A 57,671-nucleotide genomic window follows, 5' to 3' on the forward strand; every position below is an offset into this window, starting at 1 on the left:
TTTGTGTTAAGGGCTAGGCGTAAGATTGTTAGAGGCTATGTGCTTAGCTAAAAAAGCAAAAGCTTAAAAAGCATGGCCTCAACATTTGAGTTCTTTAAACGCTGGTAAATATGCTTTTCATAATTTTGCTTTCTTTAAAAGTTCAGCTCGGTGCTCGTCCCTCGCACATAAGCACAGCTTTCGTGTCTTACGTAGGTTGGTGTCGAGGAACGAGACCCAACAAATTGCTAAATTAAATCGTTGGGTGTCGCAAGCTCCACACCAACCTACAATGTTTCATACCAAGTTGAGAATGGGGTGTCAAGCGATGCAATTAGATAAAATAGTTTTCGAAATTGGCTATTTACAGGGCTTTTATTACATTGAATTTAATGTTAATCAAAAAGCTATATTAAAGTGTGAATTTTTAGATCTTTTCAAAAATATTCTAAACTTAGTTGAGATTGGTTTTGTATTACAACAAGAGCCTTTGAGGAACGTGCATTACTTCGTAATCGATGACTACAGCCGTGAGGTTAAATTCAAGGTTTCACCAAACCCACCAATGGACTGGTTAGTTTTGGGGTTACCTACTGCAAATAGCGCAGACAAATTTCACTTCGATAGACTGAAGTTTTGCGAAGCATTGAAATCGAGCATTGTAGAATTTATGCGTTCACAAAATATTGACTATCTAGGTAATCCTAACATGCCTAAAAATCTCAATGGTTATGGCGATGAAATCTGGAAAGTTATTGGTCATGAATGGTTTTAGCAATGATTAAAAGGAAAACACTATGAAACATGCTCAAACTATAGAAATCATAAGAAAACTTAAAGCCAAAAAAGTTAAATTCGAACATGGACTATCTGATGAAGAAGTGCAACAAATTGAAAATAAATTCAATTTAAAGTTTCCTCCTGATCTACTGTATTTTTTGCAAAAAGAGCTGCCTGTATCTAATGATTTTGTCAACTGGCGATCAGGTCTAAAGTCAAAAAGTGAGGCCATTGCTATCCGCAAAAAACTGGACTGGCCTTTTGATGGAATGGTATTTGATATAGAGAAAAATGGATTTTGGATAGAGGAATGGGGCACAAAGTCTGATAATGTTAGCGAAAATATAGCTACTGCTAAACGTCATTATAAAACTTATCCTAAAATGATACCGATTCGCTCGCATCGCTATATTCCTAGTAAACCTTATAAAGCTGCTAACCCTGTCTTTTCTATTTATCAGACAGACATCATTTACTATGGATATGATTTAGCACACTATCTTGCTAATGAGTTTCATTTTGAGTTATCGAATGATTTTATAAAACTAGACAAACCAAGACATATTAAGTTTTGGGGTGATTTTTAATTATTAAGAAATAAGAGAGAACCAAAATGAAACTATCAGAAGCCCTATTTATTCGTAGCGATATGCAAAAAAAGCTCGCTCAGCTTAAAGACTAATTGAAAAATGTAACTTTGTCGCCTATTGGCTAATTTAGTTTAAATCAACCACTTCGTAAATATTATAAGTGATTTGCGCGATAGGCTGTAATTCTGAATTAAACTGATAAAAACGTACGTCATAACTACCTGCTTGCCAGCCCTCAGTAGGAATAAAGCTTACCCAATTATGATCACTGTTGGCTGAAATATTTTTTTTCTCAAACAATAGGACTTGGCCTGTCTGATTATTTATCCATTTGACGAAGACATATTTGTCGGTAGGGATTTCGCCACGAGTATCAAGATGTGCGTAAATTTTAGCGAATTTAGTAACTTGATTAGTATTAGCACTTACTTCTGGCATAAAGTAATCAAAACTTACTTTGGCATTACCAACTAGCTTTTGATTATCGTTTTCATTATAAAGCTCTTCAACAGCACGTCCTGCAAAGCGTCTTTTATTTTGAATAACGTCGCTGGCGTCTGCTGCCATAAACTTATTTACGTACTGCTCTAGTGCATAATCAGGCATATTATCTATGAGTTGTTTGGCTTGCTGCTTAGAGTAGTCGTTAGTAGTAAGTTTACCACTGTCGCCTCGTTTGATTATCTGCTGAGATTGTATGACCGCCTCTTTATTAATCTGACCACTTGAATCGTTTATAGTTTGAACAGGTTGTGTTTCTTGAGAGGTTGTTTGACCAACAAGTACAGCATCCATTTGTTGCTTACTCATCGCAATATATACAACAAAAGCGCCAAGCAAAAAAGATACTAAAATAGTAAAAAGTGTTGAGACTGTATTCTTCATAAAACTGTATTTTTCATAAGAGGTTACTTAAGCTTAAATAAAAAAGGCACAACTTAATAAATTGCACCCTTTTATTAACGATAAATTAATAGCTTAACGACAGCTAAAATTGTAGCCGTTCAAATTAATACTACCGCCTGCTTTGATGCTATTCCCAATACTAGCTCCACCAGTAGAGGAACAAACTAAATTGTATCTCTTGCCCTCGCTATTGTTAAAGCTAGAGATAGGTATTAGACAAGCGCTACCTTTTTTACCATAGACATTGACACCTTCAGTCTCGCAAGGATTGGTTACAGAAGGATCAATAGGATTAGCTGGATTAGCATCAGTGGCGATTAGCTTGCAGTTAGCAGCGCAGGTTTTATCGTCTTCACATAGACTATTTGCTTCTCTAGTAGAACACATATATCTATTACCGCTTACTAATGTCTTGTATCCAACGAAGCCGTTGTTGCTGGTATCTGATGAACTATCACTATCACCACCACAGGCCGACAATACTAATGCAGAACAAATCACCAATGGACTAAGAACTTTTTTCAATTTACATTCCTTATAAAAAGTAAAACAACCAAAATTATGTTGATTATACTTCTAAAATTTTTTAAATTAAACGTTATTCTTAATTTAATTTTTATATCAAAAATTATTATCAAGTAAAAGAATTTTTAATAATAAGAGAGAACTAAAATGAAACTCGCAGAAGCCCTACTAATCCGTAGCGATATGCAAAAAAAGCTTGCCCAACTTAAAGGTCGTATCAAAGCCAATGTCAAAGTTCAAGAAGGCGATACGCCATCTGAGGACCCAAATGAGCTTATGATTGATGCTAGCCAACTTATCACTGAATTGACCGTGTTGATTGAACGGGTTCACCGTACCAATGCAGTAGCGCAGACCGATAAAGGCCAGTCGATGCTCTGCATAAGTCACTTATCACAAGTTACTATTTAGACCTTATTACCAGACACTGACGGTCGGTTTCAATTTATTTTTAATACTCTTCATTATCCTATAAAAATTTTATACTTATGCCATAGATACCATCAAATAATAAAGAAAACCATTATGACCACAGCTAAAACCAAATTTCTAAAAATAGACGGCAACACAGGCGAAGGCGGCGGACAGATTATTCGTACCGCCCTATCACTATCGATGCTGACGGGCATTCCTATTGAAATCACTAATATTCGAGCAGGTCGCGCCAAATCTGGTCTGATGCGTCAACACTTAGTCTGTGTGCAAGCCGCGCAACAGATCTCAAATGCCAGCGTTACAGGTGCGCATTTAGGTAGTACAGCATTGAGCTTTACGCCAAATAGCATCAAGTCAGGCGACTATAGCTTTGATATTGGCTCGGCAGGTAGTACGACGCTAGTGCTTCAAACGGTGCTCCCTGCCCTACTATTTGCCAATACTGACAGTACTGCGCCATCGACCGTCACCATTAAAGGCGGTACGCATAATCCACTAGCGCCAACAGTGGATTTTTTGCAGCTAGCCTTCGTGCCAGCACTGGCGAAACTCGGTATGCAAGTCGATGTCCAATTGATCAAAGCAGGGTTTGCACCTATTGGTGGTGGTGAAATTACAGCAACCATCATGCCGTTTATGCGCCGTGCTGATACCGCACCGTTTGAGCTTACCGAGCGTGGTAAATTGACGAATATTGAGCTAGTTGCCAGCATCGTTAATCTCGACTATGACATCTGTACCCGCGAGCTTGCCAGCGCAAAATCAGTATTTATTGAAGCAGGTATTAATGAGGCAATAATAAAGACTCAGTCTAATAAATTACAAGCCATTGGCGAAGGCAATACTTGCTATGCAAAAGTGACGCATCAAATTACTAATAATGAAAAGCTCCATAATGAGGTTTTCACCTTACTTGGCGCAAAACGCACTTCAGCGGAGAAAGTAGGCAATCGCTTGGCAGGCTTAGTTAAGCGTTATGTGTTCAAAACGGATGCGCTAGTCGATGAGTATCTAACCGATCAGCTGTTATTACCCTTGGCGCTAGCAGGTGGTGGCGAGTTTACTGCGCGAGTGATTAGTCAGCATGCCGAAACCCAGGCTTGGCTGATTGAGCAGTTCTTATCTGTTGATATTAAATTTGAGCAGATTGCTGAGAATAAAACTTTGGTGAGGGTGATTGGTTAGCTGTACTGATTCTATGTTTTACGTTAGCACGTCGTTACCTAATTTCAGAGTTAACCATGTTATAATAGCTCGATAATATACGCGCCAATAAGACATTAAAACCAGAATATCGTAGTCATTTCATTTGCGGTTTGGTATTAATTTTATTTATTGCCGCGTTTTTTCGTTTTATATTTTTGTTTCATTTGCTGCCGAGCCTCGCTATGCCTCAATCTCGTACTAACCTCAACCCCGAACTCAAACAAGACTCGCCTTATATAGTCGGTCTATTGCTACGTTATAGCGTTTTCGGTGTTGCCATCGTGCTGTTTATAGTTGGCATAGTGCTAACCAATTGGTGGCTGATCGTCATCGGTGGCTTAGGTATGGTGCTAGGCATTTATGATATGGTGCAGTCTAAACATGCCATTTTGAGGAACTACCCAGTAGCGGGTCATATACGTTACGTGCTGGAGGACTTCCGGCCTGAGATTCGTCAATACCTGCTAGAGGATGACAAAGAGCAAGTGCCTTTCTCTCGTCAGCAGCGCGCGCTGGTGTATCAACGGGCTAAAAATGTTAGCGATACTAATGCTTTTGGTACACTTGATGACTTATATGCGCATGGTAAAGAGTGGTTTTTGCAGTCAGCCGTTAGTCAGCCGCTAAAGAATAAAGACTTTCGTATTATAGTTGGTGGCGAGCGCTGCAAGCAGCCACATGATATGTCGGTCTTTAATATCTCAGCGATGAGCTTTGGTAGTCTCTCTGCCAATGCCATTATGGCGCTCAATCAAGGTGCTAAACTCGGCGGCTTTACCCATGATACTGGAGAGGGCGCGATTAGTCCCTATCATCGCAAATTCGGTGGCGATTTGATTTGGGAGCTAGGTACGGGTTACTTTGGCTGCCGCAACGCGCAGGGTAATTTTGATCCACAATCTTTTGCCGAAAAGGCGGTAGATGATCAAGTAAAAATGATTGAGATTAAACTCTCACAAGGGGCAAAGCCTGGTAAAGGTGGCGTACTACCGAGCTCCAAAATCACTGAGGAAATTGCCGATACTCGTCAAGTACCGATGGGTCAAGATTGCGTCTCTCCTGCGACGCATACCGCTTTTAGTACGCCGCGTGAGCTGGTCGGTTTTTGGCAGCAATTACGTGAGCTATCAGGTGGCAAGCCTGTTGGCTTCAAATTATGCATAGGTCAGCCATGGCAGTTTATGGCGATTGTAAAAGCTATGATTGAGGCCGATAACTATCCTGACTTTATCGTCATTGATGGCGCTGAAGGCGGTACGGGAGCTGCGCCCGTTGAGTTTATGGATAATGTCGGTATGCCGATGGTAGATGGGTTTTTATTAGTCCATAACACTTTAGTGGGTGCTGGCATCCGTGACAAAATCAAACTTGGGGTGAGTGGCAAGATCGTCTCAGGTTTTGATATAGCACGGATGATTGCATTAGGTGCTGACTGGTGTAATTCAGCTCGCGGCTTTATGTTTGCGGTTGGCTGTATTCAATCACGCTCCTGCCATACTAATACTTGCCCAACTGGGGTTGCCACTCAAGATCCGCATCGTCAAAAAGCGCTTGATGTGCCAAGTAAAGCAGAGCGCGTCGCCAGCTTCCATAAGAATACGGTTAAGTCACTTGCTAGTATCGTTGGGGCGGTAGGACTTGAGCATCCTAGCCAGCTACAACCTTATCATATCGCGCGCCGTTTAGATGATGGTCAAATCAAGCTGTTATCGAAGTTCTTTTATTTTACCGATGAAGGCGCATTACTTAATAATAGTGCGCGTGCCGATGTGTTTAATCAGATGTGGGTCATGGCCAATTCTGATAGCTTTTTGGCGGATAACGACGCGCTGATTGCTTATAATAAAGATTCGCGTGACAAAGGCAAACAGACTAGCGCCCCAACTGAGCGCCAGAATGATAGCACAATCAATATTTATGATAGTGGTATGGTGGGTAACGTCAATCACAACCTTGGCGAGTTACCAGAAACTTAAGACTCAAAAATTAGTAGTGAATTTTACCAAACAGTAATAATTGAGGCGTACTATTGGATTAGTATGCCTCAATTATTTTGAGATTTCCGGCTTTTGATGTATTAAAACCTTTTGAAAATAAGGTGTATTGAAAAATGTTTATGCGACGCTTGGTCTTTGTAGCTCCTGTTATCCCTCTGCTAGCTCTAATCATTAGCGCTTGCCAACCTAATTCAGCTAACAAGACGGATACTACTACCGCTTGGTCGTGCCAATCTAAAGACTCGCCTTTTAGTCATAGCGTCTGCCAAATCAATGCGGATGCTCTGCAAAATTCTAATTATTCACTGCAGCTATTTTGGCAGCCGTCCAATAACGCAGAGCCGCTTCTTACTTTTGATAATTTGTTGACAGCGTTACCCGAAAACCAAACGCTCAGTTTTGCCATGAATGCAGGCATGTATAACGATAGTTATGCACCGATTGGCTATACCGTTGTGGAAGGCGAAGAGATAAAATCACTGAATCTAAAAGAAGGCGGTGGTAATTTTCACCTATTACCGAACGGCGTGGTCTGGTGGGATAAAGCGGGTAAAGTGCAAATTACTGAAAGTAAGTCTCTAAGCGAACAGCTTAAAAATGGTACAGCTGCGCCTTGGTATGCCAGTCAATCAGGGCCGATGCTAGTGATAGACAATGAGATACATCCGCAGTTTAATCCTGACAGCACCTCCGCCAAGTTTCGTAATGGTATCGGCGTCTGTAGCGATGGCGATGGTAGCACTGTACAGTTTGTGAATAGCAATCAGCCTGTGACTTTCTATCAATTTGCCACTCTTTTTAAAGATGATTTAGGCTGTCCCAACGCGCTGTTTTTGGATGGTGGTATCGCCTCCAGCTTTTATGCGCCGAGCATTGAAAGCCACGATAAAAAAGATATGGGCGTCATTATTGGTGTGGTTGAAACTCGGAATAAATAGTATTCAATAAGTTTATGCAGCATGATGATGTAGTAGACAAAGCTTTTAAGTTTCAGCTTGGATTTGGCGTATGATATCCATAACTTTTAGCCAATCTTGCTTCAAAACCACTTTATAAAACTTGGATTTTATACGTACCTTGTTTCGGTACAACCGATCGGTCTTCATCTTTTGCAGATGCTGCTCTACTTTGGGAAATATATAACCCTCAGTAAAGCCTTTGGAGTTTGCGGGAGTGAGCACCAATAAATTGCTCATACACACAGGTGCAACCTCATAGAATAAAACATGCTGTATCTCAGGAATGCTAAGATGAGCAACCCGCTCAGCTATCGACTCATAGCCGATTTCGTTATCGATAAACAAGTCTGATAGCGCCATCCAAACCGCTTGACGTTGATCGGATTGCCCACTTACCTGATCGCTTGCTTTATCGTTTATGCTACTCATACCCTAACCTTTATATCGTATTTTTTATAAATACCTTGATAAGAAATTAGCACATCTATGCGCCCCTTAGTAGTTAAACTTTGCTACAATAGCGCCAATTTTTTTTATATTACATTACTGTACATCACTGATACACCACTAGATTGAGAGACTATTATGGGTTTTAATTGCGGTATCGTCGGCCTACCAAATGTGGGCAAATCCACTTTATTTAATGCCTTGACCAAAGCGGGAATCGCCGCTGAGAACTTCCCTTTTTGTACCAAAGATCCCAATACAGGCATCGTACCTGTACCAGATCCACGTCTAAAGCTACTCGCTGACATCGTCAAGCCTGAGCGCGTATTGCCAACCACGATGGAGTTTGTTGACATTGCAGGTCTAGTCGCTGGCGCATCCAAAGGTGAAGGCATGGGCAATCAGTTCCTCGCCAATATTCGTGAGACTGACGCTATCGCCCATGTGGTACGCTGCTTTGATGATGATAACGTAGTACACGTTGATGGCCGTATCAGCCCTATTGATGATATCGAAACCATCAATACCGAGCTGGCATTGGCTGATTTGGATGCCGTTGAGCGTGCTATTCATAACCAAACCAAAAAAGCCAAAGGCGGCGATAAAGACGCGCAAGCCTTACTTGATGTATTTAAGAAGGTTGAGCCTTTGTTAGCTGAGGGGCAACCTGCACGCGCTGCTAATCTAGATAGCGATGAGAAAAAACTGATCAGAAGCTATGGTTTGATTACGCTTAAGCCAACGATGTATATCGCTAATGTCGCTGAGGATGGTTTTGAAAACAACCCTTATTTGGATGCGGTACGCAACTACGCGACTGGCGATGAGTCGATTGTCATTGCATTATGTAATCAGATTGAGTCTGAAATAGCCCAGCTTGATGAAGATGATAAAAAAGACTTCTTGGCTGAAATGAACATGGAAGAGGCGGGTCTCGATCAAGTGATTCGTGGCGGCTATGATCTACTCGATATGCAGACTTACTTTACTGCTGGGGTAAAAGAAGTCCGCGCTTGGACCGTTGCTATTGGCGCTACCGCTCCGCAAGCCGCTGGCGTTATTCATACCGATTTTGAGCGTGGCTTTATTCGTGCTGAGGTTATCGCCTATAACGACTTTATCGAACATAACGGCGAAAAAGGTGCTGCTGCTGCGGGTAAATCACGTTTAGAGGGCAAAACCTATATCGTGCAAGATGGCGATGTGATGCACTTCCGCTTCAATGTTTAAGTAATCGCTCACTAATAAAGCCGATGACACGTTCATCGGCTTTATTTTGCTTCCTAATTGTTATACTATAACATATCACTAATAGCATTCTTTTACTTACCTTAGGATTTATTGTATGACTGATCGCACTCAGCTATTTCGCTCTACACGTTTGACATTAATAAGCAGTGCTATCATGGCTGCCCTTTTAGGATGCCAACCTGCTACTACTGAAGATAGCAGTGCTACTAATGCTACCAAAGACGTCGCTGCTGATCGCGCAAGCAAACATGACATGCATGATAATCATGGAGATGAGCACGCAGACCATGATATGACGGATGAGCATTCAGGACACGACCACTCTGAGCACGATGGCCATGAAGGACACGATCATTCGGGCCACGATCATGCTAGTAAGAGCGAACCATTTGCATGTGAACCTGAGGCCACAATCAGCGTTCTTTATAATAACGACAGCATGCCACAAACAGCACACCTGCTGATCGACGGTATAGAGTATGATTTAGAAGCTACTTCTGATAATAAAAATGACGGCACACAAGTTTATACCAGTGATATCGGACTAGACAATACACACGGCATAATATGGCAAGCTATTGGCGATAATGCCACCTTAAGGAATAAAACACTAGATGGCAGCATTACTATTGCCAATGAAACCGTGATTTTTAATTGCCAGAAAGTGACGGATTAGCCATCGGTGTTTATCATCGCCAATTTCTTTTTTATAGAATAAAAAACACAATATTCTACAAACATAACGTTCTATGGAGGTTAATAGAGTACTATTTTGCTATGCTGTAAGCTCATTTAGTCGCGGATATTTACGATATGCCAGACCATTTAGCTTCATCATCATCGGTCACCGCTCAGTGGACTCGTTTATTCAACGCTCAGCGCTTGGGTAGTGACAAACAAGCGCCGGTGCAAGATAGCGCTCGAACCTCTTTTCATAAAGATTATGATCGCTTGGTATTTTCGCACTCCTTTCGTCAGCTCAACCAAAAGACGCAAGTGCATCCTTTGACCAATCAGCTAGGCATCCATACGCGCTTGACGCATTCGCTAGAAGTCTCTTGCATTGGACGCTCTCTTGGCATGATGGCTGCTGAAAAGCTAGATAACAAGCTGACTAACGGCCTACCTATTGGGGTCTCACCAGCGGATGTTGGTGTGATCGTCCAAGCGGCTTGTATCGCACACGATATCGGTAACCCTCCGTTCGGTCATGCAGGAGAGTATGCGATTCGCGATTGGTTTATGCATCCTGAGCGTCAGCCGATATTACAACAACTAAGTGCCGAAGAGCGTTTGGATTTACTGGCTTATGAAGGTAATGCGCAAGGTTTTAGACTATTAGTACGTAATGAGCATCATCCGGATAAAGGCGGGATGCGCTTAACTTGTGCCACACTTGGTGCTTTTATGAAGTACCCTTGGCTAGCCACGCATAGTAACGATGCTAGGTCTGATATTCAGACACAAAAATTTGGCTGTTTTACTAGTGAGGCTGAGCAATTAGAGCAGCTGGCTGCTTGCCTTCATTTACCGCGCTCACCGATCCATGATGGCTTTGCGCGTCATCCGCTCGCTTATCTGTTGGAGGCTGCCGATGATATTTGCTATGCATTAATAGATTTAGAGGACGGTATTCATCTTAATATGCTCAGCTATCCTGAGGTTGCCGCTATATTTTATGAGCTGATTGGTGAGCGCCCCGATACGATAGCGATACCGACGCAAGTGTCTATTAGACAGAGTTTGGCCTCACTACGCGCGCGAGCTATGATGCGACTGGTGAATACCATAACCGATGCTTTTGTAGATAATAGCGAGGCGCTACTAAATGGTACGCTTGAAGGTAGCTTATTTGCCCATTGCGACAGCAGCGTGCAAAACGGTATCATGCAGGCCAAGCAGCTAGCCCGCGAGCGCATATTTAATCATCCTAGTAAAGTACGGATGGAGCTGATGGCCAATCAATGTCTGCATCGATTACTTGATGCTTTTATGCCATTAGCTTGGACAGCGATGAGTTCAGCATCTAAGCCTTTTGAACAGCAGCGGCTGCTGAGCTTATTGCAGCCTCATCTTGACGAGCAACGACGCCATCTCTCTGATAATATCTATCACAATATCCTGAGCATCTTAGACTTTATCACGGGTATGAATGATCACGAAGCTTATCGACTGGCACAAGAGTTGCAGGGACATTGGGGCACAATGGTCTAAAAGTCATCGATATCTACTATAATGGTCAGTTTTATTCGTATTATTATAATGAAGCAAGTATGCTACCCCTTAACTAGGTAATTTTTAAATGATTATGAGTAGTCGTGAAGCAAAAAAACTCCAAACTCGGCGTGCATTTTTTAATGCCGTATTAGATCTGTGTATTACGGGTCAATCTTTTAGCTCAATCAGCTTACGCCAAGTCACTCGTGAGGTCGGCGTCGTACCTACTGCCTTTTATAGACACTTTGATGATATGGAGTCTTTGGGAAAAGCCTTGGTGCTTGAGGAGCTAGGTGGCACTTTATCGACGTTACGTGATGGTCTACAAATAGGCCGCACACGCAGCTATGATCGCCAGATTGCCAAAAGTATTCAGATGTTCCTACAAACGGTTAGCGCCCAGCCCCGCTACTGGCAGTTTTTGGTGAGTGAGCGTTTTGGTGGCTCGGAGTCGGTACGTCGCGCAGTCAGCGAGCTGATGAAGATGCACGTGCAGATTTTGGCAGAGGACTTGGCATTGCAGCCCGCTTTTGCTCATATCAATGATTATGATTTACGTCTGCTCTCTGAGGCGGGGATTAATATGTTTTTCTCTTGGATCATAGATTGGCTGGAGCTGAGCTACTCTGAGGATCATGATGATGAAGCTGACTTAGCCGAAATAGAAGAGAAAAAGCAGCTCATGTTGCATAACTGTACGCGCCAAGCGCAAATGCTATTTTATGGCGCTTATAACTGGAAATCTACTGAAGAGACTCGGTTAAGTGACTGACCAAAGACTTGGTTAGAAAGACTATCTACAGATCAATATCGAAATCTTAAAAGCTATCATTTAGAAACTGTTATTCAGAAACTAGGCCGAAAAGCCCATAGTCTTTGACTGACGATTTTGACTTCTTTAGCACTTTTTGTGTCGTTAGCGCTATTACTGCCAGTAGAATTACTGTTATTGCCAGCAACAGTGTTAGCATTATTATTGGCACTGTTATTAGCAGTATTGCCAGCCTCTCTATTACTCATTAATACAGTAGCAAATCGTTGTTTAGATCCATTATCCGTTGCAGTGACTAGTGCCGTGAAAGCAGTGCTATCGACTGCCAATAGTGGCGCAATAGCTTGCTGTTGCTCTGCACTTAGAGCATTCAATGGCGGTAGCTGCCACAAGTCATCAATACTGGCTACTACTTGCTTATCCCGCTGATCTACCAACGTCTGCATCTGCTCGCTTGTCGCACCATCAAACAGTGCCGCCAGTACTACAGGACTAGCAGTATTGACATTAATAGGTAAATAGTAAGGCACAGCGGTAACAAAGGGACGCAATCTTGCCAAAACCTCATTATCTATGCCGCGTACCTCAGCCAACTGCTCAATCGTTACAAACGGCTGATTAGGCAGAGCGTCATTTGATGAAGAACGGTTAGCCAAACTGCCCTGTCGCCCATAAACTGTCTGCTCATCGCCACCATCTTTATACACTTCACTATCGTTATCTTGCCAATCTAGTACTGCGATTGCAATCTCAGGCTCTAGATTTAGTTGGGTTAGGAGACGCTGAAATACACTAAGCGCTTCACTATCGACAGCACCATTGTAATAAAGATTATTAATATTAAAGCGGGCCGCCTCATCGCGTAGCTCAGCGCTAACACTATAGTCACCTAGACTATACGGTGGTAATGGCTGCGCCCAAATATCTTGTAAGCTATCAGTATCATTGAGCTTATTATCTGCGCGGATAATGGTCATCGCAAGCCTCTCACCTGCCTCAATCGCTTGCAGTAGCTTATCTTGATCGAACAATAAGCCACTACGACGAATGGCTATCTTTTGGCTGGCGAGCATTGAGCCTGCTACCACAGTAATGCTGACGACTAGTAGCAAAACCGTCAACAGCGCAACTCCTTGCTGGGAGCGTTGTAGCATTACCATAAGAGCTCCCTATTGAACAGTGGGTTGATTTTGCGATGAGCTGTTACCGCTGGGATTACTATTACTGCTACTGTTACTATCGCTATTGCTATTGCTGTTATTAGTTTTATTACTGTTAGCCACCGCTTGTGGTGCTAATGCAAACTGCCACGTAATTGGTATCTCTTTATAACTAAAGCTCACGCTCACGCCATTAGGTAATAAAATAATCTTAGGAGTATCGACAGCTGAGCCATTCGATTGAGCGAAAGCACTAGAGTCAGCAAAAGAACGACTATTGCTAGTATCGTTTTGCGCGTCCTTATTCGGGAATTTATCCGACAGCTGTGGCAAATAAGCTTGCCAACGTCCTTCGATTACGCCTTCGAGTATAACGCTATCTAAGCCTATACTAGCTTCATCCATACTAGTATATTGCCGACGAATCAAGCGCTGATCGCTAAACACGTATTCAACACGCTGCAAGCTAGGACTGGTCTGATAGCGTGGATCTGGATCCGCAAAACGCACAAAGCTGACCTGCTCACTATCTAAAGTCATAGAGGGTTCAGGCGTTACAATATTTGGCTCATTGGCTTGCGGATTTGTAGAGCCTGAAGCAGTGTTAGCACTATTATTACTAGTCTCTGAATTACTAGCATTTAAGGTGCTAGGCGCTTGGTAAGCTACGATCTGTCCTATATCTTGTTGCAGCTGCAGATAAGCATACTGTAATACCGCCAAATCATCAGCGTGCCGTTGTGCGCTTTCGCGAGCACGATTGACACTATTAAAGACTTGCCAGCCTAATACTGCTAAAGCGGCAAATATCGCCATCGCTATCATCAGCTCAAGTAAAGTAAAACCGCGTTGTGGTTTTACAGCTTTTGTCATCATCTTCATCACAACCGCGCACCACTATTGCTAACGCCAGCTAAATCTAAACTGCCCGTATCTTGTGTGGCATCGGCTACTAAGATATCGATGTCAGTCACCGCTTTACGGACTTGAGTATCTATAATAGGCGCAACACTGATATTAACCTGTTTGAGCGCGGGGCTCGCAGGAATAGCAGTATCGCTGACAGTCATAACCACTTGCCACTCGCGGCCTTGCGAGTTGAGCGTTTGTGTACTATTGGTAGTTACAATGGTCTGCTGAATACGTATATCAGCCGCTATATTTTGCGCCACAAAATGCGCCAGCGTACTGGTACGCAGTACATCGACTGAGTTGAGATACGCACTGCTAGCACGGCTCGCTGCTACCGCCACTACGGCTAAGATAGCTAAGGCAACCATCACCTCTATCAAAGTAAAACCCGTCTGACGCTTCGCTAATAACTGCTTCATTCGCTATGACCCCTGCCCAATTTTAATGCTGCCATCAGGCATAATCGTAATCACCTCGCCAACTAAATTTGCATTGGCGCGCACCTCTATTGTCACTGGCGTGGCCTGTCCAGTGCCAAACCATAGTACTTGTGGTACGGTTTGTCCAGTAAACCAAGGTTGTAATACTTGGCTGTCAGCCAAACCCGTCATACCGCGTGTGCTACTGATACTGGTTGAGCTGCTGACATCTAATCTCTGAATACTTAAACTCACACCATCAGGCAAGCTTGGCAAACTAACTTCAGGCTCGAGTACCCAGCTTGGAGTGGGCGTCTTATCGCCATTATTGGTCAGACCTGAGATATCTGCTGATAGCTCCATTGAGTTTTTGCCACTACTGTCATTCGGGTTATCAGACGTTTGATAACTCACATAAGGATTAGATAAGGTAACGATAATAGGGCTAATTTGGCCTTGCTGATCAGGCTGTAAACTCAGTCCCATCGGCTGCATACGCTCAGCCGATAACAGCCGCACATAATCAAGCGAGTCGGTCAAATGCTCATAGAACGCACGGTTCTTGCGTGAGTCACTACTGCTAACGGATAAGCTCATCATACCCGCAAATATCGACAAAATAACTACCACGACTAAGATTTCAACTAAAGTAAAACCTGCTTGTTTTTGGGGTAAATACAATAAAGGATTATGCTTAGCTAGCAGCGAATCGGTTTTTGCGATGTATTTTTTATAGGGAGGATCGGCGGGTAATAGGTGAGCTGACGAGAGCTTGACAGACTGTGATGATAACTTAGCTTTTAGCTGACTAATGAGCAGACGTAAAAATCTGAAAAATAAAGAATAGGCGACCACGAAACGAGGTATGATTTTGTACGTGACCGCCATAGTACACCTACTTTAAAAAGCGTTATAAAAATAGACTCTAATAAGTCGTATTACGGTGCTCTTCTGACTCCGTATCGATCTGCTCAACCAACTCTTGTATATCCTCATCAAGCACGACCTCATCGACATCGTCATTAAGATAGTGGCTAGGCAAATCAAGCATCTGCTTGACCAATGCATAACGCAGTGTATCGCGACGACCCAAGTAGCGCTGATAAAAGCTAGAATTCAATAAGCCCGCGCCGCCTTGCCCCATAGCCCAAATAGAAGATAAATAATCACGAGTGCTCATATTACTACGGCTATCTTGTAGATGCATACTGATAATATCGATCAGGCGCTTCATACGCTGACGGCGAATATCATACAGCTCACCAAATAGTCGATTAAGACCCGTGGCTGAGGCGGCTAGACGCTCCTCTATTTGATTGAGCAGCATCGCTTTTTGTGGATTAAGCAACTGTTGCAAAATCATTCTAGCGACCCCTGCTGAGGCGCAGTCATCAATACGATTGATCTCAAACAAGTGTTCTTCGTAGCGGATAATGATGCGCAGGTACAACTCATCTTTACTAGAGAAATGCTTATACAAAGTTCCTTTAGCCAAGTCCAACTGATCGGCTAGACTATCAAGCGTAATATCGCCATTGCCAGACTCAAGTAACAACTGTTCAGCCATAGCCAAGATGCTCTCTTCGCGGACTTTGAACTGGTGCTGACGACTCATAACTGCTCCTATGATGCTAATTTTTATGGTAATACTTGTATTGGTAACTACATTAATACTAATAACGCTGTACTTCACAGACATAAATGATGACAACTTGTCCTTGTTGACATCACAAGTGCTCTAACTATCCAGACGATTTTTATCAAAATAAATGTGAGATATTGTTGTAATCTCTATATTACTTTTTAATTATTGTCCAAGATCTTGCTTGTGCTTATAGATCAATTACTTACATCTCAGTATATATAGTAAATGACTGACTAGTCATAGCATAACGATTTTAATGATACTGTGCTAGTAACTTTACAAAGTTTTTTGCAGTTAACTCGCCAACCTCTTCACTACTACAGCCATATATGTCAGCTAAATAGGCAGCAACATACGGCACGTAGGCTGGCTCATTAGGTCGTCCACGCTTAGGTACTGGCGCAAGATAAGGGCTGTCGGTCTCAATCAGTATTCTATCTTTTGGCATGTTTCGCGCGGCATCTTGAATATTGGTAGCACTTTTAAAGCTAACAATACCTGAGAATGAGATATAAAAGCCCAAATCCAGCGCTCGCTTTGCCGTCTCCCAATCCTCAGTAAAACAGTGAATAATGCCGTGCTCGGCACCCTCTGCTTTTAGGATATCGATTGTGTCTTCTTTGGCATCACGCATATGCACGATAAGGGGCTTTTTAAGCGCTTGACTGGCGTGTATGTGACGCACTAAACTATCTTGCTGCGCCCGCTTGTTCTCAGTTGACCAGTAATAATCCAGCCCTGTCTCGCCTATCGCCCACACCTTATCACTACTCGCGGTTTTAACGAGACGCTCAACTGTAGCAGATTGCAACAGTGCTATATCCTCACAAGGATGAATACCAACGCTCATGCCAAGATCTAAGCTCTCATCGCTATAAGTGCTAATAATACCAGCAATCTCATCGTACTCTGCAAAGTCGCACATGATCGCCATCGCGCGTGTGACATTAGCCTCTTTCATAGCGGCAATAGCGCCTGCTAGCTGTCCGTCGTATTTTTCTAAATTTAGGCGATTAAGATGGCAGTGACTATCAGTAAACATAAATATTCTCGTATTGGTATTTTATCAAAACTTTCAGTATTTAAACTTATTAATTAATAATATTGCTTTGATAACGTTGTTTTTCAAGGGCAGCTACATAATCGTGTCTAATAGTATATAAGCACATTTAATATATGATTTAGTAGCTGTTTTTGTTCCCATTTAATCATCGCAACGTTATAAAGACTTTAATGCAAAGGCACCACGCGCATGACCTCCTCCATCGTCGTCAGCCCCTCGCTAATGCGCTTAGCGCCTGACAAGCGTAACGGCTGTACGCCATCACGATACGCTTGCTGCTGTAAGCTGTCCAAATTAGCATCGGCTGCCACTAGCTTTTTGAGCTCATTAGTCAATGGCATAATCTCGTACAAGCCGATACGCCCTTGATAACCAGTATGACGGCAATGCTCACAGCCTTTAGCACTGAATATCTGCGTAGGCAGTGGCGCGCGCCAAGGTTGTACTAGCTCCGCCCATTGAATCGCAATCTCGCTATCGGCTTTGATCTGAGTCGCTTGCTTACAGTACGGACACAGTGTACGGATTAAGCGCTGCGCCATCACCCCAAGTATCGTCGCTGAGGTCAAAAAAGGCTGTACCCCTAGATCGTGCAAGCGCGTGAGCGAGCTTGGCGCATCATTCGTATGCAAGGTCGATAGCACCAAATGCCCAGTCAGTGAGGCTTGCACCGCCATATTGGCGGTCTCATTATCTCGTATCTCACCGACCATGATAATGTCGGGATCTTGACGCATAAGCGAGCGAATAGCATCCGCGAAGTGTAGATCAATCGCAGGATTGACTTGCATCTGATTAAAGGTCGGCTCGATCATCTCAATCGGATCTTCAATCGTACAAACATTGACCTGTTCCGTCGCCAGTTGCTTGAGCGTACTATAAAGCGTCGTGGTCTTCCCAGAACCAGTCGGTCCCGTCACTAAGATAATGCCATTAGGATTCGCGGTCAGCTCATGCCAGCTCTCAAGCTGCTTGCCAGACAGTCCTAATTGAGCAAACGTGCGTACTAAGACTTCAGGGTCAAATACTCGCATGACCAGCTTTTCACCGAAAGCAGTCGGCATAGTAGACAGACGCAGCTCCGTCTCAAGACCCTTATGCGTGCGCGTCTTGAGGCGACCATCTTGCGGTTTGCGCTTTTCTGCGACATTGAGACGACCTAAGATTTTGATACGCGCGGTCACTGCGACCATAATCGCGAGCGGCATCTCATACACCGTATGCAAGACGCCATCGATCCGAAAGCGCACTTTGCCCGTCTCACGGCGTGGCTCTAAATGTATGTCGCTGGCACGCTGCTCAAAGGCATATTGCAATAACCAGTCAACGACTCTGACGATATGCTGATCATTAGCATCAGGATTATTATTATCGCCCAACTGCAATAGTGCTTCGACATTAGTGACGTCAGCGGCTGCCCGTTTATGCACACTGTTCGCGCCAGCAATCGCTTGGGTGACTTGATAAAACTCTTGACGATAGCGCCCGATCTGATCAGGACTGATATAGACGGTACGAGTAGTCTTTGACTTTATGACTTTGCTCATATTGAGATGCCAGTCATTATAAAACGGCTGATCCGTACCGATGACTACTTCTGTATCACTCACCTCTATGGGCAAGATATGTTGAGTACGCGCGTACTCAAATGACATCAGCTTAGTGACCGCTGGCACATCCGTCTTTAAGGGATCGATGCGCACGAATGGCATATTGGCCTTTGCCGCCAGCCATTGGTTCAGCCATAGCAAAGTCAGTCTATTTTTCTTGTTTTCTGTATTACCGCCACCCTGAGCGCTTGGTTCGGTATTAGCAATCTGAGCACTCCCTGCATTATGCGCATTGGGCAAATTAAACTCGCTAATGGTGATGAGCGGGTGCTGCGCTTTATCACGGCGACTAGTCATCACCAGGTTGTAGGCGCGCTGATCGATTACTCTATCGGCTAGGAGCTCATCGAGGCACCAACGTAGATCTATCACTATTGAGTACTGTGGGGTTGACATATTTTTCTTCTTTTTAGACGAATATTAGATAAGTAGCGTGAGTGCTAAGCCACGGAATAAAAAAATTATAATGGTGCGTAAAAACCACTCTATCATCAGACTTTTGTAATCAAAGTAATTTGCAGCTCACCAAGTGTGATCTGCGAAAAGCTCACATCGACTGACTTATAACGCATAACAAAGCAGCTATTTAATTCATCACGTCGATAGGCAGGCCTAGGATCTTGGGCAATTAAAGCTTTTATATAATCCATATCTGCTGCAATCAATTGCTGCTGTACTTCATTTACAGTAGCAGTGAGCGTAGGTGTCGCTTTTTCATCCAGCGAGTCGCTATTCATCATTTTCTCAAATTGATCTTGTGCTATATCAGTCACTTTTACTACTAATAGTTTTGGCTCAGTAGGCGCAAATCCGCTAATGGCTTCATTATAAGCATCGCTATAAGCGACATAAGGCTTGATATCAATAATCGGCGTGCCATCGATCATATCAGCACCACTAATCATTAATAGCACTCGATTCTCTACAACTTCGATACGCTCAAGCTTAACGACCGACAATCCTAAATTTGAGGGACGGTACATACTACGACTGGCAAACACCCCTATTTTTTGATTACCACCCAGCCTTGGCGGTCGCACCTGCGCGCGAAAGGTAGATGCAGCGTTTGACTGAGCTTGAGCATTTGAGGCATGTTTAGGCTTAAAATTATGGTGAAACTGCCAACTGAGCCAGATATGGCTAAAAGCTTCTAAACCGTCAAAAGCCGCTGGATTATCATAAGGCGCTATCATCTCAATCACGCTCGACAGCGCTACTAAATTAGGCTGACGCGGCGCTCCGAATTTTTGTGATAGCGGCGCACGGTGATAGCCTATAATCGGCGTGGTATGCTCAAGCGCATAGCTTTTCGTAGCGCTCATCTTCTCATACTCAATGCTTGATACATAAGACCTTTCCAATGTTGAAAATATAAATCCAAAACAACTTCTAGACTATAGCTAATAATTTACTAACGATATTCTATTTTATCATGGCAATAGCCATTGCTTAGGCGGATTTTTACTTTAAAGTTTGTTATTATACTCAGCAATATTTATTGAGGATAACGGGCGTCTACTATCAGCGTCTACCATTTTAGATGCATAAAAATAATGACTTTAAAGCAATAAATTTTTAATACGTAGCATTGCATTCATTATAAAAGTAGCTGGCAGTGTACCTACTAGTCAACTTACCAAACCCTATAATAGTGGTAAAATATCCCTTTATAATTATTCATATACATTTATCTATCAAAACAATATCAACGAGGACTTTATGTCAAAACTGCGCACCGAAACGGTTACCGAAGTTCATCACTGGAACGACGCTCTATTCACTATCAAGACCACTCGTGACGATGGTCTGCGCTTTCGTAATGGCGAGTTTGCGATGATCGGTATTGTCGTTGATGGTAAGCCCTTATTGCGTGCTTATTCGATTGCCAGTCCTAACTATGAAGACCATTTGGAGTTCTTTTCGATTAAAGTGCCTGATGGCCCACTCACCTCACGCCTGCAACATATCAAGGTCGGCGATGAGCTACTGGTCAGCAAAAAACCGACCGGCACCTTAGTACTCGATGATCTATTACCAGGCAAAAATCTCTATATGCTAGCGACAGGGACAGGGCTTGCGCCATTTTTAGCATTGGCTCGTGATCCTGAAGTGTATGAGCGTTTTGAAAAGATTATTCTAGTGCACGGTGTCCGTAATGTTGCTGATTTGGCCTATCGTGAGATGTTCGAAAAAGAGCTCGCTGACGATGAAATATTTGGCGAATGGTATCGTGAAAAATTCATCTATTATCCAACGACCACGCGCGACGACTCCAAGTACACAGGTCGCATTACTGATCTTATGGAATCAGGTAAGCTGTTCGAAGATGTTGGTTTGCCGCAGATGAATAAGGACGATGATCGAGTGCTAATCTGTGGCAGTATGCCGTTTAACGCTGATGTCGCCAAAATCTTAGATGGCTTTGGTTTGACCGTCTCACCGCGTATGGGCGTACAGGCCGATTACGTGATTGAGCGTGCTTTTGTTGGTTAGGATTTGGTTAAGGGCTGGCTAAGTCAGCAGTCGGTTTGATTAGCCTTTGATTTATTAAAGCTGGTTTTGATAAAAATAACTTGACGGCTAAAAATAGACTGCTATAATACGCACCCTACATAGCACGATATTAATGCTAACCCTACATGCCGGTGTGGTGGAATGGTAGACACGACGGATTCAAAATCCGTTGCCTATAAAGCGTGTCGGTTCAAGTCCGACCACCGGTACCATATAAAAGAAAATACCGCTAGCATCTAAGCTTAGCGGTATTTTTTTGTCTGGCAGTTTTAGTTATCTACATAAAATCGCTAAATCTACTCTACGTCATCTAATAGCTTGTTCAATACCTCAATGATATCGTCACCGATGATGCTGTCTTCTATATAGCTGACCAGCTCACGTACCGTGGTCATATCCACCGCGCGAATACCAAAGCCTGCTAGCTGTTTATTGATAGTCGCTAAGCTCATGGCATCTAGCGTGTCCTCTTGCACCAGCCAATACATCTGCTCAAGCAAGGTATCTGTTTGCGCTAAAGTAGAATAACCATCGCCTTGGATAAATAAATTAAAATGATAATCTAGGGCAACATCACTGATATAAAAAGTGCGCACACAATCTAAAGTATAGGCTGGTGGCGCTGTACCTTCGTCGTCTTGGTATTGCTCTGCTAGCGTCTCTGCTACTAACTCGCCTAGTATCTGGTAGTCGCCTACTTTTACTTTATGGTTATAAATAATGCAATAATCGGCTATGGCTTCAAAAATAATCGCGCTAACATCCAAGGTATTATTATCGATATCATAAAAGGCTTTTAGGGCAGGTAAAAACTCTGCGAGCTTGTCATCAGGGACTGGGATCAAAAACTGCTGTTCGTATATTTTGACCATGTCATCAGGATTGTAAGTATTGGCGCTATTGGTTTCGTTTCTGCCAGTGGGCTTTAGAGGAATAAAATTAAAAGGGTTATTAGTGGTATTATCAGTGGTCATGCAGGACAGCCTTTTCGATTCAGAGTAGAGATATTTAACCGCTATTATCGCTTATTCAGTGGCTTTTTGATATGGTCTGTCTGATGTTTCACTGATGTTTTACCGGCCTATTATGCTAAAAGCGCTCGCCTCGTAGGCTGTGGCTTTAGCCCAGAAAATAAGTTTATTTAATTGGTAGTCTACAAGAAATATTTTGGTATATGCACTTCAAATATCAGCTTATAGATAGGCAGATTTAAAAGTTATCTGTTAACATGATCATATTTTTTTAGTATTTCTAAAAACGTCGTTAGTTTCAAGAACAACTAAGTTCGCTAGTTTTTAAATATTTTATATATGTTCTTATTTGTGTAGATTATATAAAGATACTAGAGAATTATTTCGTTTATTCCTTAATTTTTTAACTAATTGGTTTAATGATTTATGTATAAAGTAGGTAGTCTTTTTGCAGGTGTTGGAGGTATTTGTCAAGCTTTTAATGAAGCTGGGCAAGATGTGGTATGGGCCAATGAGATCGATAGAAATGCTTGTAATACATATCGATTAAATCATAAAGATGTTTTATTAATAGAAGGTGATGTAAAGGAGATATCTGCTAGCTCATTAGACAGTGTAGACATCCTGACTGCTGGATTTCCTTGTCAACCCTTTTCAATAGCTGCTCATGGAACAGGATTCAATGACGAAAGAGGACAGTTAATCTTTGAAGTAATTAGGTTGATTAATGAATTAAAACCTAAAGCAATCTTTCTTGAAAATGTTAAAACACTAGCTACACATGACAAAGGTAAAACATTTATAGAGATTAGAAGGTTAATGTCAGAGTCAAACTACTCTTTCATTCCATTCATTTTGAATGCCGCCGAATGTACTGATATTCCACAAGGAAGAGAAAGAATATATATTGTTGGTTTTGCAAATGAAGGTAAGTACTCTTTTGAGAAACCAGTAAAAGAAAATATATATGATAACGGTAGCCTTAATCATTATTTATCTGCTAGCTTTAATATCCCAGTTCCTAAAGGAAACTTAAGCACTAACTTTTTAGACTTTCTTGAACCAGCTACTGTACAAGAAAGCGATTATTATAATAATAAAGATAATAAAATACATAATATTATTATCGAAACTGTTGTCAATAAAGATAGTGTTTACCAATATAGAAGGAACTATATTAGAGAAAACAAATCTAATGTTTGCCCTACTTTGACTGCCAGTATGGGAGTTGGTGGACATAACGTGCCTATTATTTTAGATGAAGGACTACCAAGAAGGTTGACCCCGAAAGAGTGTTTTAATTTACAAGGCTTTCCTGCAGATTTTGAATTACCAGATGATCTAGCAAGGGGTCAGTTATATAAGCAGGCAGGAAATTCAGTAGTAGTACCTGTAATCACTAAGATTGCAAAGGAAATAGCGAGAGTTCTTAATGAAAGTTCAAACAGTAAATCCTAATGTTGCAAACTTTGTCGCTTCCATACGTGATTTAGGTTATACATTTGAAATTGCCGTTGCCGACGTCATTGATAACAGTCTGAGTGCTAACGCTACACATATAGAAATTCATACCGTACCTACAGATAATGGATTAATACTGACTTTATATGACAATGGGTATGGTATGGATGATGATGAACTTAAAGAAGCGATGCGATTAGCGACAAAAAATCCAGGACATAAGCGCGATAAAAATGATTTGGGTCGATTCGGATTAGGGTTGAAAACAGCATCATTTTCTCAATGTAAAAAGTTAACTGTTGCTTCTAAAAAAAATGGTTCTATTTCCGTTAAATGTTGGGATTTAGATTTCATTGCTCAACGCAATAGTTGGGATTTACAAGTCTTAAAAACAGATGATATTAAGGACATTCCGTTATTCAGTAAATTGTCAATAAATGATTCTGGAACACTTGTGATTTGGGAAAACATAGATCGATATAAAGCTGAAGAATTTTCAATGAAAATTAATGACTTGTCAAACCACCTATCTTTGGTATTTCACCGGTTTCTAGAAGGTGAATATAAAAATAAAAAAATAAGCATTACTTTAAACAATCAAGAAATTGAACCTCACAATCCTTTTAATAGTAATCATCCGGCAACATTAAAAATACCTGAGGATAAATTAAGTATATACGGTAAGCCATACTTAGTTAAACCTTTCATCCTTCCCCATCATAGTAAAGTTTCAAAGGATGAATGGCAAAAATATGAGACTAAAGAAGGTTATATTAAGTCCCAAGGCTTCTACTTATATCGAGAAAAGCGATTACTAACATATGGAACATGGTGGGGGCTTCACAAAGCAAAAGATGCTCATAAGCTTGCCAGAATACAAATAGACATAACTAATGATCAGGATCAATATTGGGGTATAGATGTAAAAAAATCTATGGCAGAACCTGTACCGGCTATAAAAAGAGAGTTAAGACGCATTGTTTCCAATGTAACAAAAACTTCATTTAAGCCGTTTAAAGAAAGAGGAAGAAGAATAACTAGAAGAGATAATGAGCCTTTTTGGGAGCTCTATATAGACGGCGAACAAGCTAGTTTTAGAGTGAATCAAACGCATCCGGTCATGGAGCAACTAATTGACACTTTAAACGAAGAGCAGTTACATTTATTCAGTTTGCTTTATAAAGGATTAGAAACTTTTTTACCACTTCAAGCAATTCAGGCTAAAATGCAATCCGAACCTCACTCAATAAATCAAACCTCGTTGACTTTAGATGAGGTTAAAAATATTGTTGAATTATTAAGAGAAAAAGGATTTGATGAAGAGTGGATTGAACGTCTTAAACGTACTGAACTTTTAAAACAAGGATAGTAAAATGAAAGAGTACGAGTTAATAAAGGGTTTTATTTCTATTCTGCTTTTTAAAAGTCAAGATATAAACAATAAAAGCCTTACTTCTTCTGAAATTGATAATCAAATTCTTAATGTAAAGAAATTATGGGATTCTAATAAGCCTTTGTTGTGCTCTTTATTAAACTGTAATGTAGTGGATTTGGAGTTTTTACCTACAGATGAAGATTTCGTTAGAATGAAAAAAGAGTTTGAAGCACGGTTTAATGTTGATTTGCCACAAGGTACTATGCTTCAGGGCGAGAGCTCCAAGAAAAGGAATACTTCTTGGTGGACAAATGGTACCAAATTAAATGGCCCTAATTACTATTCTGAGCGTAATAGAAGATACCTAGTGGAGCAAGACAAGCTTGCTAATCAGGTTATTCGTACTATTGATATAGATACAGACAATATATTAGATAATATTGAAAATCCTAGAACTGACTCATTCGATATTCATGGAATGGTAGTTGGTCACGTACAATCTGGCAAAACAGGCAATTACACTAACTTAATCTGTAAGGCTGCAGATGCAGGCTACAAATTTATTGTAGTGGTTGCTGGTGGAACTAAGATTTTACGAAATCAAACTCAGGAACGCATCAACAATGATTTTATCGGTTATTCTGATGGTTTAGAGATTGGAGTAGGATTAATATCTAATGAAAAATCAAAACAGCCTATAAGCCTAACTACTTTGGAAGCCGACTTTAATATAGATGATGCTAGGAGAGCTGCTCAAGCATGGAATTTTGATACCAACAACACACCTTTAGTGTTAGTTATCCAAAAAAATACTAGAACATTATCGAATGTGATTGACTGGCTTGAAAAGCAATATAAGAATGGTATTACAAACCATGCAATGCTACTGATAGACGATGAATCTGACTACGCTTCAATCGATACATCTAAGGATGAAGATTATGATCCTAGTACTATAAATAGAAAGTTAAGAAAACTTTTAAGTCTTTTTTCACGTAAAAGTTATATAGCATACACAGCTACGCCATATGCAAATGTTTTTATTGATGATGAAGCAATACATGAGAAAGAAAAAGACTTATTTCCTAAAGATTTTATTTATGCATTAGACGCACCAAGTAACTACTTCGGTGCAGAAAAGATTTTTCTAGAAAACAAAGGGAAATATTTAGTTGATATTGATGACTTCCAAGACTTATTACCGCTCTATCATAAGATAGATTTTAGTGTTGTTAAGCTACCAAATAGTATGAAAGAAGCGATAAACACTTATTTAATAAACATAGCTATACGTCGCCTTAGAGGTCAGTACTCTAGTCATAATAGTATGCTTATACATGTTTCAAGATTTACTGACATTCATCAACAGATTTCTTCTTTAGTTGATGAACACTTAAGCTTACTCAAAAATGACATTTATGCTTATGGCAAACTCTCAAATAGTTTGGAAAAAAGTGACTTAATTAAAAATATATTTGATACCTATAAAGCTCACGTTGTTGAAAATAAACCAAAATGGTTATCTATAATCAATGAATTAAATAAATTTATAAGTCAGGTTGCTGTACGTGAAGTTCATGGAAAAGTTAAAGAGAATAAGCTGGAATACACTAATGTTAAACCTACCTATGCCATTGTAGTTGGGGGTCAAAGTTTATCACGTGGATTCACGATTGAAGGTTTGACAGTAAGTTATTTTTTAAGAACGACAAAGTTCTATGATACATTGATGCAGATGGGACGCTGGTTTGGTTATAGAGTCGGATATGAAGATTTATGTCGTATTTATACAACCGAGACTATGATGGATAATTTCGTAGAAATTATATCTGCTACAAAAGATTTGTTTGATGACTTCAAGGAAATGGCAGAATTGAAAAGAACGCCGAAAGAATTTGGTTTATGTGTCAAGGAACACCCAAAAAGCTTGCTACAAGTTACAGCAAAAAATAAGCTGAGAAATACTGAAGACATAATTCTACAACTCAATCTAGATGGCAGAGAAGTAGAGACGAGTTGGCTAAGTAATAGCTCACATGTAAACAATCAAAACATTGAAGCAGTTCAGGAGCTTTTAATAGATTTATTAGGTAGTCAGTCAGAATATAAAAAGGTTGGTAATCATTATCTATGGCAATCGGTAACAAATGATTATGTACTAAAGTTCTTAAATAGTTTTGAAACCTATCCTCCAAAAAAAGAACAAGAAAGTATACTCAGTATCACGACTAAAATGCCTATTCGTTTCGTATTAGAGTATACCAATGAGAACAAATTCGATTGGGATGTTGCAATATTTAGTGGGAGTGGCGAAGAATTCCATTTCAACAAAATAGATATAAAACTACAAAAACGAAAGTTCAAAGATAAATCTTCTTATTTAGAAGTAGGTAATAGGCAAGTATCTAGTGGAGATGCTGAGTCTTTACCTCTTTCTCAAGAAATTAGAAAGGAAATCGGTTCAAATGGTAAAAGAGCTAGAGCGTTAAGAGATAAACCGTTACTAATGCTACATTTAATAGAACCTGATATAGAATCGATGGATAAGGTATCTCTAGATTTTACTCCTCTAGCAGCATTCGGAATCAGTTTTAACGGAAGTCCTATCGATAGAGAAAAAACTGTAAGAGTTAAAGCTAACAAGGTTCTTATTAAAAATATTAGAAGGGATATGGCAAATGATGCTGAGGAGTAATATATGAATGAGTTAAAGAACCCATGGAATGAGATGGGTAGATCAATGCAAAGAAGGATCAGTTCAGAGCTAAATCATGACTTATTTTGGATAACAGATAATTATGGCAACTACGGCTTATCAATTGAATCAAAGTACATAAATGATCAACAAAATGAAATAATTGAACTGAAGGGGTTCAATATATATTTGGAGAATTTGAGTGAAACTACAAGATTATATTTAGTCTTAGCAGATAAATCTGAGTGGGAAATTTTTTATTGTATATGCAAAGACTTAGTTAATGCTGCAGAAACTTTATCAAAAGGTAATGATGAACGTAAACTTATTCCTATTTTAAATACTAGGCTCTTACGTTGGCGAGAAATCTTACAAAAAGATAATTTGAGAATAATGTCTATAGAGCAGCAGATGGGACTGTTTGGTGAACTGAATTGTTTGTATGATTTTGCTAAAACAAGAGATGTGAGAGATTCAGTCATTGCTTGGGTAGGTTGCGAATCAGGCAAACAAGATTTTTTATTCGATAGTCTCGCTGTTGAAGTTAAATCCAAAAGAAGCTCGTCTAGTAATAAAGTGCATATCTCTTCTTTAGAACAACTTCACTGCGATAAAACTCCTCTCTATCTATTAGTTTATAGTTTAACTAATGCTGATACTGGTGATTCAATTCAAGATATGGTAGAAAAAATAAAACTAACTATTCAAGAAGGTGATCTAAAATTAAGTTTAAATTTCGAAAGAAAACTTATGGACTATGGTTATGTATATGAAATTCAGGGTGAACACTTACTTAAATTCATAATAGATAAAAAACAAGTATATTTTGTTAGTGATACTTTCCCTAAAATAAATCCTCATTCTTTACTTCCTCAAATAAAAGATATTCGTTATTCTGTTGATTTATCTCATTGTGAAGAACATAAATTTCCATTTGAAGAACTGTTTAATTAAGGAATACCTAATGATTCAGCAGCATAATCTAGAAAGCTTTCATAGCGAGTTTCTACAAGAAATATATTCAGAAGCTGAGAGTCGTGACCTGATGCGCTCAGCTGTATTTCTTGAAAAAGTATGCGAGACTCTTGAAGCTACAGGGGATATAAATAGTGATTATGCTGTTGCAGAATATCAAAAAATTGGTATGGAGGTTCATGGTTATGATTACGATAGCGAAAGGAAGTGTCTTTATTTAATTGTTAATCAATTCTTTCAAACTGAAGACATTAAAACGCTCACGAAAGATGATATTCAAACTAAATTTAAGAGGCTAAAAAGTTTTCTAGAAAAATCGGTCAATGGTCTTTATAAGGATATGGAACCAGCTTACGAAAGCCATGCAATGGCCTATGAAATCTATGATTGGTATGAAAAAAAAGCAATTGATAAAATAATAATGCTAATTATTTCTGATGGTAAAGCTACAAGGAATTTAATAAACCTTGAGTCCGAGGAAGTAGATGGGATTAGCATAGACTATAGGGTAATTGATATTGAATATCTCTATAAGGTGTATCTTTCAGAGGATGAGTCCAGTGGGTTCAATATTGAGACATCACTACCATTTCTTAAAATAAAGGGCGCAACTGAATCATACGAATCCTATTTGACTGCTCTAAATGGTGAGCAAATAATTGATATATATGAAAAGTATGGAAAAAAGCTATTTGAAAAAAACGTTAGAACTTTTCTTCAATTTAGAGGTAACGTCAACAAAGGCTTGAGAAATACTATTAAACAAAGTCCAGAAATGTTTTTTGCATACAATAACGGCTTAACTGCAACAGCGACTAATGTTGTTATTTTAAATGATAATATAATAGAGATAGAAAACCTACAAATTGTTAACGGTGCACAAACTACCTCTGCTATATATGCAGCCCATAAAAACACAAGTAAGAACGAGTTTATAGAACTATCCAATATTAGTGTGCAAATGAAGTTATCTGTTGTTAGAGATGCTGAGTTTCAAAATGAATTTGTTAAGAAAGTTTCTGAATATGCGAATACACAAAATAAAGTTAATAAATCTGATTTCTTTTCAAATAGTTATTTTCATCAAGAATTTAAGAAACGTTCTTTGAGAATTTACGCGCCAGCAATTGATGGAGCTCAAAAAAGAACACTTTGGTTTTATGAGCGTGTAAGAGGCGAATATTTAAATGAGCAAGCGTATAAAAGCGTTTCCGAAAAAAAGCAATTTAAAATTGATAATCCTTCGAAACAATCTTTAGATAAGACTTTTTTATCAAAGTCTGAGAATAGTTGGCTGATGAAACCTCATATTGTAGCTAAAGGTGCTCAGTACAGCTTTGTTGCATTTGCTGAATATATGACTATACACATGGAAGAGAACGAAAACTTTGTTTCTGATGAGTACTTTAAAAGAGCTATCGCTAGAGTCATACTTTTCAAAGCAACAGAAAAACTGATCTCAGATTCTGATTGGTATGGTGGTGGTTACAGAGCTCAAACTGTTACTTATACTATCGCTTACTTAGCGTTTTACATTGAAAAGGTTAAGGATAAATATTTAGATTTTAGTCTTATTTGGGAACAGCAGAAGCTACCGAATACTCTTATAAAGGCTATCAATATATTATCCAAAGCAGTATATAGTCGTATAACGACGCCACCTCATGGATCTGCAAATATAGCTCAATGGTGTAAAAAAGAAGCATGTTGGCATAACGTGCAAGAGCTAAATTTAAATGTGGATCTAAACGATGTTCTAATAAGTAAGACGGAGAAAAAATCTAGAGTCGTTAATGAAGAAAAAGACCAAGATTTGACTCATGGCATAGAAATTCAGTCGTTTGTCATTAAAACTTCTATAAATTCATGGAAAAATATATATGACTATTTGGCTAAAGATGAATTCGATGGATTAAGACTTACGGAAATCTCTATTTTAGAAAAACAAGCAAATGGAGAATTAGTTCTACCATCGGAGAAGCAGAGTAGAATATTGTATAAATTATATAACAAAGTAATGGATGAAGGATTTAATGTATAACTATTACATTGATAACTTCAAACAAGGTATCGCTCAGTGGTATCACTTACCACAGAAGACACTTTTAGACAAATACAAGCAACACATCATTGATGAGATAGGCTATTTAGCCTTAGCTGTTACTGATGAGCAGATAACTAATACTAAGCAAATTAACAGCATATGGCCTATTAAAAATATCACTCTTACCGCTAGAAGTGCGATAACCGAGATTCAGGCTGGCAAGCGTTCTAATAGTAAAGCGTTATACTATTTATTCGAATTAGATAAACCGCTAAGTTTAAGAGACAGCATCAATAAAGTGCCGCTTCGCAAATTCAAAGACGCGATGAAGCTGACAACTTTAGCGCATCTACAACGAGCAGACGAGTTTGATGACATTACACAGGTGTATCAAAGCGCTTTAGCGTAAGTGTGACAAGACAATAGTGACCTAATGTTCGATATTAACAGGGTTCATAAGTGCACAGATTTTTCTCACTCTTTGTGAGAGCGACTATCTTAATAGGAACAGCAAATGACCATGCCATACCCGCTGTGCAGTAAAAAACCCCATTATGAAAAGACACAATCCTCGCTGTAAAGTCATTATCATCATGACCCATCATAGCCTCTTCATCACTATTATCAGATACCGCGCACCATATCTTACTGGCACCTTTAGCGAGCATATCACGTGCCAAATCACTACCTTCAAAAATAGTATCATTCATGACTATCTCCTCTAATTATACGACTTCTGTTGATCGTTAATATTTAAATCAAACAACCTATAATTAGTGTAGTCTTTTATTAAACTTTTGTAATAGGGATCACTCATTATTCATGACAGACGGTATGATAAACACGACAGATGACACAAATACTTAACTAACTCGCGCATCTCAATATACTAAAATTACAAGACCTTAATATAAGTATTTTTTAGATAAATTTGTGATGAGATATAAAAACTACTTGTTATACTCTATTCTGAGCAATCCAACTTTGCATCTGCTCAATCTCTGGCTGCTGGGCATCGATAACTGCTTGTGCTAACTTACGCATCTCTTTATCTTTACCATATTTTAGCTGCACCTCTGCCATATCGACTGCGCCAATGTGATGAGGTAGCATGCCACGAGCAAAGGCCATATCAGGATTAGGATCGGCAATACCGAGCATCATCTCCCCATGCATCGCATCCATGCCTTGCACGTAGGCTTGCTGCATCACTTCAGTATCAGTAGTAGGTTCGCTAGTATCAGGATGACTCGCTATCCACGTTTGCATCTGCTCAATCTCAGCCTGTTGCGCATCAACGATGTCTTGTGCCAGCTTAAGCATTTCTGCATCTGCACCATATTTTAGCTGTACTTTTGCCATATCGACTGCGCCGATATGATGACCGAGCATCCCTTGGGCAAAGGCGGTATCAGGATCGTTATAGCTCATGCCTTTCATCATCTCGTCATGCATCATGGTCATCGAGGCGGTATAGTCTTTGAGCATAGCGCTCATATTAGCTTCATCTGCTGGCATCATATTCATATTGTCGCCACTCATATCGTGACCGGCATGCGGATCTGCAGCGCTAGTTTCGGTTATGGCATCTCCCTCTTCTATTGGTGCGACCGTGTCGTTAGTAGGCTGGCAAGCACTAATCAACAAAGCGGTGCCGATACTGGCTGTGATAAAACTTAAATGTGATTTTTTAATAATTGTCATGTTATTAACGCTCATAGGTTACTTTTAATGTAGATAGGTTAAATAAAAACTGATAAATCCGCAAAGATTTATCAGTTTGATAATCATTATTTTAATAAGCATTGTCTTAATAATTATTGCTATTGGATAGCGCTATAATTGCTGCTCAGTTGTCTCGATATTCGCGTAGACTTCGCTGCTACCATCTTTATTGATTTGCATGATTTGATACGAGTCAAACTTATGTTGAGACTCCATACCTGGACTACCCATAGGCATACCAGGAACGGCAAGCCCTGCCGCTTGAGCAGGAGGATTGGCCAAGAACTGCGCCATATATTTGGCAGGGACATGACCTTCAAATACATAGCCATCGGTGGTGACCGCAGTATGACAAGATTGCATATTATCAGGTACGCCGTAACGCTGTTTAACTTCAGCTAAGTCCGTAATATCATGCGCCGTTGCGCTCATGCCATTGTCTTCAGTATGGCTTATCCATTCTTTACAGCAGCCGCAATTGGCATCTTTGTAGACCGTCGCGGAGACGTTTTTGAGCAAGTCTGGATTATTAATTGGGGTGATTGGCGCAACTGAGCTTTTGCTTAATACAGGTTCCCTCTTAGAAGTGTCTGCCACATCTAGAGTATCCGTTTGAGCGCAAGCTGCTAATGTTGCGCTGAACACCACTAAGATGGCTGAAGCTGATAACTTACTAGGTTTAAAAAAAGAAAATTTAGAAAATAGCGAGTTGTGACTTTTCACAAAATTATCCTTTAGCTTAGGGGCTTTATACTAGGGCGTGTTGAACATTCGATCATGGCACTGAGCTATTTTATAGAATTATTCTAAATAATTAAGTCCCTTTAAGTAACGATTTCTTAATAGTGAATTCAATCAATTTGCTAAGCGCTTATAGCTGTAGTTGTTGCCAGACCACTATTAAAATAGCAGCGGCGACTAGCCAGCCTACCACGCCTAACATCAACGCCTTAAATAGGCCAATATGACTAAAGCTAAAGAAGACGATCAAGGTATAAACAAGATGCGGAATGACACCTAACATGCTAAATATTAATGCCACTCTAAAGTCAGCAGCGCTACGCTGAGTGCCAACGATAAAGTGGCTGATCAAGGTAAAGGTTGGGAATAGCGGCGCAAGAGCTGCTAGGTAGAAAAACCGTGTTTTGGCAAATAGTTGAATAACCAATACCATTAAGGCGCCAATAAGCATTTTTAACCAGATCATAAATGTGATCTCTCGTTATACAAAAGCAAAATTATACCTTAAATACTTATACCCCACCTGCCCCTTTACTAGAGACTTCGCTGTTTTCAACCAGTATGGCCATAGCGGTTTTTTTGAGGATACTCCACTGCTCATCGTCTACATAGATACCTTCTTTCCACGCGCGATTATGAGTGGCAAATAGCTCATCTGTCGATATTTTGCGATCAAAGTGCTGAATCTCATTTTCGATGTCGAAGTTAGAAGTCGCTAATTCAATGACAATATCTTGCTTTTCGCCAGCTTTTTTCTCATGGGCCGCCTGAGGCTTATCAAAGAAATACAAATCAGGGTAAACGAAACCTTGATTCAGGGTGAATAAAGTATGTCTAGGCGCTGTGCCATTATCCCAACGCGCCAAGCAAGCAATGCCCTTTGATGCTAAGCTTACCAATTCGCTATAGGCTAACCAGCGGTTATGAGCGTTATATAAAGTAATCTTGTAATGCTCAAGATCACCCATTTTTTCCAGCGCATAATCTATTATTGAGGGCAGGTGACAGACTATACTGCTGTTATGCAGATCTAAACCGATCTCGTCTGCGCTTTGATGGACTATATCGATAGCGATATCTCGCCCTATTAAGATATAAGGGCTGGCACCATTAAACTGTCGCACTCCGTCTAGCCCTGCCATCTGTAATTCTGCAACCATCGTAGCGATCAGATCGGCCTCGCCGACTTCTCGATGCATCCCTGAAAAGGCTTTATATACGGTGGTGATAATCTCATTACGCGATACAATCATGTCCTAATCCTCTACTTGCAGTACTGCTGGCGTGTCAGTCTCATCAATCCTCGGCAGCTCATCTACTTTCGGCAGCTCATCTATTTTTGGTAACAGGGGAAACAGCCATTCGTCACTGTCTACCTCATTATATAGTGGTGCACCTTGGAACAGCGTCACTCGTACCCAGCGATCGGATCTTGGATCAAATTTAGTCGCGCCAAACATCGATAACTTACAACGTAATAGCTGAATCGGCAGCGTGTCTTTGTGCAGCACATTCATCTGAATATCACCCATTTGCTTTTGGCTCATCGTCCAGACTCGCCGAGCAATGGAGCGATATTTCGGTTTAGTTAGTATAAATTCCGAAATAATTTGCTGACTATCTGCCTGCTGTAGCGCTAAATATAAGCCATTGGCCTGCCGCGCTATATCTAACGATAGCTCGCGATTATCCCCTTGCTCTTGTCCGCGTACACCCATGCGCGGCTCTTCTTTATCGATGGAGCGATACCAAAACCAATAACGGTTATCAGGCTCATTAAAGTCAGTGTTAATCGCCCATTGGTAGCGCGCCTCTAATACCGCTCGCAAATCGGCCACGGTTTTATTCTTGGGTAGCGCTAAGGTTTCATCGGCATTGACCTTTTCTTGAAAGCCATCAACCCGCTCAGGATAAAGCTCCATTAGGCACGAGATAATCACTTCTTGGCTCTCAAAACTTAATTGATCATGAGCTTGTAGGAATTGCGCCCATGTCTTGTAGGTTTTACTGGTTGCGTCTAACTCCTTTTGTAGCGCGGTCAGCTCTTCAACCACAGTCGCATTTAGCTTAACTTGTTGCTCATTGATGGTGACAATCTCAGTAAAATGCTGAATAGCACGAGTCAGTAAGCGATCAAGATAAGCTACCTTTATAGGCTCAATCGTGCAGACCAATACTGATTGTAATGCCTCCTCACGCGTGGTCAGCCATTGATCAACGATACAAGGATGATTAATCAAATACGGTGCCATACCCAGACCCGTCGCGTTACCTATGCCTAAATAGCGCTTAATCTCTGGGTGTAGAGCGACAGCCTTTTCACCGCCCTTCTGCTTAGCCAAGTAATCTACCCAGTTGAGACTAAATTCACGTAGCAAGTACACTGCGCACATCTGCGCTCGAAACGACTGATCAAAGTCTTGGCTATGATCGAGTGGCTTAAAGTCATAGATACCAAACTTACCATTACCATAGACGGCAGTGGTGCGCAGGATATAGCCGACTTGTGCTAGCACCTCCAGATCAGGTTGGCGGCCATTAGCTAAGGATGAGACAATATGATCGAACACCCGTACGCTTTTATTCGCCCGTGCCAGCACCATTACCATATTCGAGTTACGACCGGCTTCTTGTAATGGCACGTTCGCTTTTAGATTATCGAGTAATTCTTGACCAATCTCACCGTAGACTAGCCCAAAGGTGACATCCCATTTTTCTGCTATCACTCTATCGTTACGCTCATCATCAGCAAGCTCATTACAGAATACCACTAAATTATAAATATGCTCAGGCGTTGTTAGCCGATAGATAACCTGTCCATAGCCTTGACTATCTAAATTCCAAAGATGCGTGCTTAGTGTCCAGTTTTCCCTATCGATCTTACGTAGTAAAGTACGTACAAAGCTAATGCGCGTCTGATGCATGGCACCTAAGCGCTCAGCATTCATAACCACATTGGAGTGGCGTAAAGGCAATGCTGCTACGTTAACGTTTTCATTGTTTGCGTGGACCATATTCACAATCCCACTCCTTTATATAGGGGGTTAAGCCAGCATGGTATCTTTTAAATTACCAATGCCAGCTTATTTTTTATGCTTTCAAACTAAAAGTAAACCTCTATTCTTTTGACTCAACAGTATTAGTTTTTGTCAAACTTTCTTCAGCGATGCGGTGTTCAGTCTCTACCCGATTAGGGCGATAAAGATCTTGGTCGCGTGCCATTTGCTGAGCAATTTGTGGTCCATTCCATAACGATGGCAGTAAAATAAAGGACACAGGCACTGCGGTAATCACAATAAACGATTGCAAAGCCGTCACACCACCTGAACCAAGCGAGATTAAAACGATCGCAGTTACCCCCATCATGACGCCCCAAAAGGTACGAATCATAGCATTTGGCTCGCGCTCACCGCTGATCACCACACTGATGGTATAAGTCATCGAGTCACCTGTCGTGACGATAAAAACGGTGGTCAAAATCAAAAATAGTATTGAAACAATCAAAGGAAAAGGTAATGACTGCGTAACGGCAAGCAAAGCACCAGGTAAATTAAAGCCTTCAAATGCGCTACTAACAACACCAGGATTGGCAATCTCAAACGCTAAGCCTGAACCACCGACTACCGTAAACCAAAAACAAGTCACTGATGGTGCAATAATGCAAACCGTCGTAATCAACTGGCGAATCGTACGACCGCGCGAGATACGGGCAATAAAGATGGCCATCATCGGGCCATAACCTAAGAACCAGCCCCAAAAGAATACTGTCCAACCCCCAAGCCAGCCTTCATCACCGCGGAAAGTCGCCATCGGAATGAAGTTATCGACCATCGTGCCGACACCTTGGATATAACCGTTAACGATAAAGCTAGTCGGGCCAAATATTAGAATAAATATCATGAGCGCTACGGCTAAAATAACGTTAAAACGGCTTAGCAACTGCATACCACGGGCAAGACCACTAATGGCTGAAATGGTATAGAGCGCAATGGCAAAGACGATAATAATAAGCTGGGTGATAAAAGTATCAGGAATACCGAATAGCTCATTTAAGGCGTAGCTGGTTTGCAATCCCAAAAACCCAATCGGCCCAATCGTACCAGCCGCTACCGCGACGATGCAGCACGCATCGACAATCGCGCCAAACTGCCCTGTGAGTACCCGCTCACCAAATACAGGATATAACAGCGTACGCGGCTTGAGCGGTAAGCCTTTATCATAATGTAGATGCATCACGACGATAGCGGTCAAGCTACCGACAATCGACCACGCTAAAAACCCCCAATGCATAAAAGATTGCGACAAGGCATTAACAGCGCGTTGTTGTAGATCTGGCGCCTCCCCATATAAAGGTGGCGCTGAAACAAAATGGGCGATAGGTTCTGCCGCCGCCCAAAACACCCCACCACCAGCGAGTAGCGTACAAAACAAGATCGCCATCCACTTAAAGTTATCCATCTCAGGCACAGGTAGATTACCTAAGATAACGCGGCCTGTACGACCAGCGCCAACGGCTAGAGCGATAACAAAAGTCGCTAACAGTAGAATTTGCCAAAAAGGCCCAAAGACACTAGCTGACCAAGTAAATGCTGTATTAACGATTACGGCTAATTGCTCTTCGGCAAAGAGCGCCATAAGCACAAAAGCAATAATAAAACCACCGCTATACCAAAACGCGGGGTTTTTAAGCCCTAAAGTATCAGTATTTTCCTCTAATGGAGTAGCAGTTGAGCCTCCTAGCTCGTCTTGAGTAAGTCCTTTTCGATCAGCCATGGCTTGGCTTCCTTTAGTGATTATGCGTTAAGTTAAATAAAATCTAAGCTAAAGGCTTGATGCCACTCTCAAGGAAATCAAACCAGTTTTGACCGATAATCTTGCCAGCATCAGCCTCATTAAAGCCGTGCTTGAGCAGACCGTTGTAGATGTTGTCCATACCTTTTTCACCTGCGAACCAAGGCAAATTATCTGGCCAGCCTGAATTATTGGCATTGCCTTCGCCATAATCCATCGCTTTTGACCAGCGTCCGTTACGCATCCACTCCAGCACTGACTGTGGCTGATTAAGACATAAATCACTACCTATCGCTAAATGCTCGACACCATATTTATCGGCGCAATCGGCAATCATTCTACAAAAATCATTCAGCGTACAATCACTACCATTAGGTAAGTGGAATGGGTATAGGCTAAAGCCTAACAGTCCACCAGCCTTGGTTAAGGCGCTGATGACCGTATCGGATTTGTTCCGTAGTGCCTCATGAGCAGTAGTCGGATTGGCATGGCTGATACAGATCGGCCGCGACGATATTTCTATCGCCTCAAGCGTTGACTGCTCAGCGCTGTGTGACATATCGATAATCATACCAACTCGATTCATCTCCGCTATTGCTTGCTGACCAAAACGCGTCACTCCGCTATCATTTGACTCATAACAACCCGTTGCCAGTAAGCTTTGGTTATTGTAAGTCAGCTGCATAATCAGCAAACCCAAACGACGCATCACACTAATTAAGCCAATCTCGTCATCGATTGGTGAGCAGTTTTGCGCGCCAAAGAAAATACCGACTTTGCCTTGCTCTTTTGCCCTCTGGATATCGTTAACGCCATACACAGGCAAAATCAAATCACTGTTATGCTCAAAATGGCTATTCCACTCGGCAAAACGGGTCATCGTCTGCCGTGCATCCTCGTGATAAACCAAAGTGGCATGTACCGCGTTGATACCACTGGCTTGTAGCATTTTAAAATAGTCACGATCCCAGTTGCTATATTGCAAACCGTCAATGACGATATGGTCTTGGTACATGGTTGATTCCTTTAAACTTTTTTTATAAGTAACCATTGGCTAATACGCTTTTTGATAAGCCGTCTTCACAATGGTATAAAACTCTTTGGCGTACTGACCTTGCTCGCGTGGGCCAAAGCTCGACTGTTTACGTCCACCAAATGGCACATGATAATCCGTACCAGCCGTGGCTAGATTGACCATCACGCAGCCTGCTTGCACTTGCTCCTTAAACATCGCGCTATTACGTAAGCTTTGGGTAATAATGCCGCCAGTCAAACCAAAGCGCGTGTCATTAGTCATTGCAATCGCTTCTTCTAAGCTGCTCACGCGCATGACGCAAGCGAGTGGCGCAAATACTTCTTCTTGGTTGATATCCCAGCTGTTATCCGTTTCAGTAAACAAGGTTGGCGACATATAATAGCCATCATGTTTCATCTCTAGACGCTCGCCACCAAAGGCTAAATGGCCTCCCGCCTGCTTACCTTTTTCGATCCAGTCCATGTTTGACGCGAGCTGCTTATCATCAACCACTGGCCCCATAAAGATACCTTCATCGAGCGCATGACCGACTTTTAGGGCCTTCATCTTAGCGATGACGCCATCGACAAAGGCATCATGAATACTGTCCATAACAATCAAGCGTGATGAAGCAGTACATTTCTGACCAGAGCCGCCAAACGCACCCGCAACAGCCGCATCAATAGCGACTTGCAAATCGGCATCATCAGCGATAACGAGCGCATTTTTACTGCCCATTTCCAGCTGGCAACGCACAAAGTTTGGCGCGGTAGCCGCAGCGACTTTACGGCCTGTCGGCACAGAGCCCGTAAAGCTGACCGCGTCAATATCTGTTGAATTAATTAGCGCGTCCCCGACTGTTGAGCCGCCACCAAGGAGTAAGTTAAAAGTACCCTCTGGCAATCCTTGACGATGGATAATCTCCGCTAAGGCGACGGCACTAGCTGGGGTTAAATTCGCAGGTTTCCAAATGACAGCATTACCAAAAGCTAAGGCTGGGGCAATTTTCCAAACAGCGGTTGCGGTTGGAAAATTCCAAGGCGAGATAATAGCGACCACACCGACCGCTTCGCGGGTCACTTCGACTTTGACACCAGGGCGTACAGAGTCCGCAGTATCGCCAATTTGACGTAATACTTCGGCCGCGTAGTAATGAAAGAACTGCCCCGCACGGTAAATCTCACCACGACCTTCAGCAAAAGGCTTGCCTTCCTCTAAAGACAATAAAGTCCCCAGCTCATCGCAACGGGCGATCATCTCATCGCCAATCGCTTGTAGAATAGATTGCTTTTTCTCTAGTGGCGTCGCTTCCCACTTTGGTTGAGCTCGACGGGCAGCAGCAATAGCGTCTTTGACTTGATTTGTACTTGCTTGTGCAAAGTCGCCAAGACTTTCGCTAGTATTGGATGGGTTGATATTCGTGACGGTATCGCTACCCGCTTGCCATTCACCGTTAATATAAAGTGATTGGGTTGGGTTTTGCTTTAGAGTGGTTTGTGCGATGGTGGCTGACATAAGATATTCCTTAATAAAACGATTAAAAATTAGTTAAAAGAACAGGAAAAATTTATATTTAGTAAATAATAGGTCAAAAAATAAGCTATTAAGGCACCGCAGCATAGACGACGAGCTCAACGAGCATCTCTTCGCGCGCTAGTCCCGATATCACAAGAGCGGCACGATTTGGATAAGGCGCAGTGAAGTATTCAGCATAGATTTGATTGACAGTCTTGAGATACTCACGATCAGTGACATAGATCAGCACCTGTAGTACCGCATCCATGCTTGCGCCCGCACATTCTAGCGTGTGCTTTAAGTTATCAAGAGTCTGCCGTGCTTGCGCTTCGATACCACCTGCAACTACCTCACCTTTATCATCGATAGGAATCTGCGCGGTATATAGGGTGCCGTTACTAGTCACTGCCCACTCAAGGGGCGCTTTAGAAGCATAAAGTTGGGTTTTGACCGCTTGCTTAGTTGAGTGGCTGCTCATCTGCTATATCCTTTAAATATTTAGGTAATCAATTTTTCTATTGGCTTTTTGCTCAACTCTTATGCTACGCAACTAAATGAGATAAATCTAACCAATTAAATATTAAATATGATAGATTTAATTTATCACTTAGCATTTTAATGTTTATCAGAGCTGTAGTGATGAAAAGGAAGCTGACTATTATGAAACTACAACAGTTAAAGCATTTTTTATTGGTAATAGAAGAAGGTGGCTTTCGCGCCGCAGCAGATCGCGCCAATCGTACGCAAGCGGCATTGTCGTCATCGATAAAGGAGCTGGAGAAAACGCTAGGTCAGCCATTATTTGAGAGTGGCAATAGCGCAACCTTGACGCCATTTGGCGCAAGCTGCTTACCTAAGATTGAGACATTTTGGCAAGCCTATCAAGTGTTGGATGCGGATTTAAAAGCGTCTGCTTTAGGTAATAAAGGTAAAATAAGAATCGCCAGCGTGCCGTCATTGGTGACGAAGCTACTGCCTAATGTCTTGTATGAATACTCAAAACAATATCCCGATATCGAAATCGTGTTGATAGATGATAATTCTGTTGGGGTGGCTAATAGGCTGCTAGCAGGTGAGGTGGATTTAGCACTGGGTAATTGTGCTAGCATGAGTCAGGTAGATATCGACTTTACGCCGTTGTTATCAGATCCTATCGGCGTAGTTTGTCTAAAAGACAATATGCTAACTCAGTCGCTAAAGAGTGGTAAAAAACAAGGTCTTAAATGGCAACAATTAACCCCTCAACCCTTTATCTACAACGGTACTTGTAGACTACTTGAGAACACGCCAGCTGAAGCTCTTAATCGACAAGCGCGTTATACGGTTGAGAACATCACATCCCTATTCTCTTTATTACGTAACGATTTGGGTATTACCACTTTGCCTGAGCTGGCTTTTCCAACCAATGAGCCAGAGTTAGTTTGGTTACCTTTGCTTGAACCCGTATTGACCCGTCAGATTGGTATATTTAAGCTGGCTAACAAATCAGTTTCGCCCGCTGCTGGGGCTTTTTATGAGCTATGTATTGAGCACGTGCAAGAACATTACTCGATATAAAGGGTTAAAAAAATTTATGATGCTTATGATTTTAGATCTTGTGCAAGCTATTCCTACTTGGCATTTGGTAGGGTTGTTCTTAGCGGGCATGATCGCTTTTATTATTTCTACTATTTCAGGTGGTGGCGGTGCGTTATTACTTATTCCGGTGACAGCTTGGATGCTTGGTGCTTCCGCAGCGCCTCCCGTGATTAATTTAGGTACTTTTATCAGCCGTCCTGCCCGTCTCTATCTATTTTGGCAGGATATCGACTGGTCATTGATTAAATACTATGCTCCAAGTGCGATTGTCGGCGCTTGGCTATCAGCATTATTATTTAGCCGTTTGAATGCCGAATGGATTCAATTATTGGTCGGCGTGTTCTTGGTCTCTACCGTTTTTCAATATCGGTTTGGCAAAGTGTCTAAAGCCTTTGCTATGCCAAAAATAGGCTTTATACCTTTAGGATTTGTAACCGCTTTTATTAGTACCTTAGTTGGAGGGCTTGGGCCTATATTGAATCCTTTTTATATGAATACTGGGCTACAAAAAGAAGATCTTATCGCCACTAAAACCGCTAATTCGTTTTTTGTAGGTGTCGCCCAAGTAGGCAGCTATGCTTTTTTTGGCATCTTAACCGCGCAGCTTTGGATTTATGGTCTGGCGTTGGGACTAGGCGCAGTGATTGGTAATATCATTGGCAAACGGTTTTTGGCAGGTATGAGTGTTCGCCAGTTTAGAGTGATGGTAATTCTATTGATGGTGATTAGTGGTTTAGTTATGATTATCGAAAATATTGACGTGTTGCTTTAAAGCATCATTAGTCTAATAAACTATCAACTAGCGCGCCAAATAAGCCGTCATATTCTCAACGCCATGCAGAGTCATTGGGTACATCTTATTATCGAATAGCTTTTGAATCTCATTAATGGTTTGGGTATACGACCAAAACGCAGCTTCTTCTGGATTTAACCATGCCACTTTATCAAAGTGCGATAATACCCGCTTTAGCCAAACCACACCCGCCTCATTATTCATATATTCAACGCTACCACCGACGGTAAATAGCTCATAGGGCGACATCGACGCATCGCCAACGAATATCACCCGATACTCACGACCATATTTATTTAATAGCTCATAGGTCGGCATCGGTGCGCTATGACGACGGTTATTATCCTTCCATACATAATCATAAAGACAGTTATGAAAATAAAAAAAGTCCAGTGTTTTAAACTCATTCTTAGCCGCAGAAAATAGCTTTTCTAACGCCTCAACATGGATATCCATACTACCACCGACATCGAATAACATCAGCACTTTGACCCGATTGCGGCGCTCCGCTTGCATATGAATATCAAGCACACCTTTTTTGGCCGTGCGGCGTACCGTCTCTTTGATGTCCAATTCATCTGCTTGACCAGTACGCGCGAACTGACGCAGATTACGTAGTGCCATCTGAATCTGCCGCGTACCCAACTGCTTGTCATCATCGAGGTTACGATATTTGCGCTGCTCCCAAACCTTGACCGCGCTACCTTTACGGGATTCACCGCCAACGCGCACCCCTTCTGGGTGATCACCATGAGCACCAAAGGGTGAGCTGCCACCCGTACCGACCCATTTACTACCGCCTTGATGGCGCTCTTTTTGTTCCTCTAAGCGCTCCTGTAAAGCTTTCATCAACTCCTCAAGCGAGCCGTATTTTTTGAGTAGGCGTCGCTGCTCATCAGTCAGATTGTTGGGATCAAGCTTTAGATCTAGCCACTCTTGTGGAATATCGGTCAACTTATTCATCAGCTCATCGATATCTAAGCTATCAACCCCTTCAAAATAATCCGCCATAGCCCGATCGAACTTATCAAAATGACGTTCGTCTTTTACCATACACAAGCGAATAAGTCGATACATATCTTCACGGCTGGCAAAAGCTGGCTCTGAACTTTCTGAATTTTGAACGTCAAAACTCGCCTGCATCATCAGACCCTGATCAAGCGCAGCATTTAGATCGAGCAATTCGCGAGTGCTGACAGGCACGCCGTAACTACGCAAGGTATAGAAAAGTTTGATAAACATAAGTAGTATTAGCTCTTTTTTAATGTAACTATTGTATAAAATAATGGTTATTCTTCTGGTGGATAACGATAGTCCCATCGAAAAAAACCATGCTCGTTAAAGCCCGAGCCGTTTAAAGATTGCTTTTTATTTTTAATATAGTTTGGCGGTGGGCAAACCACATTTTTCATCCAATAACCGATTTGCCACCCTCCTTCTTTTATCTCCATTAAATCATAGATTTCCTTGTGATAAGGATTCAACTCTGGTAATGAATAAAGAACAAACTCCCCTATTGACAGCCTTATCCAATCTTCCGCACCTTGCGAATTTTTTAGGGGCGTTGCATGGACATTTGCTTTAGCATCTAAAACAAATTTATTGAAATGACTCATATTCCAACCGCAGAACTCAAGAGGCTCCCTTTGCTTAGAAGACATCTCATATAAACGATCAATCACTTCTTCTGCCCAAGGTGAACAATCGTGGTAAAGCTCAATTTGACTCAAACCATACAAAATGTATTCAGCGGCTAGTGCGCCTAATCCATGCAAAACTAAAGCTGGATGCTCGCCACCTCCACCACCAATAATTAAGTTTTTAGGACTGCATGAGAAATCATGGTCGCCTATATCATCATTTGCATGAGTTTCTATTGGATGGTAAATCGGTAAGCCATTTAAATAACCAACAAATTCATGCTTAATTGTATCTATATAACTCATAGCACCTTAGCACCTTTTTTATTTACTTTTATCTTCGCATCATATTGGCAAAGCGCTGCAACAGATTGACATCGGCTTCATTCTTAAGCAATGCACCATATAGTGGTGGAATTGACTTCTCGCCGCGCAAGTTTTCTTCCAGCTCTTCTTGTGCCATGTCGTCAGCTAACAATAACGTTAACCAATCAACTAGCTCAGACGTTGATGGTGGCTTTTTGAGGCCTTGCACATTACGCAATTTGTAGAAAATATCGAGCGCATCGTTAACTAATTTTTCTTGAATATTAGGAAAATGCACATCGATAATCTGACGCATCGTTGACTCATCAGGGAAGTCAATGTAGTGAAAGAAACAACGACGCAAAAAGGCATCAGGCAGCTCTTTTTCATTGTTGGAAGTAATGATAACCACAGGACGCTGCTCAGCAGTGATGGTCTCGCCTGTCTCATAGACATAAAATGACATTTTATCCAGCTCATGCAGTAAATCATTGGGAAACTCAATATCTGCTTTATCTACTTCATCGATCAATAGCACACTACGCTCTTTACTAGTAAAAGCATCCCATAGTTTACCGGGCTTGATATAATTACCAATCTCATAGACTTTATCATCGCCCAACTGCGAATCACGCAACCGCGATACCGCATCGTACTCATACAGACCTTGCTCAGCTTTAGTCGTCGATTTGATATGCCAAGTAATTAATGGCATACCCAAACTAGCGGCAACTTCTTCTGCCAGTAACGTCTTACCCGTACCCGGCTCACCTTTGATAAGTAGTGGTTTTTGCAAGGTCATCGCGGCATTGACTGCTAACTGCAGATCATCAGTGGCGATATAGCTATCAGTGCCTGTAAATCTTTTTTTTGACATAGTATAGATCTCAGTATTTTCTTAGGTAGAGTTAAGTGTTTTGGCTGTTGTTCAAAGCTGTCGTAAAAAGGGGTTATAAATAGTGATTTAGAGTAGCACACAGCATCTAACAATGCCAAAATACTCATGCGTCTGCGCTTTTATAAATAGCATAAATGATATGAGTAAATGATCACTGACTAACTTTTAAAAGACCTATCAAATAGCGCCCATAAAAAAAGACACGAAACTGTGTCTTTTTTTCATTGAACAAGTTATATCATTAGCAAGTTATACTATCAGCAAAATACTACTTGTCATCGTCACTGTTGTTTTCGACAGTTACGATATCTTTCGTCATTTTTCTACTATAAAAACCTTCAACTGGCTTTCTAGCTACACGTTCTTCTTTGATAGTAGGAGCAGTTGGAATAATAGGAGTAGTTGGCGCAATGTCACTGACTGCCTCGTCTTTAAGCTCAAATTCAGGCTCACTTTTAGCGGTTATAGACTCTGTAGGCGCAAAAGCTGATTTTTTGGCAGCATTCTTTTTGAGCATGGCAAAGGGCAACAGCTCTTTATCTTTGGCTGGTACTGAGGTCGGTATTGGCTCATCTGTTGCTACCATGTCTTTTGCTAAATAGTTACCGCCCGCCAGCTGCATGTTCGCGATAGTATCAGCAGAAGCATGTTGGCGCGCTTTATCTAAGCTTGACTCAAAGGCCCCGCGGATCAATTGCCAAACAAAACCGATGAACAGTCCTGCAACTAATACGACTAGTATTGGTATCGCATTAGCTACTGCGCCTGCAGTATCTTTCATCATAACCGCATAAACGACACTGATGCTAGCAGGTGCAATAGTGCTCGGATCACTCAGTGCCGTGCCTGGTGCAAGCAGTACCGCAAATAGCACCATCCAGCTCATACCACCGAGTGGACGCGGTATTACCCGAGCGACTAATAGCCAAAGTATCAATACGATGATAGAGAAGCCAAGATAAGCATACATAGGCAGATCATCAGCGGGTACACCACTCACCATCTGGCTCCACCAAATAACAATCTCACCGAGAATGTCGCTTAGCCCCTCAAGTGGTAAGCTTTGTAAGATACTTCTAAAAAAGTCCATGACGATTTAGCTACCTGAATTATGCTTTAATGAAAAAGTTGTACACTCTAATAAGCGCTAGTTTATCACGACTTTATAGACCATGTTAAACATTAACTACCTATCAAGATAAGCTTTATCAGCAACTAACTGTCAGTAGCTAACCATCAATAACTCATCCTTATGACAATAGCAGTGACAATACTAATCATAAATATTATCTTGAGCCTCGCGAGCACGCATCTCAGCTTGTTTACGCATAACGTCTTGCGGTGGCAGCTGTACAAAGTAGCCTTGCGACTGCAATTTTGCTAATACTTCCTCTTTATCGACTCGCGCCAGCTTTGGGGTAGCGTCTAGGTCTAAATGCATCACAAACTTACTAACACCCAAACCGGCCCGAAAGTCTTTTGGCAACACGCTTAGCCAATCTTTGATCTCGTCAGTATCATTAGGATAATCTGGACGAGCAATATAAACATACATATCATCATGCTTAGGGAATTTATAAATATCACAATGCATAGAATAGACCTCTATAAGAATGGAATTTGAGCAATGTATAGGTAATGGTTGCTAGCCTAGCATAAATCTCTTTTATATCAGTAGTGACATTATGTATGACGTATGAGTAGCATTATCGCTTTTACCTTAACCGTTCATACGTTGGGCATCGGACACAAATTTTTTGCAAGTAATACAGATAGATTAATAGGCAAAAGTCAGTACATGATTTTATCTATACTTTGACGCCTGAGCACTATTATGTTGTAAATACTATGCCACTATAAATCTAAGTAGCCATAAATTAGCCATAAAACTAACTTTTTATAGCAGTTGTTACTTTTAATCTATTTAGTGACTTGTAAAAGGCCGGTGAACCTTTCATAATAATAGCGTTTCTCAGGAGAGTGTTTTGCGGCAAAGCGCAATATTTATTATATATATTGTCAGAATACGCTGCAAAACCACCGAAGGCGCATCTACCCTGCCAATCGCTCAGGTAAACGGACTGAAAAACGCATGTCACTAATATTTATTTGCAGTTTTTATTTTTAAGCTGTCATCATAAATACAACGGCATAACAAATCTGGAGAGCGGTAAGGATGATTTTAATCAATGCCTTACCCACCGAAGGGGAGAAAACGCGATATCCGACGTATATCTGATATATTGTTAGGATAGTTCGTGTTGAAAATCTCAGGTCACAGGACAGATAGGGCTATAGTTCAACGAGACGTTCAGCGTTTTGTTGACTGACGGCTTTATTTTATGACACTCTTGGTAGCGATAAAGCTTAGCACTGACGCCTAGCCCTATTGCTTCTCATTACTTTAACATATCAGTTTTGCGACTTTTATAGAGCGCATTGATGTTATGTATATATAAGGATTCGTTATGACCGATACCCCTTCTCAAAGCTCTGCAACTCACGCCCCTCAGCGCACTCCTTTTTATCAGTCTCATGTCGATAGCAATGGCAAATTAGTAGACTTTTCTGGTTGGGAGCTGCCAATCAATTACGGCTCACAAATCGAAGAACACGAAGCGGTTCGTACTGACGCGGGTATGTTTGACGTCTCTCATATGGTCATCGTCGATGTTACAGGCGCAGATGCCAAAGCATGGTTACAAAAACTGCTGGCCAATGATGTTGATAAATTAAAGCTAGTGGGCAAAGCGCTCTACTCGCCTATGCTCAACGAGCAAGGTGGCGTCATCGATGACTTAATTGTTTATTTATCAAACGAGGCGCAAACGGCTTATCGTATCGTCTCAAACGCAGCAACTCGTGATAAAGACATTGCACAGTTCCACAAGGTTGCTGAAGGTTTTGATGTCAGCCTTACTGAGCGTACTGAGCTGGCTATGCTTGCGGTTCAAGGCCCTAATGCGGTTGAAAAACTGGCGCAAGCTAAGCCTGCTTGGGCGGATACTTTAGCGCGTATAACGCCTTTTGTTGGTGCTGATCTCACGGATATCGAAGGACAGGATTGGTTCGTAGCGCGTACTGGCTATACTGGTGAAGATGGCGTCGAAGTTATCATGCATGCCGATGACGCGCCTGCCTTTTTCGAACAATTAAAAGCAGCTGGCATTACCCCTGCTGGCCTTGGCGCTCGTGATACTCTACGTATGGAAGCGGGCATGAACCTATACGGTCATGATATGGATGAGACCATCAGCCCGTATGAGTGCAACATGGGTTGGACCTTGGCGCTAAAAGACGAGCGTGATTTTGTTGGTCGTGAAGCCTTAGTCAGTAAGCGTAAGCAAGCTAAAGAAGACAACACTGCTATGAAGCAAGTTGGCTTACTATTGACGACTCGTGGTGTCATCCGTGAAGGCATGGCAGTGACCATCAATCAAGGCACGGATAACGAGCAAACGGGTATTATTACTAGTGGTACTTTTTCTCCAAGTCTAAAAAATTCTATCGCTATTGCCCGTGTTCCTATGAGCTTATCAGAAGATGATAGCGTGCAAATTGACTTGCGTGGTAAAGGTAAATTCGTAGACGTACGTGTTCTAAAGCTGCCTTTTGTACGTAATGGCAAAAAGCAATTTGACTAGTTTTCGTTTTATTGATAATTGATCAAAATCTTGAGTTAACGTTTTGACTAAGTAAGTGGGTTAGTCATAGAATATGATTAATCATTTTTATTTTAATAATCCTCCAAGGAGTCTTTTATGAGCAACGTCCCAGCAGAATTAAAGTACATCGCTAGCCACGAATGGTTACGTTTAGAAGACGACGGCACTATTACCGTTGGTATCACTGACCATGCACAAGACTTACTAGGTGATGTGGTATTCGTTGAATTACCAGATGTAGGCGATACTATCGCTGTTGATGATGAGATCTCGGTGGTCGAATCAGTAAAAGCGGCCTCTGATGTTTATGCGCCAATCTCAGGTGAAGTCGTTGCTATTAACGAAGCGCTAGAAGATGATCCTGAAATCATCAACTCTGATCCTTATGGCGAAGGGTGGTTCTTTAGAATGAAGCCTGACAACATGGCAGACTATGAAGCACTACTTAGCGCTGAAGAGTACGAAAACGAATTATAAGCTTTATAAGCCAATTCAAACTTAACCAAATAGCTAGTTGCAGATATTAGCGTCAGTTAGTATCTGCCATCATTTACAACCCTCACTCGCTGTCATCTAACGTTATCTTGTTCTGGAGTCACTTATGAAACCAGCTGATACTAGTCATGACCATATTGCTGCTGATATAAACGGCAACGATATGGCAACCCCTAATCATACCCCGCAACTGCAAGCCTTTCAGCAAGTAGTCGAGTCACGTCGTTCAGTGCGCCGCTTTACTGATACTCCGATTCCTGATGCGGTGTTGGCAGATTGTCTACGTCTAGCTATGCTCGCGCCAAACTCAAGTAACCTACAGCCGTGGGAATTCTATGTGATAGATAGCGTAGAGAAGCGTAAGCTGGCTGTTAAAAACTGTATGAATCAGAACGCTGCGAAAACCGCAGCACGTTTGATCGCTGTCGTCGCTCGTACAGATACTTGGCATGAACACGCACAGCAAGTGTTGCGTGAATACCCTACGAACCCTGTACCCAAAAAAGTCAAAGATTACTACACTAAAGTTGTGACCTTAGACTTTTTACGGGGACCAGTAAACGCACTATCGGTTGCCAAATGGAGCGCTACGCAAGTGGTTAGACGGGTCAAAGGGCCAATAAAATCGCCTTATTATACCTTTGATGATGTCAAAAACTGGGCGACTAATAACACCGCTTTGGGCGCCCAAAACTTAATGCTTGCATTACGCGCTCATGGTTTTGATAGCTGCCCGATGGGCGGTTTCGATGAACCTGCGATGAAGCGCTTATTAAACTTAAGCGATGATCATCATATAGTGATGATGATTGGTGCCGGCGAACGTGCTGATAATGGTGTTTACCATTCTCAGTTTCGCTTTAATCAACAGCAGTTTGTGCATTATGTTTAGTATTAAAAGTTGCTTTTTAGGCTGATATTATTCAGCTTGAACCCTTTTTATTTATTCTTATTATATCTTCAGCTTGCTTTATAGAAGCTAACAAGGATTATTATGACCAGCTCTTACAGCCCTACCTTTGATACTTTTGAAGGTTTATTTAATGAGTCAGAATTTGTCTATCGTCACTTAGGCTCAAACGACAACAAACAAGCGGATCTACTTAGCGCCATCGGCTATAAAGAAATGTCGGCTTTTATCGATGATACCGTGCCAGAGCCTGTTCGTTTGCATAAAGAGTTAGATTTGCCATTGGCTATGAGTGAGCACGCCGCCCTTGCCAAACTACGCAAAATGGCGGATAAAGTTACCGTTAATAAAAGCTATATCGGTCAAGGCTACTCGCCTGTACGCATGCCAGCGGTTATTCAACGTAACGTATTAGAAAACCCAGGCTGGTACACCGCTTATACACCGTATCAAGCTGAAATCGCTCAAGGTCGCTTGGAAGCTTTGCTTAACTTCCAACAAGTTTGTATTGATCTGTCTGGTCTTGAGCTTGCTGGTGCCTCACTACTTGATGAAGCGACTGCCGCTGCCGAAGCGATGGCGATGTCAAAACGTATGAGCAAAAGCAAATCAACTCAGTACTTCGTTGATGACCGCGTCTATCCACAAACCTTGGATGTCATGCGTACTCGCGCCAAATATTTCGGTTTTGAAATCGTTGTTGGTGATTTTGAATTGGCTAAATCTGGCGATTATTTTGGGGCGTTTTTCCAATATGTTGGTCGCGAGGGTGATGTCAAAGATTTAACCGACGTTATCAGCGCTGTCAAACAAAACAAAACTTACGTTGCGGTTGCTAGTGACATTATGAGCTTAGTATTGCTCAAGTCCCCTGCCGATATGGGTGCTGATGTGGCTCTAGGTAGCACGCAGCGCTTTGGTATTCCTATGGGTTACGGTGGTCCACACGCCGCCTATTTTGCTTTTTCTGATAAAGCTAAGCGCTCAGCGCCTGGTCGTATCATTGGGGTGTCAAAAGACGCGCAAGGCAATACGGCACTACGTATGGCACTACAAACTCGTGAGCAGCATATCCGCCGCGAAAAAGCCAACTCAAACATCTGTACCTCACAAGTATTGTTAGCTAACTTAGCTGGTATGTATGCCGTCTATCATGGCCCTACTGGCGTGAAGCGCATCGCCACTCGTATCCATGCCTTCGCGACGGCTTTCGCCGATGTCATTACTACGGCTAAAGGCGATAACCAACTCAGTGTCGTGCATGAGCAGTTCTTTGACACTGTCGTTGTTGATTGTGGCTCTGAAAAGCTTGCCACCCAAATCTTTGAAAATGCGGACAATGTTGGCTATAACTTATGGCGTCTTGATGAGACCAAATTAGGCGTCGCCTTTAGTGAAACCAGCGATCAACAAGACTTCAATGTCTTGACTCAGCTATTCGTTAACAAGTCACATAACTTACCTGAGACAGCAACCGTTTCTTTAGATGCGGAGCATTTACGTACGGATGATATCTTGACCCATCCCGTATTTAACTCGCACCATACCGAACATGAAATGCTACGCTATCTTAAGTCTTTAGAAGATAAAGATTTGGCTATGAACCGTAGTATGATTTCATTGGGTAGCTGTACGATGAAGCTCAACGCCACTAGCGAGATGCTACCGATTACTTGGCCTGAATTTGCCAACGTTCATCCGTTTGCGCCTTTAGATCAAGTCAGTGGTTACATTGAGATGATTGATAGCTTGCAGGAGCAGCTCAAAGCCATCACTGGTTTTGATGACGTTTCTATGCAGCCAAACTCAGGGGCTTCTGGTGAATATGCTGGTCTATTAGCCATTCGTCGTTATCATGAGTCACGTGATGAGACTAATCGTGATGTCTGTTTGATTCCGCAGTCAGCCCACGGCACCAACCCTGCGACCGCCATTATGATGGGCATGAAAGTCGTTGTCGTTAGAACAGATGATAACGGTAACGTCGATATTGATGACTTAACCGCTAAGGCTGAAGAGCACAGCGCCAATCTTGGTGCCTTGATGATCACTTATCCCTCGACGCATGGTGTATTTGAAGAAGGTATTCGTAAGATTTGTGACCTTATTCATAGTCATGGCGGTCAAGTCTATATGGATGGCGCCAACATGAATGCTCAGGTCGCTATCATGCAGCCTGCTGACGTTGGTGCTGACGTACTGCACATGAACTTGCATAAAACCTTCTGTATTCCTCATGGCGGCGGTGGACCAGGTATGGGTCCTATCGGTATGCAAGCGCATTTGGCACCATTTATGGCGGATCATACGTTGATACCTGTGCATAATGCTCAAAGAGGCAACTCAGCGGTATCAGCAGCGCCTTATGGTTCAGCAAGTATTCTACCGATTTCATGGATGTATATTGCAATGATGGGTCGTGATGGCTTATTAAAAGCGACTAATTTGGCACTACTCAATGCTAACTATGTAGCGGACAAGCTAAAGAGCGTCTATCCGATTCTTTATGCTGGCAAAAACGGCCGCGTCGCGCACGAATGTATCATCGATATTCGCCCACTCAAAGAAGAAACAGGCATTACTGAAAGTGATATCGCTAAACGCTTGATGGATTATGGCTTCCATTCACCAACGATGAGCTTCCCAGTATCAGGTACGCTTATGATTGAGCCGACTGAGTCTGAATCTAAAGAAGAGCTAGATCGCTTTATCGATGCGCTGATCGCTATCCATGCAGAAGCTATGAAAGCCAAAGCTGGCGATGATGGCTGGACCTTGGAGGACAACCCATTAGTCAACGCACCGCATACGGCTGCTATGATTACTGATGGTGAGTGGTCACATCCTTATAGCCGTGATACGGCAGCGTTCCCACTCCCTTATATACGTAATAATAAGTTTTGGCCAAGCGTTGCCCGTGTCGATGATGCTTATGGTGATAAGAACCTAATGTGCTCATGCCCAAGTATCGAAAACTATATGTAGTACGGCATTGAAGGTTGATAAGTCAGCCTTCCTTAATCATAAAAACCTCCAAGTCAGTCACTGATTTGGAGGTTTTATTTTACTTATGAAATAGCCATCCAGCATTGCACTAAATACTTATAGCAATAGTAAATTTTGGTTGTTGTAGGCTGCGGCTTTAGCCCAGCAAAAAGCTATGCAAAACCGTTTCTTCAAATACTGAAAAACAGCTTACAAACTAAACAATAAGCTATAATGTAATAGTTAACATAGGCAAAAACGCTGTGTTAAAAACCCAACCTATGGCACGATAATAAAAGCGTTCATTAAATTAGAACGTTCAATAACTTTTCTGGATGGTAATATGAGCCAAAAAAACCTCGTTATTCTTATTCATGGTCTTCATCAAGCGCCCTTCATTATGCGTCCAATGGCAAAGTGCTTACAAACCCAAGGCTTTGCTACTCATCAATTTAGTTACCGCAGTATGCGCGATGGTATTAAAGTAAATAGTCAGCGTTTAAACGCTTGGCTTAAAGTCAATCACAACCCTGCAAAGCCCTTTGATCTTATCGGGCATAGTTTAGGTGGGCTAATTATTCGTGACTTTATAGCGCATTATCCTGAGTGGAAAGTTGGTCGCTGCGTAACCTTGGGTACACCGCATAACGGTAGCGTTAGTGGTGATTATATTTGGCAGCTACTCCCTGCTATTGTAGGCAAATCGTATGAGCAAGCTTTAGATGGTACGGTTGCACCGCTGCCAAAAGGTATTGAGCTTGGCGTTATAGCTGGTAATAAAGCGCAGGGTTTGGGACAACCTATCCTAGCCTATCATAATCGAAAATTGCGCAAAGCGGACGTAGAGACACCCTTAGAAAAGCTCGCTCATGATGGCACGGTCTATATCTCAGAGACTAAACTTGATAGCGCCTCTGATCACATTATCCTGCCTGTCACTCATACTGGCATGTTGATCGATAAAAACGTCGTACAGCAAGCTATTTACTTTTTAATACATGGTGAGTTTGAACGGTAGTAAGACAAACTACTTAACGCCCATCCCCTGTTTAAGCTCAACCTTATGTGCCTCAATGACTGGAATTAAAGTTTGAATAACCCAGTCATGACGCCACCCTTGCAAGCCTAAAGTCAATTCTGACAAGTCTTTATCATAGGCAATCACTTCATAGAGTTGACTCAGCCACTTTTTACGCATTAATACGCTCTCTGGCACACCGATTTGTTCAGCTTGAGTTGCGACAGCTTGTTGTACCGCTTTTGACAGCACTTTATTTTTTGAGCGATAAGGCGCTGGCAATAACTTTGGATGTTCAGCAACAGACAACGCTTTGGCATCGGTAATAATCTTTAATAGCTCTTCGCCATATAGTCTGAGCATACTGCGATGCATTGTAGTTTTATGAGCAAGCTCGCGCATAGTGCTCGGCTTTTCGGTGATAATCTCACGCACCGCTTGTTTTTTGATGACAAAGGTGCGCGGTTGATTGGTCGCGCGCGCCAGTTGTTCACGCCAAGTCGCCACCGCCTGCAATATCGCCATTTGCTGCGAGTTGTAGCGATAATCTGCCATGGTTAGATACATAGCGTCGTCTTCAACGTGCTGAGTAGCGTAAAGCTCAGCGGCATATAGCTGACAATCCGCCCAGACATAATCATATAGACCCTGTGACTTTAGCGCATACTCGATGCTCAAATAGAGTGCTGGCAAAAAGCGCACGTCATCGATCGCGTACTGCTCTTGCTCATCTGATAATGGACGACGTAACCAGTCAGACTGGCTCTGCTCTTTATCGATATGCATATCAAGCTGGTCATCGAGCGCTTGTTGATAGCCCATTTGCAATTGCCCAGTCAAATAAGACAGCGCAATTTGAGTATCAAAGATATTGGTCAGTGGCGGGCAACCTGAGAGTAAATAGAATATCCCCAAATCCTCACCACAGGCATGCCAAATGGCGACATCGACTTCGAGCAGTGCTTGCCATAGCGCGTCAAGTTGCAACTTTGGCGCATCTATAAGGTAAACATGATCACCTGTATTAAGCTGCACGAGCGCCAAGATCGGATAATAAGTATCACGCTTGATAAACTCAGTATCTAGCGCCACACGTCCGCAGCCTTCTAGCGCCTCAATGACTTCATCTAGCTGATACTGTTCACGTATCCAAGTGACTGCTGCTGCGTCAGCAATATCAAGCAAGGCGTCAATATCAGGCTCTACAGGCAAAATAGTTAGAGCAGTATTTTTTGCAGCATTATCTTTATTAATTGTAGAATTAGCAATAGTAGGATCGTCTTGTGGAACTATAGCGGTTAGAGAGTCTGACACGGGCAGATACCTGCTTTTATTAGTTTAAAGTTGATTGGTTCAAAATACAGGGCTTTGATTATAACAACAATAAAGCGCATTAAACATTCACAGATAGTTATTTGTGAATGTTTAAACACACACTGCTTCATCGATAACCGTAGGGTGCATTCTATGAACCAACAAATCTTGAAAACTAAGTTTGATGTGAGTAATAATTGACTAAATTATATCGAATAATACAAACAAAAAAGCTAGGTTAAAACCCAGCCTATAACGGTATTTAAATGACAATATTATTCAATTTGATGCATTTTATAAATTGCTATAAATCAAATTCTACAGCCTATAAAAAAGAGCGATTTTGCAAAGCCTGTCCTAGCGTCATACTATCTAAATATTCCAGCTCACCGCCCATCGGCACTCCTTGCGCTAGACGCGTGACTTTAGTTACATGACGACTCACCGCTTCACTAATAAAATGCGCGGTAGTCTGCCCTTCAACCGTCGTTCCCGTAGCTAAAATAACCTCCTCAACAGGCTCTTGCTTGACCCGCCATACTAGTTGATCAATATTTAAGTCATCAGCGCTGATACCATCGATAGGTGATAGATGTCCACCGAGTACAAAATAACGACCACGGAAGCCCGCGGTTTGCTCAATCGCCATCACGTCAGCGGCGGTCTCGACCACACACAGTAGGTTATCATCGCGCCTTGGATCTTGACATAGCGGGCAGATATTATCATCGCTAAAGCTATGACAGCGCTGACATTCAACGATATCGCGCATTGCCTCGTCAAGCGCTTGGGCGAGCGCCATACCTTGTGGGCGTTTTTTAGTCAATAGATGTAGCGCCATACGTTGAGCGCTTTTCTGTCCGACACCTGGTAATACTCGTAGCTGTTTAACTAACTGATCAAATTTTGGAGTAAGCAAAGCACCTTCCTTTGTTTGGCTGTCTTTATATAGAATAATATATAAAACAACTGTTATTCACAGTCGATAAAATCTTAAATACCAGCTATAAAAATGGGGTCGTATCGTCACGATAACAACCCCATTACAGCTCAATAGCAACTTAAACTGTCAGTATTTTCAAGCGCTTAGCACTAATATACTTGCTGTAAAAATTAAGACCAGTGCTTAGAACATCCCTTGCATACCTGGTGGCAGACCCATACCTGTTGTCGCGCCAGCCATAGTTTGCTCATATAGCTCATCGGCTTGACGCACCGCATCATTGATAGCAGCGGCGATAAGATCTTCAATCATATCAGGCTCATCTTCGAGCAAGCTTGGATCAATAGTTAAGCGCTTAACCACATGACGACCTGTCATAGTAACTTTTACTAGACCGCTACCCGCTTCGGCGTGTACTTCTTTATTAGCCA

At 41.7% G+C, this 57,671-nt stretch carries 55 protein-coding genes, 1 tRNA gene and 2 riboswitches (2 of these 58 cut by a window edge); of the genes, 26 read left to right on the forward strand and 30 right to left on the reverse strand.

Features of this window, described 5'->3' with window-relative positions; translation table 11 throughout:
* The 3 genes from ACR63T_RS08745 to ACR63T_RS08755 form a co-directional block, all read left to right on the forward strand.
* Positions 1-17 carry the 3' portion of an RtcB family protein gene (locus ACR63T_RS08745; protein WP_472783724.1) on the forward strand. The gene continues 1,204 nt to the left of window position 1, outside the view, so only the last 17 of its 1,221 coding nucleotides appear in the window; its start codon lies off the left edge, out of view; its stop codon occupies positions 15-17.
* A gap of 290 nt (positions 18-307) precedes the next feature.
* Positions 308-754 (forward strand): hypothetical protein, encoded by a 447-nt coding sequence (locus ACR63T_RS08750; protein WP_201577172.1) that lies wholly within the window; start codon positions 308-310, stop codon positions 752-754.
* Between the two features lie 22 nt (positions 755-776).
* Positions 777-1,346 carry an SMI1/KNR4 family protein gene (locus ACR63T_RS08755; RefSeq protein WP_201607235.1) on the forward strand — a complete coding sequence of 190 codons (570 nt, stop codon included), beginning with the start codon at positions 777-779 and terminating at the stop codon, positions 1,344-1,346.
* Positions 1,347-1,475: 129 nt separating this feature from the next.
* Here the strand turns inward: ACR63T_RS08755 and ACR63T_RS08760 are convergent, their stop codons facing one another.
* On the reverse strand, positions 1,476-2,159 hold the full coding sequence (locus tag ACR63T_RS08760; protein ID WP_472783725.1) for a hypothetical protein: 684 nt from the start codon (positions 2,157-2,159) through the stop codon (positions 1,476-1,478).
* A gap of 168 nt (positions 2,160-2,327) precedes the next feature.
* Positions 2,328-2,780: a hypothetical protein gene (locus ACR63T_RS08765; RefSeq protein ID WP_472783726.1), complete on the reverse strand. Its 453-nt coding sequence runs from the start codon at positions 2,778-2,780 to the stop codon at positions 2,328-2,330.
* A gap of 147 nt (positions 2,781-2,927) precedes the next feature.
* On the opposite strand from ACR63T_RS08765, the gene ACR63T_RS08770 reads away from it, so the two are divergent.
* From ACR63T_RS08770 to ACR63T_RS08785, 4 genes are all read left to right on the forward strand, one after another.
* A complete protein-coding gene (locus ACR63T_RS08770; RefSeq protein ID WP_472783727.1) occupies positions 2,928-3,191 on the forward strand; it encodes a DIP1984 family protein in 264 nt (87 codons plus the stop codon).
* A 114-nt stretch (positions 3,192-3,305) separates the two neighbouring features.
* A complete protein-coding gene (gene rtcA, locus ACR63T_RS08775; RefSeq protein ID WP_472783728.1) occupies positions 3,306-4,400 on the forward strand; it encodes an RNA 3'-terminal phosphate cyclase in 1,095 nt (364 codons plus the stop codon).
* 203 nt (positions 4,401-4,603) lie between these two features.
* Complete coding sequence (locus tag ACR63T_RS08780) at positions 4,604-6,397, forward strand: FMN-binding glutamate synthase family protein (RefSeq protein ID WP_472783729.1); 1,794 nt, start codon at positions 4,604-4,606, stop codon at positions 6,395-6,397.
* A 134-nt stretch (positions 6,398-6,531) separates the two neighbouring features.
* On the forward strand, positions 6,532-7,356 hold the full coding sequence (locus ACR63T_RS08785; protein WP_472783730.1) for a phosphodiester glycosidase family protein: 825 nt from the start codon (positions 6,532-6,534) through the stop codon (positions 7,354-7,356).
* A gap of 45 nt (positions 7,357-7,401) precedes the next feature.
* Here the strand turns inward: ACR63T_RS08785 and ACR63T_RS08790 are convergent, their stop codons facing one another.
* On the reverse strand, positions 7,402-7,806 hold the full coding sequence (locus ACR63T_RS08790) for a DUF7079 family protein (RefSeq protein ID WP_472783731.1): 405 nt from the start codon (positions 7,804-7,806) through the stop codon (positions 7,402-7,404).
* Positions 7,807-7,962: 156 nt separating this feature from the next.
* On the opposite strand from ACR63T_RS08790, the gene ychF reads away from it, so the two are divergent.
* The 4 genes from ychF (at position 7,963) to ACR63T_RS08810 (ending at position 12,064) form a co-directional block, all read left to right on the forward strand.
* Positions 7,963-9,054, forward strand: coding sequence for a redox-regulated ATPase YchF (gene ychF, locus ACR63T_RS08795; protein ID WP_201569509.1), 1,092 nt, complete (start codon positions 7,963-7,965; stop codon positions 9,052-9,054).
* A gap of 115 nt (positions 9,055-9,169) precedes the next feature.
* Positions 9,170-9,751, forward strand: coding sequence for a hypothetical protein (locus tag ACR63T_RS08800; RefSeq protein WP_472783732.1), 582 nt, complete (start codon positions 9,170-9,172; stop codon positions 9,749-9,751).
* 137 nt (positions 9,752-9,888) lie between these two features.
* The gene (locus ACR63T_RS08805; RefSeq protein WP_472783733.1) at positions 9,889-11,289 is read left to right on the forward strand and encodes a deoxyguanosinetriphosphate triphosphohydrolase; all 1,401 of its coding nucleotides are present in this window, start codon (positions 9,889-9,891) and stop codon (positions 11,287-11,289) included.
* Between the two features lie 94 nt (positions 11,290-11,383).
* Positions 11,384-12,064 carry a TetR family transcriptional regulator gene (locus tag ACR63T_RS08810; protein WP_201569515.1) on the forward strand — a complete coding sequence of 227 codons (681 nt, stop codon included), beginning with the start codon at positions 11,384-11,386 and terminating at the stop codon, positions 12,062-12,064.
* A 74-nt stretch (positions 12,065-12,138) separates the two neighbouring features.
* On the opposite strand, the gene gspK is transcribed toward ACR63T_RS08810, so the two are convergent.
* The 8 genes from gspK to tsaA all read right to left on the reverse strand — a co-directional run bounded on the left by gspK (position 12,139) and on the right by tsaA (position 20,195).
* Positions 12,139-13,224 (reverse strand): type II secretion system minor pseudopilin GspK, encoded by a 1,086-nt coding sequence (gspK, locus tag ACR63T_RS08815; RefSeq protein ID WP_472783734.1) that lies wholly within the window; start codon positions 13,222-13,224, stop codon positions 12,139-12,141.
* A 9-nt stretch (positions 13,225-13,233) separates the two neighbouring features.
* The gene (gene gspJ / locus ACR63T_RS08820; RefSeq protein ID WP_472783735.1) at positions 13,234-14,100 is read right to left on the reverse strand and encodes a type II secretion system minor pseudopilin GspJ; all 867 of its coding nucleotides are present in this window, start codon (positions 14,098-14,100) and stop codon (positions 13,234-13,236) included.
* A 5-nt stretch (positions 14,101-14,105) separates the two neighbouring features.
* A complete protein-coding gene (gene gspI / locus ACR63T_RS08825) occupies positions 14,106-14,555 on the reverse strand; it encodes a type II secretion system minor pseudopilin GspI (RefSeq protein ID WP_201569517.1) in 450 nt (149 codons plus the stop codon).
* Between the two features lie 3 nt (positions 14,556-14,558).
* The gene (locus ACR63T_RS08830; protein WP_472783736.1) at positions 14,559-15,443 is read right to left on the reverse strand and encodes a prepilin-type N-terminal cleavage/methylation domain-containing protein; all 885 of its coding nucleotides are present in this window, start codon (positions 15,441-15,443) and stop codon (positions 14,559-14,561) included.
* A 37-nt stretch (positions 15,444-15,480) separates the two neighbouring features.
* On the reverse strand, positions 15,481-16,170 hold the full coding sequence (locus ACR63T_RS08835; RefSeq protein ID WP_201569521.1) for a TetR/AcrR family transcriptional regulator: 690 nt from the start codon (positions 16,168-16,170) through the stop codon (positions 15,481-15,483).
* Between the two features lie 283 nt (positions 16,171-16,453).
* The gene (locus tag ACR63T_RS08840) at positions 16,454-17,242 is read right to left on the reverse strand and encodes a TatD family hydrolase (protein WP_472783737.1); all 789 of its coding nucleotides are present in this window, start codon (positions 17,240-17,242) and stop codon (positions 16,454-16,456) included.
* A gap of 188 nt (positions 17,243-17,430) precedes the next feature.
* The gene (gene tfpB, locus ACR63T_RS08845) at positions 17,431-19,269 is read right to left on the reverse strand and encodes a type IV pilus assembly ATPase TfpB (RefSeq protein ID WP_472783738.1); all 1,839 of its coding nucleotides are present in this window, start codon (positions 19,267-19,269) and stop codon (positions 17,431-17,433) included.
* Positions 19,270-19,364: 95 nt separating this feature from the next.
* The gene (gene tsaA, locus ACR63T_RS08850) at positions 19,365-20,195 is read right to left on the reverse strand and encodes a tRNA (N6-threonylcarbamoyladenosine(37)-N6)-methyltransferase TrmO (RefSeq protein ID WP_472783739.1); all 831 of its coding nucleotides are present in this window, start codon (positions 20,193-20,195) and stop codon (positions 19,365-19,367) included.
* A gap of 397 nt (positions 20,196-20,592) precedes the next feature.
* On the opposite strand from tsaA, the gene ACR63T_RS08855 reads away from it, so the two are divergent.
* Complete coding sequence (locus ACR63T_RS08855) at positions 20,593-21,366, forward strand: ferredoxin--NADP reductase (RefSeq protein WP_305898497.1); 774 nt, start codon at positions 20,593-20,595, stop codon at positions 21,364-21,366.
* A gap of 148 nt (positions 21,367-21,514) precedes the next feature.
* Positions 21,515-21,599: transfer RNA gene (locus ACR63T_RS08860), tRNA-Leu, on the forward strand.
* 84 nt (positions 21,600-21,683) lie between these two features.
* On the opposite strand, the gene ACR63T_RS08865 is transcribed toward ACR63T_RS08860, so the two are convergent.
* On the reverse strand, positions 21,684-22,361 hold the full coding sequence (locus tag ACR63T_RS08865; RefSeq protein WP_472783740.1) for a hypothetical protein: 678 nt from the start codon (positions 22,359-22,361) through the stop codon (positions 21,684-21,686).
* 423 nt (positions 22,362-22,784) lie between these two features.
* On the opposite strand from ACR63T_RS08865, the gene dcm reads away from it, so the two are divergent.
* Genes dcm through ACR63T_RS08895 form a run of 6 tightly spaced genes read left to right on the forward strand, consistent with a single transcriptional unit; the run spans position 22,785 to position 31,317 of the window.
* The gene (gene dcm / locus ACR63T_RS08870; protein WP_472783741.1) at positions 22,785-23,816 is read left to right on the forward strand and encodes a DNA (cytosine-5-)-methyltransferase; all 1,032 of its coding nucleotides are present in this window, start codon (positions 22,785-22,787) and stop codon (positions 23,814-23,816) included.
* Positions 23,791-25,188, forward strand: a complete 1,398-nt coding sequence (locus ACR63T_RS08875) for an ATP-binding protein (protein WP_472783742.1) — start codon at positions 23,791-23,793, stop codon at positions 25,186-25,188. Before dcm ends, ACR63T_RS08875 begins: the two co-directional genes overlap by 26 nt.
* Positions 25,189-25,192: 4 nt before the next feature.
* Positions 25,193-27,889, forward strand: coding sequence for a Z1 domain-containing protein (locus ACR63T_RS08880; RefSeq protein ID WP_472783743.1), 2,697 nt, complete (start codon positions 25,193-25,195; stop codon positions 27,887-27,889).
* Between the two features lie 3 nt (positions 27,890-27,892).
* Positions 27,893-28,843 (forward strand): PD-(D/E)XK motif protein, encoded by a 951-nt coding sequence (locus ACR63T_RS08885; RefSeq protein ID WP_472783744.1) that lies wholly within the window; start codon positions 27,893-27,895, stop codon positions 28,841-28,843.
* A 10-nt stretch (positions 28,844-28,853) separates the two neighbouring features.
* Positions 28,854-30,905 carry an AIPR family protein gene (locus tag ACR63T_RS08890; RefSeq protein WP_472783745.1) on the forward strand — a complete coding sequence of 684 codons (2,052 nt, stop codon included), beginning with the start codon at positions 28,854-28,856 and terminating at the stop codon, positions 30,903-30,905.
* Positions 30,898-31,317: a hypothetical protein gene (locus ACR63T_RS08895; RefSeq protein ID WP_472783746.1), complete on the forward strand. Its 420-nt coding sequence runs from the start codon at positions 30,898-30,900 to the stop codon at positions 31,315-31,317. Before ACR63T_RS08890 ends, ACR63T_RS08895 begins: the two co-directional genes overlap by 8 nt.
* Before the next feature lie 34 nt (positions 31,318-31,351).
* Here the strand turns inward: ACR63T_RS08895 and ACR63T_RS08900 are convergent, their stop codons facing one another.
* From ACR63T_RS08900 to ACR63T_RS08945, 10 genes are all read right to left on the reverse strand, one after another.
* A complete protein-coding gene (locus ACR63T_RS08900; RefSeq protein ID WP_472783747.1) occupies positions 31,352-31,618 on the reverse strand; it encodes a hypothetical protein in 267 nt (88 codons plus the stop codon).
* Positions 31,619-31,865: 247 nt separating this feature from the next.
* Positions 31,866-32,612, reverse strand: a complete 747-nt coding sequence (gene copM, locus ACR63T_RS08905; protein ID WP_472783748.1) for a CopM family metallochaperone — start codon at positions 32,610-32,612, stop codon at positions 31,866-31,868.
* Positions 32,613-32,744: 132 nt separating this feature from the next.
* Positions 32,745-33,356 (reverse strand): DUF411 domain-containing protein, encoded by a 612-nt coding sequence (locus tag ACR63T_RS08910; RefSeq protein WP_472783749.1) that lies wholly within the window; start codon positions 33,354-33,356, stop codon positions 32,745-32,747.
* A gap of 148 nt (positions 33,357-33,504) precedes the next feature.
* Positions 33,505-33,840, reverse strand: a complete 336-nt coding sequence (locus tag ACR63T_RS08915; protein WP_201569547.1) for a GlpM family protein — start codon at positions 33,838-33,840, stop codon at positions 33,505-33,507.
* 46 nt (positions 33,841-33,886) lie between these two features.
* Entirely contained in the window at positions 33,887-34,627 is a 741-nt protein-coding gene (locus tag ACR63T_RS08920) for a DUF3726 domain-containing protein (protein WP_472783750.1), read from the reverse strand.
* Between the two features lie 3 nt (positions 34,628-34,630).
* Complete coding sequence (locus ACR63T_RS08925) at positions 34,631-36,388, reverse strand: hypothetical protein (RefSeq protein ID WP_472785262.1); 1,758 nt, start codon at positions 36,386-36,388, stop codon at positions 34,631-34,633.
* A gap of 103 nt (positions 36,389-36,491) precedes the next feature.
* A complete protein-coding gene (locus tag ACR63T_RS08930) occupies positions 36,492-38,147 on the reverse strand; it encodes a BCCT family transporter (protein ID WP_472783751.1) in 1,656 nt (551 codons plus the stop codon).
* A 43-nt stretch (positions 38,148-38,190) separates the two neighbouring features.
* Complete coding sequence (locus ACR63T_RS08935; RefSeq protein ID WP_201569553.1) at positions 38,191-39,180, reverse strand: membrane dipeptidase; 990 nt, start codon at positions 39,178-39,180, stop codon at positions 38,191-38,193.
* 39 nt (positions 39,181-39,219) lie between these two features.
* Positions 39,220-40,695: an aldehyde dehydrogenase family protein gene (locus tag ACR63T_RS08940; protein WP_472783752.1), complete on the reverse strand. Its 1,476-nt coding sequence runs from the start codon at positions 40,693-40,695 to the stop codon at positions 39,220-39,222.
* 88 nt (positions 40,696-40,783) lie between these two features.
* Positions 40,784-41,173: a RidA family protein gene (locus tag ACR63T_RS08945; RefSeq protein WP_472783753.1), complete on the reverse strand. Its 390-nt coding sequence runs from the start codon at positions 41,171-41,173 to the stop codon at positions 40,784-40,786.
* Positions 41,174-41,355: 182 nt separating this feature from the next.
* Here ACR63T_RS08945 and ACR63T_RS08950 point away from each other — a divergent pair, with 182 nt between their 5' ends.
* Positions 41,356-42,252 carry a LysR family transcriptional regulator gene (locus ACR63T_RS08950; protein ID WP_305898507.1) on the forward strand — a complete coding sequence of 299 codons (897 nt, stop codon included), beginning with the start codon at positions 41,356-41,358 and terminating at the stop codon, positions 42,250-42,252.
* Between the two features lie 16 nt (positions 42,253-42,268).
* Positions 42,269-43,045, forward strand: coding sequence for a sulfite exporter TauE/SafE family protein (locus ACR63T_RS08955; RefSeq protein ID WP_472783754.1), 777 nt, complete (start codon positions 42,269-42,271; stop codon positions 43,043-43,045).
* A gap of 27 nt (positions 43,046-43,072) precedes the next feature.
* Here the strand turns inward: ACR63T_RS08955 and ACR63T_RS08960 are convergent, their stop codons facing one another.
* The 5 genes from ACR63T_RS08960 to ACR63T_RS08980 form a co-directional block, all read right to left on the reverse strand.
* Positions 43,073-44,308, reverse strand: coding sequence for a vWA domain-containing protein (locus tag ACR63T_RS08960; protein WP_472783755.1), 1,236 nt, complete (start codon positions 44,306-44,308; stop codon positions 43,073-43,075).
* Between the two features lie 47 nt (positions 44,309-44,355).
* Positions 44,356-45,012, reverse strand: coding sequence for a hypothetical protein (locus ACR63T_RS08965; protein ID WP_472783756.1), 657 nt, complete (start codon positions 45,010-45,012; stop codon positions 44,356-44,358).
* A gap of 28 nt (positions 45,013-45,040) precedes the next feature.
* Positions 45,041-45,889 (reverse strand): AAA family ATPase, encoded by an 849-nt coding sequence (locus tag ACR63T_RS08970; protein WP_472783757.1) that lies wholly within the window; start codon positions 45,887-45,889, stop codon positions 45,041-45,043.
* 289 nt (positions 45,890-46,178) lie between these two features.
* A complete protein-coding gene (locus tag ACR63T_RS08975) occupies positions 46,179-47,000 on the reverse strand; it encodes a hypothetical protein (RefSeq protein WP_305898510.1) in 822 nt (273 codons plus the stop codon).
* Between the two features lie 183 nt (positions 47,001-47,183).
* Complete coding sequence (locus ACR63T_RS08980) at positions 47,184-47,504, reverse strand: YcgL domain-containing protein (protein WP_201569565.1); 321 nt, start codon at positions 47,502-47,504, stop codon at positions 47,184-47,186.
* Positions 47,505-47,873: 369 nt separating this feature from the next.
* A riboswitch (glycine riboswitch) is annotated at positions 47,874-48,004 on the forward strand.
* Between the two features lie 56 nt (positions 48,005-48,060).
* A riboswitch (glycine riboswitch) is annotated at positions 48,061-48,206 on the forward strand.
* Between the two features lie 172 nt (positions 48,207-48,378).
* Here ACR63T_RS08980 and gcvT point away from each other — a divergent pair.
* The 5 genes from gcvT (at position 48,379) to ACR63T_RS09005 (ending at position 54,983) form a co-directional block, all read left to right on the forward strand.
* A complete protein-coding gene (gcvT, locus tag ACR63T_RS08985) occupies positions 48,379-49,554 on the forward strand; it encodes a glycine cleavage system aminomethyltransferase GcvT (protein WP_305898511.1) in 1,176 nt (391 codons plus the stop codon).
* Positions 49,555-49,671: 117 nt separating this feature from the next.
* A complete protein-coding gene (gene gcvH, locus ACR63T_RS08990; protein ID WP_201569569.1) occupies positions 49,672-50,052 on the forward strand; it encodes a glycine cleavage system protein GcvH in 381 nt (126 codons plus the stop codon).
* 124 nt (positions 50,053-50,176) lie between these two features.
* The gene (locus ACR63T_RS08995; protein ID WP_201569571.1) at positions 50,177-50,962 is read left to right on the forward strand and encodes a nitroreductase family protein; all 786 of its coding nucleotides are present in this window, start codon (positions 50,177-50,179) and stop codon (positions 50,960-50,962) included.
* Positions 50,963-51,064: 102 nt separating this feature from the next.
* Positions 51,065-53,965 carry an aminomethyl-transferring glycine dehydrogenase gene (gcvP, locus tag ACR63T_RS09000; protein ID WP_472783758.1) on the forward strand — a complete coding sequence of 967 codons (2,901 nt, stop codon included), beginning with the start codon at positions 51,065-51,067 and terminating at the stop codon, positions 53,963-53,965.
* Between the two features lie 343 nt (positions 53,966-54,308).
* A complete protein-coding gene (locus ACR63T_RS09005; RefSeq protein ID WP_472783759.1) occupies positions 54,309-54,983 on the forward strand; it encodes an esterase/lipase family protein in 675 nt (224 codons plus the stop codon).
* 9 nt (positions 54,984-54,992) lie between these two features.
* Here the strand turns inward: ACR63T_RS09005 and ACR63T_RS09010 are convergent, their stop codons facing one another.
* From ACR63T_RS09010 to ACR63T_RS09020, 3 genes are all read right to left on the reverse strand, one after another.
* On the reverse strand, positions 54,993-56,297 hold the full coding sequence (locus ACR63T_RS09010; RefSeq protein WP_472783760.1) for a ribonuclease D: 1,305 nt from the start codon (positions 56,295-56,297) through the stop codon (positions 54,993-54,995).
* Between the two features lie 325 nt (positions 56,298-56,622).
* Positions 56,623-57,216, reverse strand: a complete 594-nt coding sequence (recR, locus tag ACR63T_RS09015) for a recombination mediator RecR (RefSeq protein ID WP_305898515.1) — start codon at positions 57,214-57,216, stop codon at positions 56,623-56,625.
* Between the two features lie 207 nt (positions 57,217-57,423).
* Positions 57,424-57,671, reverse strand: the 3' portion of a protein-coding gene (locus ACR63T_RS09020) for a YbaB/EbfC family nucleoid-associated protein (RefSeq protein ID WP_305898516.1). 82 nt of this gene lie beyond the right edge of the window; only the last 248 of its 330 coding nucleotides appear in the window; its start codon lies off the right edge, out of view; the stop codon is at positions 57,424-57,426.

This window comes from Psychrobacter sp. M17(2026), assembly GCF_055699815.1.

Bases quoted from the DNA above. Each gene is read 5' to 3' on its own strand.
- dcm (WP_472783741.1), top strand. From the start codon at position 22,785: ATGTATAAAGTAGGTAGTCTTTTTGCAGGTGTTGGAGGTATTTGTCAA.
- ACR63T_RS08750 (WP_201577172.1), top strand. From the start codon at position 308: ATGCAATTAGATAAAATAGTTTTCGAAATTGGCTATTTACAGGGCTTT.
- ACR63T_RS08835 (WP_201569521.1), bottom strand. From the start codon at position 16,170: ATGAGTCGTCAGCACCAGTTCAAAGTCCGCGAAGAGAGCATCTTGGCT.
- ACR63T_RS08760 (WP_472783725.1), bottom strand. From the start codon at position 2,159: ATGAGTAAGCAACAAATGGATGCTGTACTTGTTGGTCAAACAACCTCT.
- gspI (WP_201569517.1), bottom strand. From the start codon at position 14,555: ATGAAGCAGTTATTAGCGAAGCGTCAGACGGGTTTTACTTTGATAGAG.
- ACR63T_RS08930 (WP_472783751.1), bottom strand. From the start codon at position 38,147: ATGGCTGATCGAAAAGGACTTACTCAAGACGAGCTAGGAGGCTCAACT.
- ACR63T_RS08865 (WP_472783740.1), bottom strand. From the start codon at position 22,361: ATGACCACTGATAATACCACTAATAACCCTTTTAATTTTATTCCTCTA.
- ACR63T_RS08810 (WP_201569515.1), top strand. From the start codon at position 11,384: ATGAGTAGTCGTGAAGCAAAAAAACTCCAAACTCGGCGTGCATTTTTT.
- ACR63T_RS08885 (WP_472783744.1), top strand. From the start codon at position 27,893: ATGAATGAGTTAAAGAACCCATGGAATGAGATGGGTAGATCAATGCAA.
- ACR63T_RS08880 (WP_472783743.1), top strand. From the start codon at position 25,193: ATGAAAGAGTACGAGTTAATAAAGGGTTTTATTTCTATTCTGCTTTTT.
- gspJ (WP_472783735.1), bottom strand. From the start codon at position 14,100: ATGATGACAAAAGCTGTAAAACCACAACGCGGTTTTACTTTACTTGAG.
- ACR63T_RS08790 (WP_472783731.1), bottom strand. From the start codon at position 7,806: ATGAGTAGCATAAACGATAAAGCAAGCGATCAGGTAAGTGGGCAATCC.
- copM (WP_472783748.1), bottom strand. From the start codon at position 32,612: ATGACAATTATTAAAAAATCACATTTAAGTTTTATCACAGCCAGTATC.
- ACR63T_RS08940 (WP_472783752.1), bottom strand. From the start codon at position 40,695: ATGTCAGCCACCATCGCACAAACCACTCTAAAGCAAAACCCAACCCAA.
- gcvT (WP_305898511.1), top strand. From the start codon at position 48,379: ATGACCGATACCCCTTCTCAAAGCTCTGCAACTCACGCCCCTCAGCGC.
- ACR63T_RS08800 (WP_472783732.1), top strand. From the start codon at position 9,170: ATGACTGATCGCACTCAGCTATTTCGCTCTACACGTTTGACATTAATA.
- gcvH (WP_201569569.1), top strand. From the start codon at position 49,672: ATGAGCAACGTCCCAGCAGAATTAAAGTACATCGCTAGCCACGAATGG.
- ACR63T_RS08900 (WP_472783747.1), bottom strand. From the start codon at position 31,618: ATGAATGATACTATTTTTGAAGGTAGTGATTTGGCACGTGATATGCTC.
- ACR63T_RS08780 (WP_472783729.1), top strand. From the start codon at position 4,604: ATGCCTCAATCTCGTACTAACCTCAACCCCGAACTCAAACAAGACTCG.
- gcvP (WP_472783758.1), top strand. From the start codon at position 51,065: ATGACCAGCTCTTACAGCCCTACCTTTGATACTTTTGAAGGTTTATTT.
- ACR63T_RS08995 (WP_201569571.1), top strand. From the start codon at position 50,177: ATGAAACCAGCTGATACTAGTCATGACCATATTGCTGCTGATATAAAC.
- ACR63T_RS08890 (WP_472783745.1), top strand. From the start codon at position 28,854: ATGATTCAGCAGCATAATCTAGAAAGCTTTCATAGCGAGTTTCTACAA.
- ACR63T_RS08970 (WP_472783757.1), bottom strand. From the start codon at position 45,889: ATGTCAAAAAAAAGATTTACAGGCACTGATAGCTATATCGCCACTGAT.
- ACR63T_RS08925 (WP_472785262.1), bottom strand. From the start codon at position 36,388: ATGGTCCACGCAAACAATGAAAACGTTAACGTAGCAGCATTGCCTTTA.
- ACR63T_RS08980 (WP_201569565.1), bottom strand. From the start codon at position 47,504: ATGCATTGTGATATTTATAAATTCCCTAAGCATGATGATATGTATGTT.
- ACR63T_RS08840 (WP_472783737.1), bottom strand. From the start codon at position 17,242: ATGTTTACTGATAGTCACTGCCATCTTAATCGCCTAAATTTAGAAAAA.
- ACR63T_RS08785 (WP_472783730.1), top strand. From the start codon at position 6,532: ATGTTTATGCGACGCTTGGTCTTTGTAGCTCCTGTTATCCCTCTGCTA.
- gspK (WP_472783734.1), bottom strand. From the start codon at position 13,224: ATGGTAATGCTACAACGCTCCCAGCAAGGAGTTGCGCTGTTGACGGTT.
- ACR63T_RS09005 (WP_472783759.1), top strand. From the start codon at position 54,309: ATGAGCCAAAAAAACCTCGTTATTCTTATTCATGGTCTTCATCAAGCG.
- ACR63T_RS08830 (WP_472783736.1), bottom strand. From the start codon at position 15,443: ATGGCGGTCACGTACAAAATCATACCTCGTTTCGTGGTCGCCTATTCT.
- tsaA (WP_472783739.1), bottom strand. From the start codon at position 20,195: ATGAGCGCTACGAAAAGCTATGCGCTTGAGCATACCACGCCGATTATA.
- ACR63T_RS08755 (WP_201607235.1), top strand. From the start codon at position 777: ATGAAACATGCTCAAACTATAGAAATCATAAGAAAACTTAAAGCCAAA.
- ACR63T_RS08855 (WP_305898497.1), top strand. From the start codon at position 20,593: ATGTCAAAACTGCGCACCGAAACGGTTACCGAAGTTCATCACTGGAAC.
- ACR63T_RS08945 (WP_472783753.1), bottom strand. From the start codon at position 41,173: ATGAGCAGCCACTCAACTAAGCAAGCGGTCAAAACCCAACTTTATGCT.
- ACR63T_RS08805 (WP_472783733.1), top strand. From the start codon at position 9,889: ATGCCAGACCATTTAGCTTCATCATCATCGGTCACCGCTCAGTGGACT.
- ACR63T_RS08770 (WP_472783727.1), top strand. From the start codon at position 2,928: ATGAAACTCGCAGAAGCCCTACTAATCCGTAGCGATATGCAAAAAAAG.
- ACR63T_RS08960 (WP_472783755.1), bottom strand. From the start codon at position 44,308: ATGTTTATCAAACTTTTCTATACCTTGCGTAGTTACGGCGTGCCTGTC.
- ACR63T_RS08915 (WP_201569547.1), bottom strand. From the start codon at position 33,840: ATGATCTGGTTAAAAATGCTTATTGGCGCCTTAATGGTATTGGTTATT.
- ACR63T_RS08975 (WP_305898510.1), bottom strand. From the start codon at position 47,000: ATGGACTTTTTTAGAAGTATCTTACAAAGCTTACCACTTGAGGGGCTA.
- ACR63T_RS08895 (WP_472783746.1), top strand. From the start codon at position 30,898: ATGTATAACTATTACATTGATAACTTCAAACAAGGTATCGCTCAGTGG.
- ACR63T_RS08875 (WP_472783742.1), top strand. From the start codon at position 23,791: ATGAAAGTTCAAACAGTAAATCCTAATGTTGCAAACTTTGTCGCTTCC.
- ACR63T_RS08955 (WP_472783754.1), top strand. From the start codon at position 42,269: ATGATGCTTATGATTTTAGATCTTGTGCAAGCTATTCCTACTTGGCAT.
- ACR63T_RS08965 (WP_472783756.1), bottom strand. From the start codon at position 45,012: ATGAGTTATATAGATACAATTAAGCATGAATTTGTTGGTTATTTAAAT.
- rtcA (WP_472783728.1), top strand. From the start codon at position 3,306: ATGACCACAGCTAAAACCAAATTTCTAAAAATAGACGGCAACACAGGC.
- ychF (WP_201569509.1), top strand. From the start codon at position 7,963: ATGGGTTTTAATTGCGGTATCGTCGGCCTACCAAATGTGGGCAAATCC.
- tfpB (WP_472783738.1), bottom strand. From the start codon at position 19,269: ATGTCAACCCCACAGTACTCAATAGTGATAGATCTACGTTGGTGCCTC.
- ACR63T_RS08920 (WP_472783750.1), bottom strand. From the start codon at position 34,627: ATGATTGTATCGCGTAATGAGATTATCACCACCGTATATAAAGCCTTT.
- ACR63T_RS08950 (WP_305898507.1), top strand. From the start codon at position 41,356: ATGAAACTACAACAGTTAAAGCATTTTTTATTGGTAATAGAAGAAGGT.
- ACR63T_RS08935 (WP_201569553.1), bottom strand. From the start codon at position 39,180: ATGTACCAAGACCATATCGTCATTGACGGTTTGCAATATAGCAACTGG.